Source organism: Streptomyces piniterrae (assembly GCF_005048155.1).
Classification (GTDB): domain Bacteria; phylum Actinomycetota; class Actinomycetes; order Streptomycetales; family Streptomycetaceae; genus Streptomyces; species Streptomyces piniterrae.
In genome coordinates, this window is record NZ_SUMB01000005.1 from 1 (window position 1) to 54,439 (window position 54,439).

The window sequence follows — 54,439 nt, forward strand, 5'->3', positions numbered from 1 at the left end:
ACGCCCGGTTACATTTCGAACCCGGAAGCTAAGCCTTTCAGCGCCGATGGTACTGCAGGGGGGACCCTGTGGGAGAGTAGGACGCCGCCGAACAATTTTTGGGAAAGCCCCGCACCTTGGTGCGGGGCTTTTCTGCGTTTAGGGCCACATGGGCAGGGGCCGGGAGCGCATTTGGCTGGTGTGCGGTCCGTATGAGGTCCGTATGAGGGGATGTCAAGGCAAATCACCCGTTGGGGGGAACGCAACGACGGCGTTTACGGGTAAGGCCCTGGGGCGCGCCCAGCCGGGGCGCCTATATCTCACGGAGGCTGTATGTACCACCGCAAGAGCAGAACTCTCATCGCGGCACTGCTGGCTGCCACGGCCGTTCTGGGCGGCGCCGGAACGGCCGTCGCAAGCTCCGCCGACGGCGGCGACGATGTCAGCTCCGGGGCCATTCCCCAGGCCGTCGGCGAGCGTCAGAACGCGAACCCGCTCGGTCAGGGAGCCACGCAGTCGCAGGGTGCGACGGAGTCGCGTGGCATGCAGGGCGGCAAGTCGGCGAAGAAGTCGGGCGGCGACAGCGGCGGCCAGGGGGCCGGGCTCCTGGGCAGCAACTTGTTCGGTGGGGGTGGGATCCCCGGTGGTGGGAGTGGGATGCCCGGCGGCGGTGCCGGTGACTCGTCGATGGGCGGCGGAATGCCGACGGACGCGATGGTTTCCCTGAGCCCGGGCCAGATGCCCAAGGGCTGAGCGGCCGGGACGGTGTGAGTCCTCAGGCCGGCAGAGCGCTGCTGGGCCAGCGGGCTCGGGCCTGCTCCTGGGAGCGGACGGTCGCGAGGGTCAACAGGCCGCGCGTACCGCCCGTTTCGAGGAGCTCGGGGAGCGCGGGCAGCGGGGCCAGCGCCGCGATGTCGTCGAGGACGAGGGTGAGTGGTGGGTCGAGCCGACCGTCAGATGACCGTTCGGCCATGCGGCGGCCGTGCTCGACCACGCTCGAGAGGAGTGCGGTGAGCAGGGGCATCGCACCCGGATTGGTACGCGGATCCTCGATGGACTCCCCGACCACGTAGAGCGTTCCCCCCTCGTCGATAAATGATTCGAGAATGAGCGAATCTGCTCGTAGCGGGGTGCAGGCATCGCGGATATGGATCGAGGAGAGGGCTGTCAGTGCGCGGCCTACCAACTCTTTGGCGATCTCGCGGCGTTCGGCGTGCGCGGTGAGCACGGACTCCAGCTCGCCTGCCTGGCCGGCGGATGCCTTGGTGCTGGTGCGCAGGATGCGTACGGGCTCCTGGGCGGCGCCGGTGGCGTGGGCCCAGCGGTGGAGCTGGCGGAACGGGCGGCCGTCCACCGCTGCGGCGTGCAGCCAGCAGCGGAGCAGGGTCTGGGCGGCGTCCGCGACGGCCGAGTCCAGGGCGCTGACGGGGCGTACGGGCGCCAGGAGGGCGGTGGCGCGGGCCGCGGCGGTGGTGATGTCCTCGCAGCCGGAGGTCGGTGACCAGCGGAGCCGGGCCGGGGTGTCGAGGCGGTGCGTGGGGTCGTAGGTCAGGAGTGGGCCGAGTTTGGCGCGGGCGTCCTTGGTCTCGGACCAGAGGGCGGGGTCTGTCGTGGCGACGACCAGCGGGCCCTCGGCGGCGGTCGCGGCGGCGAGGGCGGCGGTGCGGGTGGTGGTGCGGTCGGGGCCGAACTCGATGCGGGGGAGCGGGGGGTGGGGCTGCGCGGCTAGGGGTGCCGCGGCTTGTGGGGGGCCCGCTTCGGACTCCGGCTGCCCGCCGGTGGGGGTGCCGCTGTGCCCACCCGTGCCGCCCTGCGGCACGCCTGCCCACAGCTTGGTAGGAGCGGGAGTTGGCGCGGCCGTGTCGGACGAGGCCGCGGCGGGGGGCGATGGTGCCACCGCCGCACCCTCGCCGGCCGTCTCCCGAGGCTCCTCGTGCGCTTCGCGGGCTGCCTCGCGCCGTGCTGCCCGTACCGCGCGGTACCGCGTGACCGTTCCCAGCGTGAAGATCGTCAGGACCAGCAGCACCATCAGCTGGCCGATCAGTATTCCCCAGAACAGGCCGTAGCCGGAGAGCTGTTCCTTGGGGGTGTCGGGCCAGGCGGCGGCCAGGTCGTGCGGGGCGGAGACGAGATGGCGCAGGGCCATGGGCGTGCCGGTGAAGGTGACGCGGTCGGGCCAGGCGCCGTGGGCGAGGAGGCCGGCCAGGCCGGTCGCCGTCCACACCAGCAGGGTCAGGCCGAGGAGGAAGGCGAGCAGGCCGACGAGGAGGGAGTCGGGGATACCGCGCTCCCGGCCGCCGCGTCCGTCCCGCCCGTCCCGGCCGTCACGTTCCCCGTACCCGCCGTGTCCGTCCCGGCCGTCGCTCCGCCCCCGATCGAAGCGGCCGCGTCCGCCGTATCCGCCGTATCCGCGATTCACGCCACCGTCTCGCTCGACTCGTCCCTCAACTGCCGTTCCATCGCCATGGCTTCGGCGCGCGCCTCGGCCTCGGCGTCCGCCGCCCGCTCGATCGCGCGCGCCTCGTCCGACACCGTGGAGGACGCCTCGGTCATCGCCCGGTCGGTGTAGACCAGGGGGCGTTCGGCCTCGGTGATGAGGTGCTTGACGACCTGGACGTTGCCGTTGACGTCCCATACGGCGATGCCGGGGGTCAGGGTCGGGATGATCTCGACGGCCCAGCGGGGGAGTCCCAGGACGCGGCCGGTGGCGCGGGCCTCATCGGCTTTCTGGGCGTAGATCGTCCGGGTCGACGCCATTTTGAGGATCGCCGCGGCCTCGCGCGCGGCCGCGCCGTCGACCACGTCGCTGAGGTGGTGGACGACGGCCACGAAGGACAGGCCGAGGCGGCGGCCGAACTTCAGCAGCCGCTGGAAGAGCTGGGCGACGAACGGGGAGTTGATGATGTGCCAGGCTTCCTCGACCAGGAAGATGCGCTTCTTGCGGTCGGGGCGGATCCAGGTGTGTTCCAGCCAGACGCCGACGATCGCCATCAGGATCGGCATCGCGATCGAGTTGCGGTCGATGTGCGAGAGGTCGAAGACGATCAGCGGGGCGTCCAGGTCGATGCCGGCGCTGGTCGGGCCGTCGAACATGCCGCGCAGGTCACCGTCGACGAGGCGGTCCAGGACCAGTGCCACGTCCAGGCCCCAGGCCCGTACGTCGTCTATGTCGACGTTCATGGCCTCCGCCGCCTCGGGCTCCGGGTGGCGCAGTTGCTCGACGATGTCGGTCAGCACGGGCTGCCGGGTGGTGAGGGAACCGTTCCCTCCGGTCCCGTCCGTCCCCTCGGCCCCCTCAGGGGTGCCGAATTCGTTGAGCACCGTCGAGTGCGCGACCTTGAGGGCGAAGCCGGCGCGTTCGTCCAGGCCGTGGCCCATCGCGACCTCGATGATCGTACGGAGCAGGGCCAGCTGGCCGGTGGTGGTGATCGACGGGTCGAGGGGGTTGAGGCGGATGCCCCCGTTGAGGGCGGCGGTCGGGTCGAGGCGGATGGGGGTGATGCCCAGCTCCTCGGCGATGAGGTTCCATTCGCCGACGCCGTCCTCGCCCTGCGCGTCCAGCACCACCACCTGCCGGTCGCGGAACCTCAACTGCCGCAGGACGTACGTCTTCTCCAGGGCGGACTTGCCGTTGCCGGACTCGCCGAGGACCAACCAGTGGGGTGCGGGCAGCTGCTGTCCGTACAGCTGGAACGGGTCGTAGATATAGCCCTTGCCGCTGTAGACCTCGCGGCCGATGATCACGCCGGAGTCGCCGAGGCCGGGCGCCGCGGTGGGCAGATAGACCGCCTGGGCCTGGCCGGTGGAGGTGCGTACGGGCAGCCTTGTCGTCTCCACCTTCCCGAACAGGAAGCTGGTGAATGCGTCGGTGAGGGCACCGAGCGGGTCGAACATGGCCATGACGTACGCGCCTCCCAGGGGCGTTAGCGGCGTTCAGCGGCGTTAGCGGCGGATACCGGTCGCGAACGGCAGGGTGTTGACGAAGGCCCGGTGGTGCTCCCGGTCGCACCACTCCAGCTTGAGGTAGGACTTGCCGGCCGAGGCGCGGATGGTGCGCTTGTCGCGGGCGAGCGCCTCGGGGGAGCGGGCGGAGACCGTGATGTAGCCGACGAGGTTGACGCCGGCGGCGCCGGAGGCGAGGTCCTCGCCGCGCTGGTCGACGCGCCCGTGGTGGGCGACATCGCGCGGGTCCACGACCCGGTTCATCTTCGCGGCCCGGCTCGCCTCCGCGTCGTCGTTCGTCTTCTCCGTCAGCATCCGCTCGATGGCGATCTCGGTGGGTTCCAGGTCCATGCAGACCGCGACCGTACGAATCACGTCCGGGGTGTGCACCAGGAGCGGGGCGAGGAAGTTGACGCCCACCGGGGTGAGCGGCCACTCCTTGACCCAGGCGGTGGAGTGGCACCAGGGCGCGCGGGTCGTGGACTCGCGGGTCTTGGCCTGGAGGTACGTCGGCTCCATCGCGTCCAGCTCGGCCGGCCAGGCGTTGCGCTTGCTCATCGCCTGGATGTGGTCGATGGGGTGGTCAGGGTCGTACATGGAGTGCACGAGGGAGGCGAGGCGGGCCTGGCCGAGGGGCTGGCGTACCCGGATGTCGGCTTCGGCGAGCCGGGCGCAGATGTCGTTGAGCTCGCGGGCCATGACGACGGCGAGCCCGGCGTCCCGGTCCAGTTTCTGGCGGAGCAGGCCGGTGCGCTGGGTGTGCGCGGCGCGCGCCATGGTGGTGGCCTCTGCGGCCAGTTCGCGGGTGTAGTGCATGCACGCGACGAGATAGGCGCGGTGCTGCTCGGAGGACGTGGAGACCATCGACTGGAGCTGGTCGTAGGAGTCCTTGAGCCAGCGGGGGGCCTGGGTGTCGCCGCGCTGGGCGACGTCCTTGGCGTGGGCGTCCGGGTCGGCCGGGAGCGTACGCGCCAGGATCTGCAGACGAGTCACGAAGCCGTCCCCGTTGGCCACGTGCTTGAGCAGCGTGCCGAAGCGGTCGACCAGGGCCTCCTGGTCCTCGCTGTCGCGCAGGCCGACGCCGGGGCCCTCGATCTCGATGGCCGCAGTGACGGTTTTGCGGTCGGCGTGCAGGAGGACGGCGATCTCGTCCGGACCGAACGGGGCGGCCAGCCAGTTGATCCGGCCGATGCCGGGCGGCGGGCCGATCTCGACCTCCCGGCCGTCGAGCCGGGTGCCCGCCTCGACGGCGCCGGAGCGGTAGGCGGTGCCGCGCCGGACCGTACGGCGGTAGCTGCGGTTGATCTCGAACCACTTGTAGAACGTGCGGCCCTTGTACGGGACGTAGACGGCGGCGAGCCCCAGCATCGGGAAGCCGGTGAGGGTCGCGATCCGCAGCGGGAGGACGGGCACCAGCAGGCCGCACATCATGCCGAGGAACGCGCCCGCGATGATCATCGCGATCTCGCCGGTCTCGCGGTTCTTGCCGACGATCGCGTTGGGCCGGGCACGGCCGATCAGATATGTGCGACGGGGCGCGATCGGGTGGGACTGCGTACTCACCGCCCATCACCTCCTGCTGTCTTGCCGGTGCGGGCGCCGCTGCCGGAATCGGGGCTCGTACGGGGAGCGGGGGTGGTGGGGGTGGAACGGCCGCCGCTGGTGCGGGTGCTGTGCGCGGCGACGCCGCCGGAGACGGAGTCGGCGGGCCGGGACTGGCCGCCCTGCGCCTGGCTGCCGCCGCCGTCGCCGCCGGAGTTGCGGGAGCTGTGGGTCTTGATGCCCTGGGAGACGAGGGCGGCCGGGGAACTGATGACGGCGGCCGCCTTGTTCTCCGCACTCTGCATGATGCGGTTGTTGCGGGAGTTGGCGATCTCGTCGCCGAAGCCGGGGACGAAGCGGTAGATCATGGCGCTGGCGAAGATGGCCAGGATGATGATGGCGAGCCCGGACACGACGGCGGAGAACGCGTTGGGGCCGTCCTCCGAGGAGAGCGCGCCGGCGATGCCCAGCACGATCACGATGACGGGCTTCACCATGATCACCGCGATCATGATGCCCGCCCAGCGGCGGACGTGCCCCCACATGTTCTTGTCGACCAGCCCCGCGTAGACGACGGTCCCGAGGAGCGCGCCGACGTACAGCAGCGCCGCCCGGATCACCAGCTCCAGCCACAGCACACCGGAGGCGAGGATGGACACCAGCGACACCACGATCAGCATGATCGGCCCGCCGCCGATGTCGGTGCCCTTGGTGAGCGCCTGCGAGAACGCGCCGAAGAACGTGTCGGTCTGCGCCCCCGTCCCCCTGGCGATGACCTCGGTGACGCCGTCGGTCGCCGAGACGATGGTGTAGAGGATCAGCGGCGTGAACGCGGACGCGAGGACGGTCAGCCAGAGGAACCCGACCGCCTCACCGATCGCCTCGGTGAGGCGTACACCGCGCACGGCCCGCTTGGCGACGGCGAGCAGCCAGAGCACCAGCGTCAGGATCGTCGAGGCCGCGAAGACGACGGCGTACTGGCGCAGGAAGTTGCTGTTGGTGAAGTCGACCTGAGAGGTGGACTTCACGGCGTCGGAAAGCTTGGTGACGATCCAGGCGGCGGCTTTGGCACAGCCCTTGGCGAGCGATTCGAGGGGGTCGAGGGGGTTGTTGTCGAGGGGGTTGGAGGGGGGGAGTTTGGGGGAGTCGGCTTTGTCGCCGTCTTGGCAGTAGTCCTTGGCGGGGCCGACGATCAGATCGCACTTGTCCTTGGGGGACGGACTGGGCTTGGGGGCGCCCATCGCGCGGGTGGCTAGCAGGAACACGGTGGTTTGCACGGCCGTCACCGCGGCTGTGATCGTAAGGGCGCGCCTCCGTTGATTACCGCGCATACGTGAACCCTCCGTACTGTTCAACCGCTTCGGCGATCTGGTCTGCGCCGGACGTCTTGTTGTCCCCGTTGACCGGGGCAGGTCCGTCCTGCTGTGAGAAGCCGTCTACCTTCCAGTCGCCGTCTGCCCACTTCAGCTGGAGACGCATGGTGAACCAGTCACTGGTCACCGGGGCCGTCGACTTCGCGCCGGCCGTGCCGAAGAGGCCCGTGCACCACACTTCGAGGCTCGCGGTGTCACCGGAGAGCTTGACGAGTTTGGTGCCCACGGGGACGGTGCGCGAGATGTAGGTCATGCCCTGAGCTGCGTCGCCGTGCGCGTCGAGGCCGAGCTTCTTGAGGAACCCGGTGGAGTACGCCCCGTCGAGCTTGCCCTGCATCTCGTCGACCTTGTCCGGTGCGAAGACTTTCTCGACGATTGCGTGGCGCTCGTCGGGCTTCAGGATGTTGGCGGAAACCAACGCCACCGCGTAATTCGCCGCCGCCGACTGCGCCCCCTGCTCCGTCTTCGCGAAGCCCGAAGCGATGCCGCCCGTCTTGCCGTTGACCGGCTTGGTGCCCGTAGGGGCCGTCGGCTGGGCGTCCGCGTCCTTCGCGGAACCGCTCGACGCCGAGTCGCCGCCGCCGCCCCCGCCCTGGTTGGCGAACGCTATGGCCGCTATCAGCAGCACCACCACGCCCACGATCGTGACGAGGTTCCGGCTCGACATGCCGGTTCTGGACCGCCGTCCCGATCCGTAGACATCGCCCTCGCCGTCGGGCAGTCTCGTACGCGTCTGGCCCGTCCCGTGGCCGCGACGGCCCTCGCCGCCGTAGCCGCCATCGTCGTTGAGACTCATCGCCCCTGTGCCCCCTCTGCCGGCATCGCCGTCTCTGCCGTTGTTGTGCCGCCCTCATATGACCGTAGCCGCGCGGGCGGCGGCACGGGCGCAGTGGTACCAGTACATCTCACGGTGACGGGTCCTCAGATGCTGAACAACGGCGGCGAATGGGGGACTTTGGGTTGTTTGTGCCCATCGTCTGCTCCCGCATCCGCCGCAGCCTTCTTCTCTCCGGATCCACCTGTCCCCATCCGGCGCCCGGCCCAACCGGTGTGCTGGTCGTGGGCATGACGGAGGCATGGCGAAGGGCCTGTCGGGCCGGGTGAGCGGGCGTCAGCATGGGGCCTCGGCAGGGAGGTGCGGCATGTGGGGGGATGAATGGAGGCACGGCACGGTGGAGGGGTGGCGGGCAGGGGGCGCATGGGGGGCGACGCCGGGACGGACGGATGCGTGGGTGCGCGGTCCGGCGGGTCTGGCGGGCTCGGCGGTAGGGTCGGCGGCGGGCTAGACCGCCATCCCGTAGACGATCGTGAACAGCGTCCCGAGCGAGCCGATGATGAAGACGCCGGTCAGGCCGGCCACGATCAGGCCCTTGCCCTGTTCGGCGCTGAACGTGTCGCGCAGCGCGGTGGCGCCGATACGTTGCTTGGCCGCGCCCCAGATCGCGATGCCGAGGCACAGCAGGATCGCGATCGCCATGACCACTTCGATCATCACGCGGGCTTCGGTGCCCAGGCTCCCGAACGGCCCCCAGCTCGGGGCGATTCCACCGATGATGGTGGTGATATCGCCTTTGTCGGGTGCAGCAAGGAACATGTGTGAACTCACCGCCTTGTGTGGGTAGTTGTGTCCCGCGCCCCGCGGCACAGGTCAGCTTCTATCTTCGCCGACGAAGACGTCCTTCGGATGTCGACTTGGCGGCTTTCTTTCGGTCTCACCGTGTGTATCACGGCCGATAACGCTGAGCAATGAGCGTTTGGGCTGCTAGAGCCCGGCGAAGTGGTCGAACTCGCCTGCCTTCACGCCGAGTACGAACGCGTCCCACTTGCGGCGGGTGGTGGTGATGACGTTGTCCGGCTCGGTGTTCGTGCGGAGGTAGACGGGGTCGTTGTCCTCGTCGCCGCCGAAAGCGATCTCGATGTATTCGGCGGCGGACGGGTCGTCGGTTGCCTTGATCCAGTCGAGGGGCATGGGGGTTCCTTATGGGTTCCTCTTGAGGTGGGCGAGGAATTGGGCCCAGGTGGGACGGGCGGTGAGGGCGACGTCGGTTGGGCGGTCGCTCTCGCGGAAGTGGACTACCCCGTCCGGGCTGGTTGCCACCTCGACGCAGTTGGAGCTGCCGTTGCCGCTGCTGTAGCTCGATTTCTGCCAGCTGAGCATGGATGTAGGTCCCTTCTCACAGGACGTAGAGCAAGTGCTGTACGAGCCCGAGTGACTCTGTCTTCGCATAGGTCACGCGTTCGGGGCAAGCTGCGAGCGGGGCAAGGGCGGAGGAACTGAGGCTCTCGAAAGCGGCGTTGTACTGGGCCAGCTGCGGCGGATCGTCCAGAAACAGTGCCGACACCGGGTGCTCGATATACACCGTGCTCAGTTCGGGCACTGCCGATTCCAGAAGGACGAAAGGGGCGCCCATCGCGTCGGGGTAGGTGGTGGCCTTGAACGGCAGGATCTGGATGTGCACATGCGGCAACTTGGCCATCTCGATGAGATGGGTGAGCTGGCGGCGCATGATCGCGGTGTCCACGAAGCACATGTGGAAGGCCGCCTCGTGGATGACCGCGTGCAGTGTCGGCGGCTTGTCGACGTCGAGCACCTGCTGGCGACTCAGCCTGAACTCGGCGTACGTGTCGAGGGTCCGGCTGTCGGCGACGGGGTGTCCGCTGTTGAACAGGGCGCGCATGTACTCCTCGGTCTGGAGCAGCCCCGGCACATAGAGCCAGTCGAAGGTGCGGTGCACGGAGGCTGTCGCCTCCAGTTCCGCGAGGTCGAGAACCCGCGAGTCGAGCGCCTTCTTGTACGTCGACCACCAGCCCTTGCCGGTGGCGTTGCTCATGGCGACCAGAGCTTCGACGAGGGGTTCCTGCTGGCAACCGTACGCAGCCGCCAATGCCCGCAGCTTCGCCTCCGGGGTCGCCGTTCTCGCGGCCTCGATGTGGCCCAGATGCGGCGAGCTGAGGTCGGCGAACGTCGCTGCTTCGGTCGCTGACATGCCGGCGGCCTCGCGCAGCCTGCGCAGTTCCACCCCCAAACGGCGCTGGCGTTGCGTCGGGTTGGCCCGAAGCCCCATGACTGCCTCCTCCTGATCAGAAGCAGTCTGCCCGGTCCTGGCAGCGCGGTGCCACTCGTTGGGGGCAACTTCCCTAGTTGGGTTGCCAATTGGAAACTCGCAACCCTACCGTCGGAGATCTCAGCGACGGCATCGCTAGAAGTGAGGTCTCCATGACCGTGGCCACGACCGCCTCCGCCGACTTCTCCCTCGTCTTCCCGCCGCACCCCGGCTGGGTCCGTACGGCCAGAGAGGCGGTCCGTACCTCGCTTCGTACCGCGCACCGCGACGATCTCGCCGATACCGCGCTGCTGTTGACGTCCGAGGTGGTGACGAATGCCGTCAACGCGTGCCGGGGGAGCGGCTGCTCGGAGCCCGTCACGCTCTACGTCGAGTGGCAGGGGCCGGGCACGCTGCGGGTCCTCGTACACGACGCGGCCCCCGCGCTTCCCGCCGTGCACTGTCTCGCGGCGGATGCGGAGAGCGGGCGGGGGCTGCTGTTGATCTCCGAGTGCGCTGCCGAGTGGGGCGTGTGCCGGTACGGGCCTGAGCCCGGGAAGTCGGTCTGGTTCGAGCTCGGGGGGCTCGAACCGCTCGGGGACGCGGCGCCGTGCCTACTTCGGGGCGTGTGACATGGCCCAGATCATGACGAGCGCGATCAGGTGGATCGCGAACAGGAAGTACGCCACCCGCCACCACATGTGCCGGCTCATCTGCTTCTCGTTCTTCATGGGCGCGCGTCCTGTCGTCAGTGTCTCCAGCCAGTGTCGCGCATGCGGGGGTGATCTTGTGCGCCGGTGGGGCGGATCCCGGACGCCTTGGCGCCCCTCCGCACCGCCCCTGCGCGGCCCCGTGCGGCCGGAAGTGGCGCTCGCCACGTCGAAACAGCAGTGAACGGCGCCTGAATGGGGGAGGGTTGGGGAGTGCGGAAATACTGGGTTGCCGGTGGGATCGGGACCGGGCTGGTGCTCGGTCTGCTTGGGCTGCTTGTGATCGGTACGTACATGGCCGCGGCCGGGCTGGGCGCTGCCGGCGGGCGGGCCGTGGGGCTGGCCAAGGGGGCCGTACCCGCCGCATATCAGTCATTGGTGCAGAAGTGGGGGACGCTCTGTCCGGCGATCAACCCCGCGCTGCTCGCCGCCCAGCTCTACCAGGAGAGCGGGTGGAACCCGAAGGCGCAGAGCCCGGCGGCCGCGCAGGGGATCGCGCAGTTCATCCCGGGCACCTGGCAGACGCACGGCGTGGACGGCAACGGGGACGGCAAGAAGGACGTGTGGGACCCGGAGGACGCCATCCCGTCGGCCGCCTCGTACGACTGTGAGCTGGCCAAATACGTGAAGGACGCGCCGGGCGACGCCACCCACAACATGCTCGCGGCGTACAACGCGGGGGCGTACCGGGTGATCCAGTACAACGGTGTGCCGCCGTTCCGCGAGACGCAGAACTACGTGAAGACGATCACGACGCTGGCGAAGAGTTTCGAGGCGCCGGTGGGGCGGGTGGAGCCGTCCAAGCAGGCCGCCGCGGCGATCTACTTCGCGCAGGAGCGGCTGGGGACGAAGTACTTGTGGGGCGGGAACGGGACGGCCGAGCAGGGCGGGCGGTTCGACTGTTCCGGGCTGACGAAGGCCGCGTACCACTCGGTGGGCATCGAACTGCCCCGGGTGGCGAACGACCAGTGGAACGCCGGGCCGCACCCGAAGCGGAACGAACTGCTCCCCGGTGACCTGGTGTTCTTCGCGTACGACCTGAACGATCCGCGGTCCATCCACCACGTGGGGCTGTACGTGGGCGGCGGCTACATGATCAACGCGCCCTATACGGGGGCGGTCATCCGGTTCGACAAGATCGATACGCCCGACTACATCGGTGCCACCCGGGTCACGTCGGATGGCGCAAAAGCGCTGCCCGCCGCGAACGCTGCGTGAACATATGGCCCTGAACTGCAGCGATGAGTCAAGCTTCGATAACGTCCTGGTGATCTTCCGGTAGAGGTGGAACGCAGTGGCCGGGGATCACGTTTTCCTGGCGTGGGGGCGTACCGAACCAGTGAAGTGGCGCGGCAGCGGCGTAGCGAATCCGATACGCGCTTGGATGCAACGGCTTGACGCAGCAGGACGCTCGACGACCACGGGGGGTTGGCAGCACACCTAGGCGCTCGCGCGCGCGAAAGATAAGGGGCCGCGGCAGATGGCTGGACTCGCACTGGAGGGGCCGAACCCAGACCTTGACGTGCTCGACAGCGTCAACGGTCTTGCGAAGGACGCTCCGAACTGGGTCAACCGCGCGATGGAGTACATAGGCGAGTACGGCATCATCGCCGGGCTCGCGGTGCTGTGTCTGATCGCGTGGTGGACGGCCCGTCGCAAGCCGGACGCGCCGGCTGCCATCGCGAGCCTCGTGTGGGCGCCGCTGGCGGCCGGTATCGCGCTGCTGGCCAACATCCCGATCCGGGCGTTCGTCGAACGGCCGCGGCCGTTCAAGGACCACGCCGGGCTGGAAGTGCTGATCCCCGGCAAGAGCGACTTCTCGTTTGTGAGCGATCACGCGACGCTGACGATGGCGGTCGGTGTCGGCCTGTTCGTCGCCAACCGGAAGTACGGACTGGCCGGTATCGCGCTGGCGCTGGCGGAGGGCTTCTGCCGGGTCTACATGGGCGTGCACTACCCGACCGACGTGGTGGGCGGGTTCGCGCTCGGCACGGCCGTCGCGCTGCTGCTGGCCCCGCCGGCGCAGGCGATGCTGGTACCGCTGATGACGGCCATCGGGCGGTCGCCGATCCGTTGGCTCGTGGTGGCGCCGGGCACCTCGGCGGACGCCGGAGCGGACGGCCTCGCGGGCCAGGACGCCGAGAACGGCCGCGTCGTGGCCGCGGGCTCGGGGATGCCGCGGGGGCGCGGGGAACGAGAACGGGACAAGGACTTGGCGGCCTGAGGAACGGATTCGGGGTCTGAGGGGCGGACTTGGCGGCCGGTGGATCTGGCCGTCTCCGCCTGAGGATCCGGCCGACTGACGAGAACTCAGGACCTGGCGGGCGTGGCCGTACCGGTTCCGCCACCAGGAAGCTGACGGATTACGGGTGCAAGAAGTAATCCCGAGGTGAGCTCGAAGTAATCCGGCGGACCTGAACGAGCGAAGGGCCTGCCCGCGGCGTGAGGCCGGGGGCAGGCCCTTTCGCCTGCCTCTTCGTCTCTTCCCTCCGGGACGTTCCTCGGAGGGCCTCAGCTCGATTCCGTCCCCTCCGAGGACATGGCCGAGCGCATGGCAGAGCGCAGTTCCGACGGGTACGGGGCACTCATCGCGACAAAGCCGAGTGCCAGCCCGGCGACGGCACCGGCGATCCCGGTCACCCAGCGCCAGAAGCCCGGGATGTCGAAGGTCAGCAGCGCGGCGCAGCCGATGAGCACCGCGGCAAGCACGAACACGGACGGTGCCATGTACAGCACCCACGCGGAGCGCGGGTCCCAGAGCCGCAGAGGGCGCGCCTCGCCATTCCCCGCAGCGGCCTTTTCGACGGAGACACCCTCGGCGGCCATCGTCTGTGCTTCGTCGACCTTGAGCATTCCGTGCATCACCCAGCCGTCGTCGGAGACCAGCGCCGCCGAAGTGCTGTCCGTGGAGAACCGCCCGCCACCGGCACCGCGCCGGGCATCCCAACACAGCCACAGATGCTGCCCCTTCAGGGAATCGGGGACGTGTTCCTCTGTGACATCGGCCAGGAAATGCGCGGTGCGGGACGACGCGGTGACAATTTTCAGGCACGGGTCTTCACCGGGGTCCCGCCGCACGACAGCGGGTCCCAGGCATGTCCCGCGTACGGCGATATCGGCCTGGCCCAGCCGGGAGAAGGAACGGAATCCACGACGCCAGGAAAGGATGACCACGGAGAAGGCGATTCCGGCGGCCCAGACGACGCCGACGATCCAGACGAGCCCGGTCCTCATCGTGGAGCCCTCCAGCGCATCACCGAGGCTGCGCTCGTCCCCCGCGAGGGCGCCCAGTCCGGGATGCGCCCGGGCGTAGAGGACCGAGACCTTGCCGCCCGGGTGCGGACGGTCGGGCGTGACCGGGTGGACGGTTGCCGTCACCGGCACCCTGCCCGCCCCCGGGGCAAGCCGGACGACCGCCGTCGAGGTGTAGTAGTCATGGCCCTTGCTCGGATCGTGGAGCTGGACGTCGCTGACCTTCTCGATCGGTACGATCGCGAACTCCGCCCCGGCGTCGGCGATGCGCTGCATGTGTCCCGGCCGCTGGGGTGTCCCTGTCACCAGGGCGAAAAGGGTCACCAGCACCGTGGAGGCCCCGAGGTACCACGCGAGGGAGCGCCCCTGCATGCCTCGACGCGAGGGCAGCACCCGGGGCGGTCCGTCCGGTTCCGCGGCACCTGGCCCGCCCGCCCCTTCGCTCCCCGAGAACTCGGCGACGGCGATCGTGGCGTACGGCCGTCGTCCCCCTGCCGCGCGCTGGCAGACGGCGACGCCGCCGACACAGGCCAGCGCACACCCCAGCGCGACAAGAATCGCCGTCCGGCGCGGCTCCGGATCCGACCAGAAGAGCCACAGCGGCAGGACGGAGACGGTGGCTGCCAGTCCGAGTGCGCCGAAACCCGCCCCGGCCCGGCGGGGTGCCGCGCCCGCCCGGTGAGGGGCGGTTGCGGCACCGGTTGCGGCATGGTCAGCCGAAGACATCTCGTACCTCGTCGGTCGCTGTTTCGTTACGGCCCTTGGTGCCCTGCTTGGCGCCCGTCTGACCTTCCTTGGCGCTCTTGTCGACGTCGTCGAAGCCGTCCTTGCCCTCGTTGCCCGAGACGCCTCCGGCGATGGGGACGACGGTGCCCCATGCAGTGTCCATGTTGGCCTCATGATTCGCCGCTGGGCGATCCTGCATCTTGATGTCCGCCGCAAGCCGGTCCATTTCCCGGTCGAAGCCTCGGGAAGCGCCACCGACCCCGCCTGCCGCGCCACCGGTGACGGCGGTGATGGCCGTCTGCCGGGCGTCCATGTCCTTACCCTTCACTACGGAATCCAGGGCGTCGCCGGCGACGCCGCCGGCTGCACCGCCGACCGCACCGCTGACGAAGTCGCCACGACCCAGGGCCGTCGCGAGTTTTCCTGCTCCGGCGCCGACCGTCGCACCGCCGATCCCTCCCATGACGTTGGTCTCCCACTCCGGTCCCTTGCCGCTGGCGAGACTGGTGGCCACACCGCCGGCGGTGCCGGACACCGTGTTCACCGTGAAGGTCTCCAGAGCTTTCACGCCGCGTTGCATCAAGGACGGCCTGAGGAAACGTATGTTCTTGAGCGCCCGATAGGCCCGGGCGATGGCCCTCAGCATCCTGCCCAATTTACCCGCCGCGTCCAAGGCTCTCTTGGCCAGCATTGCTACACGCGTCGCACCCACCCCGGCCGAGACACCGAGGGTCAGGAACGACATGCCGATCGAGACGCCGACTGAGATCCCGATCTCGATGTAGATGTCCTCGATTTCCTCATTGACCTCCTCGATGGCTTTCGCGGCCTTGTCGAGCCCCTCGGCAGCTTCATCGAAATTCTCGGTCACGTGGTCGGCGGCCTTTTTGCACCCGTTCCAGTGCTCTTGGAAAGCCTCGGCGGCTTCGCCCCGCCAGGCCTGCCCAACCGCGGCATTGACCTGCTTGTCCAGGGCTCCGAATATCCGATCGAGCTCGGATTTCAGGTGGCGCCACTGCTTGGCGGCCTCCTTCAGCTCGTCAGGCCGGCCTCCCGGATGGACGATCTCAATTCCGAGTTCGACGATCTCCTCGGCTACGGACTCGTTGCCGCTCATTACTTACCCCCGTCGTTGTTCCCGAAGAGCGCCCCGACTCCATGATCGTTGGTCTCCGTGTTCGTACCGACCTGCTTCAGCGCGGCCCCGATCTCGTCCAAATGGACGTACATTGCCTTCACGGCGCTGGCCACATCTGCGGAGTACTCGACATAAGCCGAGGTCACCTCTTCCGACTCGGTCAGGACTCCGAAGCCGTCGGTGATCGCCTCTTCCCCGGTTTCCGCCTTGAATTTCTGGAGGGTTTTCTCCAAGTCGTAGGAGTGTTGCTCAAAGCTGCGAGCCAGCTTCATCAGTTCGTCATGGTCGACATATGACTCTTTGTTAGTCACTTTGCAGCCCTTCCCCGTTGGATCCATACGCTCTGCCAATACCGCTCTACAGTGCCAGCCTAGGTGAAATCCGTTTACGGGGACGACCTTGACGGTGCCTCAGTCGACCACCGAATCGATACGCCATACGGGAATCCGTGAATATCTCCTGTTGCATCGATAATGCAGACGGTAGAGCGCTTTGCGGCGCAAACAGGGCATAGCGTCGTTAAACCGCGCTAAAGCCGGAGCGCCGCCGAGGATTTATGGAGCGGATTCCGTGGAAGCCAGTCAGATGGCGGTCGGCCGGGGAGAGGGGGGCGGTGCAGATATGTGCGGGATGACGGGGGTGAAGTGCCGCCTACCGCCCAGGAATTGGATGATGGGGGAGGTGGTGCGGCGGCTGGGCAGGGGCGGACTGCCGTCGATGCTCCGGTCGGCGTTCAGGCCCTTTCCGTCGCCGAGGTTGGAGGTCCTCGAAGTCAAGAGGCGGCCCGACGAAGGCCAGTTGCCGCACGGTCAGCCGGAAACGCACGGCCGCCTTTGTCGATGACGTGCCCGACGGTGAGCCAGTCGGGCGCTGGTGGTGGCGGTCTGATGATCCTGAAGACGCCTAGAAAGAGGTGGGCTCAGCCGAGCCGGACGCGGACGACAGCGGGCCCGTCCGCCCAGCCGCACAGGGCGTCCAGGCCTATGCCCGCGCCCAGGGGCGCCCGCAGATGGCCAGACTGGCGAACGGTCCGCTGACGGCCATCTGGAAAGCCGCAAGGGCGGTCATGGACCGCCCCATCCGCGCAATACGGCCCAGCGCCCACAGCATCTCGCCGAAGGGGCCGGGCCGTTCGCGAAGGCACCCTCAGAGCGCCTGCGGGAAAGTGCTGAACAGCCGCTGTGGGTCGTAGGTCTGCTTGACCTTGGTGAGGCGGCCGGCGGCTGGGCCGTAGTAGGCGGTCTTCCAGTCCTTCAGGGACGGGTCCGTGTAGTTCTGGTAGGCGGCGCCGGAGGAGTGGCGGCGCATCGCGGAGTGGAAGGAGTCCAGCCAGGCGGTACGGGTGCCGGGCGAGCCGTTGGCGGGCCAGGACGCCAAGTACTGGGCGAGGAAAAGGGATCCGCGGTGCACGAACGCGGTGTCGGTGCGGCCCACCCGGTTGATCGCGCCGCCCAGCGCCGTCAGCGCGACATTGCCGTTGACCCCCTTGCGGCTGCCGGTCTCGATCTGGTCCATCAGGGTGCGGATGCCGGCCGTGGACAGCGCGCGGTCGAAGAAGTGCGAGCGGGCGGCGTAGGTCTCGCGGCCCAGTTGGCCGGCGCCCGTCTGGCCGGGCAGCGAACCCGGTGTGTGGCACTGCGCGGTGGTCTTGGACGAGCAGCCCGCGTAGGCCTCCATCGCGTCCAGGTAGCCGATCGGGTTGATCCGCACGGTGGTCGCGGGGCCGGGGCCGCCGGGCTGGTCGGCGAGTTTGTCGACGGCGTTCTGGAGGTCGCGCTTGGTGCCCAGGGAGAAGACGGCGACGGAGACGCCGGGGGTGCCGCCGGGGCGGGCGTCGAGATGGCAGGCCGACCAGATCTCGTCGGCCTGCGCCGGGCCCCACTTCTGCCAGGAGGCGAGGACCTTGGCCGCCTTGGACCACGGCCAGGTCATGTAGGCCATGACGGCGGGCGGTGCGGGGTGGGTGCGGAAGCGGAGTTCGGTGACCACGCCGAAGTTGCCGTTGCCGGCGCCGCGCAGCGCCCAGAAGAGGTCGGAATGCTGGGACTTGTCGCAGTCGACGGTCTTGCCGTCGGCGGTGACGAGGGTGGCGCCCACGAGGCTGTCGCAGGTCAGGCCGTAGGCGCGGGAGACGACGCCATGGCCGCCGCCGAGGGTGAGGCCGGATATCCCCACGGTGGGGCAGGAGCCGCCGGGGACGGTCACGCCGTGCGGCGCCAGGCCCTCGTACACGTCGATGAGCTTGGCGCCGGCGCCTATTCGGGTCGTGCCGCCGGACGGCGCGGACACCTTGGAGAGGGACGAGACGTCGATGATGAGCTTGCCGTTGCCGCTGGACCAGCCTGCGTAGGAATGGCCGCCGCTGCGGATGGCCACCGGGGTCTGGTGGCGGCGGGCGAAGGCGAGGCACTCCGCTATGTCGGCGGGGTGCTCGACGTACGCGATGGCCGAGGGCTTCAGCGAGTCGTAGCGGGTGTTGTAGAGGCGCCGGGCGGACGCGTACGCGGCGTCGGAGGCGCGTATCAGCTTGCCGTCCAGGCTCTTGCCCAGCGCGCTCCAGGAGGCGCCGGAGACGTTGGCGGCGGCGGAGGCCGCGTTGGCGGTGGTGGCGGCGCCGGAGGCCCCGGCGGGCGCCGCGCCCGCTCCGCCGGTGGACTTGTCGCAGCCGGTGGCCAGGGCGATGGAGGTCGCCGCGAGTCCACCGCCGGCTTGCAGGAGTGTGCGCCGCTTCACTGGGTGAGTCCCCCTCGATGTCGTACGGGCCGGCCCGCCGCCGGTGGTCACGGGGCGGGGGCGAGAGCGCCTCACCGGGTGGATACGGCGGCGCGTTTCCCCTGCGTGCCGCTGTGCCGGTAGTTGCTCCGTGGTGGCCGGTACTGTCCGGGAGTGTCCGATATCGCCCGTGAAGTCCGGTACCGCTCGGCGCTCTTGCTTCCTTGCCTACCCAGATGCGGTGTGGGCGTGGGGGGTTCCCGGAACGGACGGAGTCATTCCATGAGGGGGAGGGCCTACGTGTTGCCGGGCCCGGTGGCCGCCTCGTGCCGCTCGGCGTCCGTGCGCGCCTGGGAGCGGGCGCGCCGGGCCGGGCCCGTCCAGCCGCAGTCGCAGCGGGCCAGGCAGAAGGCGCCGCGCTCGGTGGTGAAGGTGCGGTGACCTGGCGACGGGTCTCGGAAGGCTCGGTCGGGCACCCCGCCACGCTACGCGCTCAGGAGGGTGCAGCGTGACGGCCCCCCGAAATCGTCGTTGAACGGATCGGTGGGCAAAAGCGGCGGATCCGACGACGGAGCCTCTTACGAGCGTGGCGGAGCCTCTGACGAGCCGTTGGCAGGACGCCGACCGTCCGGAAGACCGCGGCCGGCACCGGCCGTCTTGAACACAGCGGCCGAGGGGGTTCGTACGCATGGTGGTGCAGGACAGGCGAGGCGGTGCCGCGGCCGCGGTGGGCGTGGCGTGCGGGACGGGTCTGGTGGTCGGGACCGGCCTGGCGGTCGGGCTGCTGACGACGGGCTGTTCGCCGAACGGTGCCGCCGCCACCGATCAGGCGTCGCCCGGCCGGTTCGCCGCCGCGGAGGTCCGGCGAAGCGTCGACGCGCTGCTGCGGGCCGGCACCGCGCAGGTGCGTACGGCCATGGAGACCGCGAGCGGCGGCACCCGGATCGCGATCCGCGGCACCGGCGGCTACGACTTCCGGACGGGCAGCGGGGAGCTGATGGTCGTCCTGCCCGACCCGGCGGGCATGCCCGCCGGCGGGCGGCAGCCGGTCACCGAGATCCTCGCGCCCGGCGCCCTCTACATGAAGAACCGCGGGGCGGGGGTGCCGGCCGACAAGTGGGTGCGGGTGGACACCGGCCAGCTGGCGGACGGGAATCTGGTCACCGGTGGCGCGACCGATCCGCTGGCCGCCGCCGAACTGCTGCGCGGGGCGCGGCAGGTGACCTACGCGGGGGACGAGCGGCTGGACGGGGTCACGGTGCGGCACTACCGCGGGGTGACGGACATCGGGGCGGCGGCCAGGGCGACGTCGGGGCGGGCGAAGCCGGCGCTGATGGCGGCGGAGAAAGGGTTCACCACCGATGACGTGCCGTTCGACGCGTATTTCGACGAGCAGGGGCGGCTGCGCAAGGTGCGCCAGCGGTTCCACTTCGCCAACGGGGTGCCGAAGGGCGTGTCGGTGACATCCACCACGGAGCTCTACGGGTTCGGGGCGAAGGCGAAGGTGCGGCTACCGGACGAACCGGACATCTACACCGGGAAGATCGCGTCGGCGATGCCGTAGCGAGCGGGAGCCGGGGCGGCCGGAGTCCGCGGCCCCGACCCGTGGCCGGATTGGCCGAAACGGTTCGGTGGGGGGCCTGAGCGGGGCGCATGCCGGGTGGGCGGAAATGGTCCATACGTGCCATGCGCGGAGTGTGTACCCGTCTCTACCCTGGGCTCTGACCACCCCAGGCGTGGGAAGGCGCTCGAAGGAGGAGGTGTTGTACGTGGCACCGCACCGGCATGGCATGGTTCAGGACCACGTAGCCCTCGTCGAGATCGACCTGACCGGTGAGTTGATGATCGCGGCCGCGGCGGCGAGCGAGGATCGGCTCAGCCCGGACCGTATCGATGAGCTGCTGGACGTCGAGGCGGAGGCGGGCGCGGGCGACGGCGAGGCGTGAGATCCGCCACGGCCGGCCCGGCGTCGACGCTTCCGCTCCGGCTGCCCAGCCGTCAGGTGCGCAGCATCCGTTCGATGGCCTTGGTGGCCTCCTGGACCTTGGCGTCGATGGCCTCGGGGCCCTTGACCGCAGCGTCGGCGACGCAGTGCCGCAGGTGCTCCTCCAGGAGCTGGAGGCCGAAGGACTGCAGGCCTTTCGTGCTCGCCGAGACCTGGGTGAGGATGTCGATGCAGTAGACGTCCTCTTCGAGCATCCGCTGGAGGCCGCGGATCTGGCCCTCGATGCGGCGGAGCCGCTTGAGGTGGGCGTCCTTCTGCTGGGCGTAGCCGTGCACGCCGCGATCGTGATCAGTCACAGTCCGGGGGTCGTTTTTCGGCTGCGGGGTATGGCAGGCAGCGGCCGTCTCGGTGCTGCCGGTGGTGTCGGCGTCCGTGGTCGCCATGGCCGTCTCCCCTGGTATCTAGGCGATTTATATACCCCTCGTGGGTATACGGTACTGAACTTTGCGGGCACCGGTGGTACCCCGTGCAGAGCATGCTGCCCGATGGGCGACACTGAAGGAATGCCGGTTAGCAGTGGCTGGATGATGCGCCTAGCATCAACTCGACCGAATCCGATGCACCCCGAGGATTTCACGTGCGCTTTCGTCTGACCCCCAGGGAGACGAGCTTCTACGACATGTTCGCCGCCTCCGCGGACAACATCGTCACGGGCTCCAAGCTCCTGATGGAACTGCTCGGGGCGGACGCCTCCGCACGGGCCGAGATCGCCGAGCGGATGCGGGCGGCGGAGCACGCGGGTGATGACGCGACGCACGCGATCTTCCACCAGCTGAACTCCTCGTTCATCACCCCGTTCGACCGCGAGGACATCTACAAGCTCGCCTCGTCGCTCGACGACATCATGGACTTCATGGAGGAGGCCGTCGATCTCGTCGTCCTCTACAAGGTGGAGGAGCTGCCGAAGGGCATCGAGCAGCAGATCGAGGTGCTGGCGCGGGCGGCCGAGCTGACCGCCGAGGCGATGCCGAACCTGCGCACGATGTCCAACCTCACCGAGTACTGGATCGAGGTCAACCGTCTGGAGAACCAGGCCGACCAGATCCACCGCAAGCTGCTGGCGCACCTCTTCAACGGCAAGTACGACGCCATCGAGGTGCTCAAGCTCAAGCAGATCGTGGACATCCTGGAGGAGGCGGCGGACGCGTTCGAGCACGTCGCCAACACCGTCGAGACCATCGCGGTAAAGGAATCCTGAGCCCCGGCCATGGATACCTTCGCGCTTGTCGTGACCATTGCGGTCGCGCTCGGTTTCACATACACCAACGGCTTCCACGACTCCGCGAACGCCATCGCCACCTCCGTCTCGACGCGGGCGCTGACCCCGCGGGCGGCTCTGGCGATGGCCGCGGTGATGAACCTCGCCGGTGCCTTCCTGGGCAGCGGGGTCGCCAAGACGGTCAGTGAAGGGCTGATCGCCACTCCCCATGGCAGCAAGGGGATGGGCATCCTCTTCGCCGCGCTGGTCGGCGCGATCGTCTGGAACCTCGTCACCTGGTACTTCGGGCTGCCGTCGTCGTCCTCGCACGCCCTGTTCGGCGGCATGGTCGGTGCGGCGCTGGCCGGCGGCACCACGGTGATCTGGTCCGGTGTGGTCGACAAGGTCATCCTGCCGATGTTCATCTCGCCGATCGTCGGCCTGGTGCTCGGCTATCTGGTGATGGTCCTGATCCTGTGGATGTTCCGTAAGGCCAACCCGCACAAGGCCAAGCGCGGCTTCCGTATCGCGCAGACCGTCTCGGCGGCCGGCATGGCCCTCGGCCACGGTCTCCAGGACGCGCAGAAGACCATGGGCATCGTCGTGATGGCCCTGGTCATCGCCGATGTCGAGGACCAGAACGCGGCCATCCCGATCTGGGTCAAGCTGGCCTGTGCGATCACGCTCTCGCTCGGTACGTACGCGGGCGGCTGGCGCATCATGCGCACCCTGGGCCGGCGGATCATCGAGCTGGACCCGCCGCAGGGCTTCGCCGCGGAGACCACGGCCGCCTCGGTCATGTACACCGCGTCGTTCATGTTCCACGCGCCGATCTCCACGACCCATGTCATCACGTCCGGGATCATGGGCGTGGGCTCGACGAAGGGCCCGCGCGCGGTGCGCTGGGGCGTCGCCAAGAACATCGTGATGGGCTGGTTCATCACGATGCCGGCGGCGGCGCTGGTCGCGGCGCTGGGCTACTGGATCGTCCAGCTGGCGTTCGGCTAGCGGGCCGGGTAACCCCCGACAGATGTGAATGGGCCCGCCCCTCGGGATCGAGGGGCGGGCCCTTCGCCTTGCGGTGGCACCGCCATGCAGCACCGCAGGACGCTCGGGGGGCGTCGGCCGCGCGGCCGAAGCCGCGCGGCCAGGACGGCTCAGCCGAAGCGGCCGGAGATGTAGTCCTCCGTGGCCTGGACCGACGGGTTGGAGAAGATCCGCTCGGTCTCGTCGATCTCGATCAGCTTGCCGGGCTGGCCGACGGCCGCGAGGTTGAAGAAGGCCGTACGGTCCGAGACCCGGGCCGCCTGCTGCATGTTGTGCGTCACGATGACGATCGTGAAGCGCTCCTTCAGCTCGCCGATCAGGTCCTCGATGGCGAGGGTGGAGATCGGGTCGAGCGCCGAGCAGGGCTCGTCCATCAGCAGCACCTGGGGCTCGACCGCGATGGCGCGGGCGATGCACAGCCGCTGCTGCTGACCGCCGGACAGGCCCGAGCCGGGCTTGTTGAGGCGGTCCTTGACCTCGTTCCAGAGGTTGGCGCCCTTGAGGGACTTCTCGACGATGTCCTTGAGCTCGCTCTTCTTGTACGAGCCGTTCAGCCGCAGCCCGGCCGCCACGTTGTCGAAGATCGACATGGTGGGGAACGGGTTGGGGCGCTGGAAGACCATGCCGACGGTGCGGCGGACGGCGACCGGGTCGACCCCGGAGCCGTAGAGGTTCTCGTCGTCCAGCATCACCTTGCCCTCGACGTGGCCGCCGGGGGTGACCTCGTGCATACGGTTCAGGGTGCGCAGGAACGTCGACTTGCCGCAGCCGGAGGGGCCGATGAAGGCGGTCACGGAGCGCGGCTCGACGGTCATCGAGATGTCGTCGATGGCCTTGTGGTTGCCGTAGTAGGCGGAGAGGCCGCTGACGTCGATTCGCTTGGCCATGAGGATCACTACTTCTTTCTGCTGGTCGCTGCCTTGGCGGAGCCGACAGCTCGACGCTTTTAGCGGCCGGTCCTGGGGGCCTTCCAGCGGGCGATGCCGCGGGCCACCAGGTTGAGGATCATGACGAAGGCGATCAGGACGAGCGCCGCGGCCCAGGCGCGGTCGTATGCCGCGTCGGTACCGATCTGCCACTGCTGGAACACGTACAGCGGCAGGGACTGCTGCGCACCTTCGAAGGGGTTGTTGTTGATCGTCTTCGCGCCCCACACCAGGAGCAGCACCGGGGCGGTCTCGCCGGCGATACGCGCGATGGCCAGCATCACGCCGGTGGTGATGCCGCCGATCGACGTCGGCAGGACGACCTTGAGGATGGTGCGCCACTTGGGGACGCCCAGGGCGAGTGAGGCCTCGCGCAGCTCGTTCGGGACGAGCTTGAGCATCTCCTCGGTGGAGCGGACCACGACCGGCATCATCAGGATCGCCAGGGCCATCGAGCCGGCGAAGCCGGACGGACCGAAGCCGAGGATGAGGATCCAGACGGAGAGGATGAACAGGCCGGCCACGATGGACGGGATGCCGGTCATCACGTCGACGAAGAAGGTGACGGCCTTGGCGAGCCTGCCGCGGCCGTATTCGACCAGGTAGATCGCGGTGAGCAGACCGATCGGCGCGGCGATCAGGGTGGCCAGGCCGACCTGCTCCAGGGTGCCGATGATCGCGTGGTAGATACCGCCGCCGGGCATCGCGTCCGGGAGGGTGCCCATCGAGTGGGACAGGAAGTAGCCGTCCAGGACCTTGATGCCGCGGGCGATCGTCTCCCACAGCAGGGAGGCGAGCGGGATGACGGCGAGCAGGAAGGCGATCCAGACCAGGGTGGTGGCCATCCGGTCCTTGGCCTGCCGGCTGCCCTCGACGGCCGCGGCCAGCGCGAACGTACCGAGGATGAAGACCAGGGCGGCGATCAGCCCCCACTGGATCTTGCTGTCCAGGCCGCCGACGATGCCGATCCCGCTGCCCGCGGCGGCCGCGGCGAGCGCGAGCACCGGCGGGGTCCAGCGGGGCAGCCGGGCGTGCTTGAGGGAGACGGGGTGGCCACCGTTGGTGACCGGCCGCGGTTTCGTCATGACGTCACTCATGCGTTGGCTCCCGAGTACTCCTTGCGGCGGGCGATGATCAGGCGGGCCGCGCCGTTGACGAGCAGCGTGATCACGAAGAGGACCAGACCGGACGCGATCAGGGCGTCCTGGCCGAACTCATCGGCCTCGCTGAACTTGCTGGCGATGTTCTGGGCGAAGGTGCCGCCGCCCGGGTCCAGCAGGCTGGTGTTGATCAGGAAGCTCGGGGAGAGCACCGTGGCGACGGCCATCGTCTCGCCGAGCGCACGGCCCAGGCCCAGCATCGAGGCGCTGATGACTCCGGAGCGGCCGAAGGGGAGCACCGACATCCGGATGACTTCCCAGCGGGTGGCGCCGAGCGCCAGCGCGGCCTCCTCGTGCATCTTCGGGACCTGGAGGAACACCTCGCGGCTGACGCTGGTCACGATCGGCAGGATCATGATCGCGAGCAGGATGCCGACGGTGAACAGGGAGCGGGCGGCTCCGTCGCCGTACGCGAAGATGCCGGTCCAGCCGAGGTAGTCGTCGAACCAGCTGTAGAGGCCGGTCAGGTGCGGGACGAGGAAGAGCGCGCCCCAGAGGCCGTAGATGATGCTGGGCACCGCGGCGAGCAGGTCGATGACGTAGCCGAGCGGCGAGGCCAGCCTGCGCGGCGCGTAGTGCGAGATGAACAGCGCGATGCCGACCGCGACCGGGACCGCGATGGCCATCGCGATCACCGAGCTGACGGCGGTGCCGAACGCGAGGACGGCGATGCCGAACTTGGGCTCGACGCCGGTGGGGTTCCAGTCGAGCGTGGTGAAGAAGTTGGCCTTGTCGCCGGAGATGGCGAGCACGGACCGGTAGGTGAGGAAGGCCGCGATGGCGGCCATGATCACCAGGAGGGCGATACCGGAGCCACGGGAGAACCCGAGGAATATCCGGTCTCCGGGGCGTACGGCCTTGCCGGAGACGGCGGAGTGCACGTCGTTCCCGGCCGGCGGTGGAGGCGTGTCGGTTAGCGAAGGTGAAGTCATGGTTTCTCCGGTCTGCGGAGCCGGCGAGGGCTCCTGGCGCGGCGGTGCACCGGACGGGCGGCGGCCCTCAGGCCGCACGGCGGTGGGTCCTGGTGGACCCGGTGCCGTACGGCCTTCGGTCAGGCATGCCGCCCGGGAGGGTCAGGAGAGCGTCGTGACGGTCTTGCGGACCTTGTCGGCGATCTCGGTGGGCAGCGGGGCGTAGCCGAGGGCCTCGAGGGCGCCCTGGCCGTCCTTGCTGGCGACGTAGGTCAGGAAGGACTTCGTGGCGGGCAGGGTCTCGGCCTTGTTGCCCTTGTCGCAGGCGATCTCGTACGTCACCAGGGTGATCGGGTACGCGCCCTCGGCCTTGGTGGTGTAGTTGAGCTTCAGCGCCAGGTCGTCGCCCTCGCCGGCCGGCTTGGCCTCGGAGATCGCCTTGGAGGCGTTGGCGGTGGTGGCCTCGACGGGGGCCTTGGCGCCGGTGTTCAGCTTGGCCGTGGTGATCTTGCTGGAGGTCGCGTAGGACAGCTCGAAGTAGGAGATCGCGCCGCTGGTCTGCTTGACCTGCGAGGAGACGCCGGACGAGCCGGAGGCCGCCTGGCCGCCCTCGCCTTCCCACTTCTTCGCCGGCTCGTGCTTCCAGGCACCCGGGGCGGCGGCCTTCAGGTACTTGGTGAGGTTGTCCGTGGTGCCCGAGTCGTCGGAGCGGTGGAACGCCTGGATCTTGAGGTCAGGAAGCTTGGCGCCCGGGTTCAGCTTGGCGATCGCCTTGTCGTTCCAGTTGGTGATCTTCGAGTCGAAGATCTTGGCGAGGGTCTCGGCGTCGAGGACCAGGTTGTCCACGCCGGGGACGTTGTAGCCGATCGCGATCGGGCCGCCGAGCATCGGCAGGTCGATCGCCTTGCCACCCTTGCAGACCTGCTTCGACTTCGTGACCTCTTCGGGCTTGAGCGCCGAGTCGGAGCCCGCGAACGCGGTCTGGCCCTGCAGGAAGGTCGTCACGCCGGCACCGGAACCGGTCGGCTGGTAGTTGATCTCGGTGTCCTTGCAGGCGCCCGAGTAGTTCTGCACCCACACATCCATGGCGTTCTTCTGCGCCGATGAGCCGGACGCGAGCAGCTTGCCCTTGCCCTCGCACTTGATGTTGGCGGTCTTGGCGGCGCCGCCGGCACCGCCGGAGGCGCTGGTGTCGTCGGAGCCACACGCCGTCAGGGCCAGGGCACCGGAGACGGCGAGAGCGCCAACGGCGAGGGCGCGAACCCGGTTCTTGCGCTGAAGCTTCACTGTCGAGAGTTCCTTCCTGGGGCGCGCCGGTTCTTTCGGCGAGCGGAATGGGGACGGGGGTGATGACTCTTTTGTGGTGACCGCCGTGGGGGTGCGGTGTCAGCTGGCCGTGCCGCGTGAGCCCTGAGGGCATGACGCGCACTCGGTACGGCTGAAATTAGGCAGACCAAGTGAAGCGGCCGATGGAGGAGAGTGAACGCAAGGTGAACCTCGGCCGTCAGGTGGGTGCGCCGTTCGAGTGATCTCGGGCGGTTCGCCGACCGGCGGACAAGGGGCACCCTGCGAGGAATTCACGCAGGTGGGAGGGGGTGTGGCGGGTGTGGGGGAGGCGCATCGGCCGTGCGAGACGGCGCATTCGCCGTGCGAGACGGGGCGCCGTTCATGAGAAACATCCGTCCGCTCATGAGAAACGGCCCGTCGCTCTGTTGGATTACCGGCCGGTATGGCAGCATCCGCGCCTGAGGCGAGGACGCGAATCGGTGCGGAACGACCGGAGGTGGCTGGTGGGGCGCCAGGGGGCACGACAGGGCGTTCAGGGTGGATGGGGAGTACGGCGCGAACGGGGTGTACGGGGCGGCCGGCGTGGCCGGATCGCGGTGTGTACCGGAGTCGTTCTGTGCGCGATGGGGTTGCTGGGCGGGGCGGAGACGGCCGCGTACGCCGCGGATCCCGAGCCGGGCAAGCGCCTGGAGGACGTACGCAAGAAGATCGAGAACCTCTACCGCAAGGCGGAGCGGGCGACCGACGCCTACAACGGCGCCAGGGAAGAGGTCGAGATCCAGCAGAAAGAGATCGTCAGGCTGGCGCGCAGCATCGACAAGACGCAGCGCAAGCTGACCGCGCTCAAGCAGCAGGCCGGTGTGCTGGCCAGTGCGCAGTACCGGGGCGGCGGGATTCCGCCCGAGGCCAAGCTGGTGCTCAATACCGACCCCGAGCTCTTTCTCGACAATGTCATCCTCGCCCGTAAGGGGCAGCAGGCCGCCAAGGGCGTGATCAGTCAACTTACCCTTCTGAAGGGTGACTTGGAGGATTACTCACAGGACGCCACGGACCGCTGGGAGCGGCTGGAGGCGAACCGTGAGAAGAAGGAAAGCGCGCAGCGGGACATCAAGAAACAGATCGACGCGGCAAAGAAACTGGAATCCCGGCTGGCCGCGGAGGAAAAGGACCGGCTGAAGGAGCTGGAGGACGAGCAGGCGCTCAGGGAGCAGCAGAAATGGCTCGACTCCGGTGTGCTGGAGGAAATCAGCAACAAAGCGTCCGCCAAAGGCAAGAAGGCGATCGCGTACGCCACCGCACAGATCGGCAAGGACTATGTGTGGGGCGCGGAGGGGCCGGACACCTTCGACTGCTCCGGACTGACCCTCCGGGCCTGGCAGGCAGGCGGCCGGACGATCCCGCGGACCTCGCAGGAACAGTGGCGGCAGCTGCCCCGGGTGGGCGTCAAAGAGATGCGGCCGGGCGATCTGATCATTTATTTCACCGATGCCAGTCATGTGGGGATGTATGTCGGTGACGGGGCGATTGTGCATGCCCCGCGGCCCGGCCGGAAGATCACGATCACCGGCGCCGGCTCGATGCCGATCCTGGGTGTCGTCCGGCCGGATATGGACGACCGCCGGAGTGAAGACAGCCGACGACAATCGGCGCGATAAGGGCGAAGCCCGAACTGATACGGGCGGCCCTCCGGCGCCGCGTCGAGGCATCCCGGCGGCATGCGGGCGATGACGCCGCCCGATAAATGACCGGTTCGATTGCTATCGGACGGTTGTCGGCGCGTAGCGGAATGCGGTCAAGCGGGGTGATGTTCGTCATTCCGCTTTCCTGCCTCGCCAAGGGAAATCGCTGATGAGATGCGGCATATGACGTTGGCCGATTGCCATCGGCCATTCCATACCGCTCGACACTGGCGCTATGGTCGCCTCTCAGTGCCCGGCGTCTCGCTCATTTGAACGACCGGAACGTGAAGTCGGCACGGTGGTGTGCCGTCGGTGCGCCACCCACCCTCGGGGGGAGGGAAGGAAGTAGAGGAATGCCCGTACCCGTACCGCACCAGCGGACGGCCGTGCTGCCGCAGCAGGCGAGCGCGGCGGACGACGCCTGCGCGGACGCCGCGCCGGCGGCCGCTGTGTCTGCGGAGGGGAACGCGGCGGCCCGGGGCGTGAGCGCCTGTGCCACCGGCGGCTGGGGCACGAGTGCCCGCGCCGCGGCCGACCAGGGCGAAAGCGCCCCGGCGGAGCCCGCTACCGCCCTCGTGCAGTACGGCCTGGGCATGGGCTCCCGGGACCGGCAGGAGCCCCAAGGGGCGATGCAGCCCTTTTCGGCCAACCACGGCTTCCCCGACCAGGGCCTGACCCTGCTTCTCATCGGCGAGGACCCCAACAGCCCGATACCCGACATGTGGGACTGGTCGGGCCGCAAGGTCCGGCTGCGTACCGCCCGGAACCTCACCGAGGCCGAGCGACTGCTCACCGACGACGTGCACTGCATCCTGCTCGATCTGGCCCCGCCCGAGCACGACGAGCGGGACACAGCCGACGAGGGCCGCCCCGGCGACGAGCTGCACATGCTGCGCGAGGTGCTGCGGCTGGCACCGGCCCAGGCGGTCCTGGTGCTGACCTCCGAGACCGACGCCGAGCGCGCCGCGGACGCGGTACGCGTCGGCGCCCAGGACTACCTCTTCCGCGACGAACTGGACGGCGCCGTGCTCAGCCGCGCCGTCCGCTACGCCGTCGAACGCAAACGCGCCGACCTCGCCCAGCGCCAGCTCACCGAGTCACGGATGCTGGCCCAGGAGAACGCCCGCCTGGAGCGCGGCCTCCTGCCCACCCCCCTGCTCGACGGCTCCGACCTCCGCTTCGCCGCCTGCTACCGCCCCGGCCGCAGCCGCGCGCTGCTCGGCGGCGACTTCTACGACACCGTCCGCACCCCGGACGGCACCGTCCACGCGATGATCGGCGACGTCTGCGGCCACGGCCCCGACGAGGCCGCCCTCGGCGTCGAACTGCGCATCGCCTGGCGCGCTCTGACCTTCGCCGGACTGTGCGGCGACGAGCTCTTGTCCACCCTCCAGAAGGTGCTGGAGCACGAGCGCGCCGACGACGAGATCTTCGCGACGCTGTGCACCGTCGACATCTCCCCGGACGGCCGGCGCGCGGGCCTGTGCCTGGCCGGCCACCCCGCGCCGCTGCTGGCCCGCGCGGGCCGCACCCCGCGGCTACTGCCGTACGAGTTCGGCGGCCCGGCGCTCGGCCTGCTGCCCAACGCCCGCTGGCCCCGCCGGCAGGTCGAACTGGGCGGCTCGTGGAGCCTGATGATGTACACCGACGGCCTGATCGAGGGCCGCATCGGGCAGGGCAACCAGCGCCTCGGCCAGGAGGGCATGGCCGAACTGGTCGGCCGCCAGATGGCGGCCGGGCTGAGGGGCGAGGAACTGCTCGAGGCGTCGGTCAAGGAGGTCCGCGACCTCAACGGCGGGGAGCTGACGGACGATGTCGCGGTGCTGCTGCTGGACCGGCGCTAGCGCCGGTCCGACGGGTCGGGCCCGGAAAGGCCGGGGCGGCCGCTCCGCCGATCCCGCCTCCGCTCACCGGCCGCCGTTGTAGGGGCCGTACGGGCCGTCCGAGCTGGAGCCGCCGCGGCGCGGACCGCGACCGCCGCCGGAGACCTGCCGCAGCGCCGGGCGCACATCCACCGTGTAGACGATCACCGCGATGATGCCGATGATCGGCAGGAACATGTCGAACGGCATCAGGAACAGCAGCGCCGTGGCGAGCACCAGGAAGATCAGCCACATGCCCTTGGTCTGCTTGTCGGCCGCGCGATACGCGTCCTCGCGGCGCACCGCAGCGTCGACCAGCATCACGGCGGCATACACGCCCAGAGCGAGCTGCAAATAGCCCAGAAAGTTCTGGAACCCGTAGATCAGCACACTGCCACCGCCCGTTTCGCCGGTCGTCCCGCTTCTTGTTCTCCGTACGGTCTTCTGGCCCTACGCCGCCCCACCGTACCCGGAGGCGGACCGTACCCGGAGGAACGGACCGTAACCGGAGAACGGGCCGGGCACCTGAAATGTGCCCGGCCCGCGCCGTATCCGATGTTCATCCCGTTGTCCCGCTTGTCCGTCCGCTCAGCGAACGGTGACCGAGGTCACTTCGCGGACTGCGGCGGGGTCTTCTTCGCCGCCGGCTTGCGCGCGGTGGTGCTCTTCTTCGCCGCGGCGGACTTGCTCTCGGTCGAGGTGCCGTTAGCGGGCGCGGGCACCGGCTTCGCCGCGTCCTCGGTCTTCGCCGCCGGCTCCGGCTCGATCGCCACCGCCAGCTCCTCCGCCTGGTCGGCGGCCTGGCCGCGCCAGGTCTGCACGGCGCCACGGCCGCGCTTGGCCAGCTCGTCGTACGTCTCACGGGCGCGAACGGCGACCTCGGCGGCCCGGCCCACGCCCTGCAGCGCCAGCTCCTGAGCCTGCTCGCCGAACTTCTTCAGGTCGCCGTCGAGCGAGCCCAGCAGCTCCTTGACCTTCTCCTGGGCGTCCTTGGCCTGCTTGGTGACACGCTCCTGGACTTCCTTGGGGTCGGTGGCCCGCACGGACTCGAAGCGCTTGGGCGCCTCGGCCCGGATCTTCTCGACCAGCTGCGGCACCTCACCGAGCTTCTCGGCGGCCAGGTCGGTGGCACCGGCCAGTGCGTACAGCGGGGTACGGAGGTCATCGGTTTTGATGGCCATGACGTTATTCCTCCTGGAAACGAAATCGATTGCTCAGGTGGCGTGCGGGCCGCCGTCGGCCTCTGTCTCATGGGAGTCCGTGCCGCGCCCGTCCTCATGCCCGCTCGCAGTGCCGTCCTCGTTGCCGCTGCCGACCCCGTTCTCCTTACGGAAGGACTCGTAGATCTGCAGCAGGACGTGCTTCTGCTTTTCGTTCAGCGACGGGTCGGTGAGGATCGCGGTCTGCACCTCGACCCCGTCGAGCCCGTGCCGCTCGTCGAGGATCCCGGCCTGGACGTACAGCGTCTCGGCGGATATCCGCAGCGCCTTGGCCAGCTGCTGCAGGATCTCCGCACTCGGCTTGCGCAAGCCGCGCTCGATCTGGCTGAGATACGGGTTGGACACCCCGGCGGCATCGGCGAGCTGCCGCAGGCTCAGCTGCGCCGTGCGCCGCTGCTCCCGCAGGAACTCACCGAGATTGCCGACGTTGAGTGATGCCATGTGTCGATAATGCATCCAAGTGCTAACTTTTGCAAGCAAGCGCTAGCAGGAGTGGTGGGCGGGTCGTGGGGCCTGGTGGTGGGTGCTGGATCCCGTGCCGCGTCCCGTACCGGTTCCGGTGCCTATGACGACCGTGGCGTACAGGTCGTCGTCGCCGGCCACCTGAGGGACGAGCCCGTTGCGGGCGAAGGCCTCGACGGCGTGGGGCGCCTGCCGCTCGCTCGTCTCGACCAGTACATGGCCGCCGGGCGCCAGCCATTCCGGCGCGGCCGCGGTCACCCGCCGCAGGACGTCGAGCCCGTCCGCGCCGCCGTCGAGCGCCACCAGCGGCTCGTGCTCGCGGGCCTCCGGGGGAAGCAGTCCGACCTCGTCGGTCGGTACGTAGGGAACGTTGGCCACCAGGACGTCGATGCGGCCCCGCAGGCCGGCGGGCAGCGCGGCGAAGAGGTCGCCCTCGTGGACCTCGCCACCGGCGGCAGCGAGGTTGCGGCGGGCGCAGCGCACCGCGGCGGGTTCGATGTCCGCGGCGTACAGCTCGACCCGGCCCAGGGCGGCGGCCAGCGCGGCGCCCACCGCGCCCGAGCCGCAGCACAGGTCGACGATGACGGGCCGCGGCCGGTCGAGGGCGCGGGCGAGGCCGACGGCCCGGCCGAGGAGGAACTCGGTGCGGCGGCGCGGCACGAAGACCCCGGGATCCACCGCGACGCGCAGGCCGGCGAACTCGGCCCAGCCCAGGACGTGTTCGAGCGGGAGGCCACCGGTCCGCCGTTCCACCATGGCGGCGAGCTCGTCCGGCGTACGTGCCGTGGAGACGAGCAACTCCGCCTCGTCCTCGGCGAAGACACAGCCGGCGGCGCGAAGCCTGGCGACGACGGCGGGGCGGGTGAGGGGAGGGGCGAGGAGAGAGTCGAGCGGAGAGGAGAGAGGTGCGGACTGTGCCGCGATTCCCGGTGAGGGGTGCGGTGACGGGATGGTCGACATGTGAGCCTTTCGGGACGCCGATGGCGCTCCCCGGGTCACGTCTGTCGGGCGGTCACCTGTGTCGGGTGGACCGCACGCGCGCGAGACGGGAGCACCTGCCTGGTCTGGCGGGGAATCGGTCTCACCTCCTGGGTCGGTCCACTGCTGGAGACGGCAACTTTACCCGAGCTCGGGTAAGGCGTGCGGATGAGGGCCGCGCGGGCGCGCTCGGGCGGCTTCCCTGGGCCACCGTCAAGCTGCCTTCGGCGAGGTGGAGTTCGCTGTAGGCACCCTTCGGCTGGCATCTGGAAAGTACTTGTCAAACTGGAAAGTACTTGTCATGCTTATGGAACAGGGGATCGATCGGCAGGGATCGATCGGCAAGGGGGAGGACTGGAGTGTCCGAGTACGCCTCGAAGGACGCGGCGGCCGCACTGGCTCGCGCGCGGGAGTTGGGATCCACCGTTCGGAACGGATCCAAGTGGTCCGTCCGCTACCAAGTGGCATACGGATGCGCGGCCGCCGTCTCGATGCTCGCGATCGGGCTGTTGAGCCATCCGTACAATGTGGCGTTCGGAATCGGCTTCTGGATTCTCGCGCTCACGGGACTCTCGGTGTACGCCGCCCGGCAGCCCGTTGCCCGGCGCGGATTCACCCGTTGGAACAACGGCCTGATCATGGCCTGGGCGCTGCTCTTCTTCGCCGTACTGTTTCCGGGGATCACCTGGTTCCGGGGTGTCGAGGCATGGTGGGTCCCCGGCGCGATGCTGGTGGCACTTCCCGGCCTGATAGGCGGTTATCTGGAGGCCCGACGGTGAGTGATGCGCATTCTGGAGCCCAGGCGAGCCCTGGAACCCGTTCGCGCCCCGGCGCCCATCCGCGACATGGGCTCGACGAGGTGATACACGCGCCGGTTCGCTTCTCCATCGTGGCGACCCTGGCGGCCGCCGACAAAGCCGAGTTCGCGTTCGTCCGCGACACGGTCGAGGTGAGCGACTCGGTGCTCTCGCGGCAGGTCGCCACGTTGGAGAAGGCGGGCTATGTCGCGGTCACGAAGGGGTACGTCGGCAAGCGTCCGCGTACCTGGCTCGCGCTCACCGAGGACGGCCGGGCCGCCTTCACCGCCCACTGCCGGTCCCTGCGGGCGATTGCCGGAGAAGACGGCCGCGGTGATGGCTGACGGCCGCGGCGATGGCTGATGGGATCGGTGATGGCTGACGGGCGGGTGACGCCGGGCGGCGTTCGGAGCGTTGTTGACTTGGAGCGCGCTCGAACTCCTAACGTCTGAACCGTGATCCAGGGGCAGGTCCCGGATCCATCCGCGGTACAGCGCCAGGAGGTAGCAGCATGACGGACATTCCCACGCGTCACCTTGGTGAGCTGGCGGTTTCGGCGCAGGGGCTCGGCTGTATGGGGATGAGCCACGGATACGGGGCCGCGGACGACGAGCAGTCGATCGCGACCATCCGCCGGGCGCTCGACCTCGGAGTCAGCTTGCTGGACACCGCCGACTTCTACGGGGCGGGCCACAACGAGGAGCTGATCGGGCGGGCCATCGCCGGACACCGGGATGCCGTGGTGCTGGCGACGAAGTTCGGGTTCGCCAACCGGCTGGGGGAGCCGACCGTGATCCGGGGCGACGCCGCGTACGTACGGCAGGCCTGTGACGCGTCGCTGCGCCGGCTCGGGGTCGACCACATCGACCTCTACTACCAGCACCGGGTCGACCCGGATGTGCCGATCGAGGAGACCGTCGGCGCGATGGCCGAGCTCGTCATGGCCGGCAAGGTGCGGCACCTCGGCCTGTCCGAGGCGAGCGCGGCCACCCTCCGGCGGGCGCATGCGGTGCATCCGATCGCCGCGCTGCAGAGCGAGTGGTCGCTGTGGACCCGCGATCTGGAGCATGAGATCGCGCCGGTGTGCCGGGAGCTCGGCATCGGCCTGGTGCCGTTCTCACCGCTCGGACGCGGCTTTCTGACCGGGCGTTACACCTCGGTGGACGGGCTGCCGGAGTCCGATCTGCGCCGGACCCAGCCCCGGTTCGCCGACGGCAATCTGGAGCAGAACCTCGCCATCGTGGAGCAGCTGAACGAACTGGCCGCCGAGAAGGGCGTCACCGCCGGGCAGCTGGCCCTGGCGTGGGTGCAGTACCGCGGCGACGATGTCGTGCCGATCCCGGGCACCCGCCGGGAGAAGTACCTGGAGGAGAACCTCGGCGCGCTCTCCGTACGGCTGACCGCCGATGAACTCGCCGAGATCGACGCCGCGGCACCGCCCACGCAGATCGCCGGGACGCGCTACGACGAGGTGAGCATGACGTTCGTGGACGGGTGAGGGGGCGAGGGGAGGGGCCGAGGGGAGCGGCAGCGGGCGGGTGCCCGGCCGCGGCCCGTCCCCCCGGCCCGTCGACCGGCGGGGTCGCCGCTCACTGCCTAGACTTTTTCCGGGCGCGACAAGGCCCTCGGCTGCCGCTGCTGGGCGTACTCCGTTGCCCGTACGGAAGGGCGGCGCGCCATGGACTGGAAGCTCGAACTGGTGCCGGTTCCGGTGTCCGACGTGGACCGGGCGAAGCGTTTCTACAGCGAGCAGGTGGGCTTTGCCGTCGACCACGACGTCCGCATCGGCGAGGACGTGCGGATTGTGCAGCTGACGCCTCCCGGGTCGGGCTGCTCGATCGTCATCGGCGCGGGTGCCGGCGTGGACACGGCGGAGCCGGGCTCCGTACGGGGGCTGCAACTGGTGGTGTCCGATGTCGCGGCGGCCCGCGCCCAGTTGCTGGAGCACGGGGTGGCGGCCGGTCCCGTGCAGCATGTGGAGGACGGCGCGATGGCCGAAGGACCCGGCGAGCCATGGAACTCGTTTGTCTACTTCACCGACCCGGACGGGAACGGCTGGGCGGTGCAGGAGCGCCCCGCCGCGGAGTAATCGAGCACGGCGTACGGCGGGCGGCTTTCGGCACGGGGCCTACGGGACACGGCCTACGGCATACGTCAGACGGCCTACGGGCTCACAGTCCCTGGGCGGCCAGCCATTCCGGGTCGGGGTCGATGTTCTGGAGCACCTCGATCAGGGTGCCCTCGGGGGCCCAGACGTTGAATCGGCGCTGGCCCCAGGGCTCGTCCCGCAGGGGCTCGGCTATGGGGACGCCCTTGGCGCGCAGGGCCGCTTCCTCCGCCGCGGCGTCCGTGACGAGGAAGCCGAGGAGTGCGCCCCCGGTCTTCTGGGCCCGGAAGTCGGCCGGCATGGCCTCGTGCCCGCGCAGCACGAAATCAAGGGTGTAGTCCGGGTGTTGGGGGTGCTGGAGGCTGGCGTACCAGTCCAGTTCGGCGAGCGGCCGGAAGTCGAAGTGATCGACGTAGAAGCGGGTGCTGGCGGCGACGTCGTCGGTGAGCAGGGCGGTGCCGAGCTTGGCGAAGCGCATGGATGTCCTCTCCGGAATCGGGTAGGTCCGGGGAAGCCCCGGTGAACCACTTCAGTTGTAGTACTCTAGCCGTAGTGGTTGCAAGGGGGTTGTGGATTTCGCGAGGAACAGGGAGACGGCATGGTGCGTAATCCTGAGCGGCGTACGGCGCTGGTGGATGCCGCTATCGAGGTGCTGGCGCGGGACGGCGCCCGTGGGCTGACCTTCCGTGCCGTCGATACGGCCGCGGCGGTGCCCAACGGCACGGCGTCCAACTACTTCGCCAGCCGGGACGATCTCCTGGCCCAGGTCACCGGGCAGATCCACGAACGCATCGCGCCCGACCCGGACGAGGTGACCGCGGTGATGGCGGCGCCGCCGAGCCGGGCGCTGGTGGCCGAGCTGATGGGGTGGATCAACCGTCGGGTGACCGAGCACCGTACCGGCTACCTGGCGATGCTGGAGCTACGCCTGGAGGCGACCCGGCGCCCCGAACTGCGGGCCGCGCTGACCCGGGTCATCCGCGAGACGCTCGACGAGGACATCCGCTTCCACCTGGAGAGCGGGCTGCCGGGCGACCGTACCGCCGTGGTGCTGATCTATCTCGCGATGACCGGGCTGATGCTGGAGCAGCTCACACTGCCGGGGGTCGTGCCCGTCGAGGACACCGACGGCCTGATCTCCGCCCTCGTCGACCGCACGATCGGCCCGGAGGAGAAGCCGGAGGAGAAGGAAGAGGGGGAGGAGGGCTGAGGGTCGGGGGCGAGACCACCCGCCGGGGCTAGGCGCCGTAAGGCCGGGCCGTCCGGGCCTCCCGGAGGGAGACGGCCCACCACGTCAGCTGCTTGAGCAGGGCATCGGCGGCCTTGGTCGCCGGGGCCGGGTCGTGCAGCCGCCCCTCGTCGTCGAAGAGGCTTCCGGCGCCGGCGAAGCTCACCGTTTCGCGCACCGTCACGGCATGCAACTCGGCGAAGACCAGCCGCAGTTGCTCGACGGCGCGGAGCCCGCCCGAGATCCCGCCGTACGAGACGAAGCCCACCGGCTTGGCCCGCCACTGCGGCTGCAGCAGGTCGATGGCGTGCTTGAGGGGCGCGGGGAAGGAGTGGTTGTACTCCGGGGTGATCACGACGAAGGCGTCCGCCGCGTCGACGCGCTTGGCGAAGGAGGCGTATTCCTCACTGCCGTAACGGAGTTCGTAGGGCCGGATGGTGCCCAGGTCGATGACGTCGACGTCGACCGTGATGTCCGGATGGTTCTCGGCGTGCCGGGCGAACCAGTTCGCGACGACGGGCGCGAACCGGCCCTCCCGGGTGCTGCCGACGATCACTGCGAGGGAGTAGCGGTGCTCGGACAGGCGATCGGACATACGAGGAGCCCTTCGTTGAGGCGGGAACGCGGCGCGGGAGAGCGTGCGCGCCCCGGGTGCGTGGGTGTCTGACCGGCGGTGTCGCCGTCAGGCCCCGACGCTAGGACCTCAACTGAACTTCAGGTCAACCTCTGTGCTCAGTGCGCTCACCCTCGTTCCTCGCCGTCGCTCCTCGCCGCCGCCTCCCCGGCCGTCACTCCGCCCCGAACTGCTTCAGCAGCTCCGACTTCTGGAACATCCGCGCCGTCTCGATCGCCGACGGCGTCCCCTTCGTCGGGTCCGCGCCATGCGCGAGCAGCACCTTGATGACCTCGTCCTCGCCCTTGAACACCGCACCGGCCAGCGGCGTCTGACCCCGGTCGTTGGGGCGGTCGGGGTCGCCGCCGCGCTGGAGCAGCGCCTCCACGGTGGCCCCATGGCCGTGGTACGCGGCCAGCATCACCAGGGAGTCGCCCTTGTCGTTCGTCAGGTTGGCGGGCACTCCCGCGTCCACGTACGCGGCGACCGTGTCCGTGTCGCCGTGCCGCGCCAGGTCGAACACCTTGGCCGCGAGCTGCAGCACCTCGGGGTCATGCGCGTGCTCGATCGCCTCGGGCCCCTTCGGCTCGGAATTCGCGTCGCTCATGGTCGCCGGCCTCCTGCTGTGGTGGGTGGTGCGCTGCGTGCTCAGCCGCACCCGTGTCCTCTGGTGAACCGTTGGTGCACTGTCTCATCGCCACTTTATGCAGGCCATCGCCATTGGGGCAGCGTCCGCGCGCCCCTACGGGGAACTCGCCCCCAAGGGCGGCCCCCACGGGCCGGTCAGCGCCGCCTCGCCGCCTCGCTGCCTCGCCGCCTCAGAACATGTCCGGGCACCACGGCCGCGCCGCCGTATGCAGCAGCAGATCGGCGGTGGCGACCGCGCCCGCCCGCTCCTCGCGGACCGTGCCCAGGGCCGCCAGCCGCGACGCGGGCGCGTCCCCCAGATAGAGCGTCGCCAACTCGCCCACACCCAGGGCGAGTTGAGCGGAACGGGTGGTCGGTGTGCAGGTGGCGCCGTCCGGTCCCGCGTCCAGCAGGAAGCGGCCGCCGGCCAGCCCTGCGCGGTCCTCGACCTCCAGGACGAGGGAGCCGGACACCGGATACGTACGCGCCTCCAGCATCCGGGGGACGTCCAGCGGGCGCAGCCACAGGAAGTCGGAGTGGTCCTGGACGGCCGCCGCCCGCGGATCGCCCAGGAAGTGCGGCAGCAGATCGTCGGGGCCGCGGTTCCCGGTGTCGACGTGCAGCACCCAGTCGATGGAACACAGGAACTGCCACAGCGCGCGCTCGGCCGCGGGCGTGGTCGCGATCAGCCCGTCCACCAGGGCGGTGTTCTCCGGCCGTTTGGCCTCCCAGCGCGCCTTGACGGTGAAGCAGGCCAGGCCCTCGATCTCGCCGGACGGGGAGCGGTAGACGGCGTTGTGCCGCTCGGTCCACGGGGAGCTGGGGAGGCGGACGGTCCCGGTGTTCCGGTCCCACCACGCGTCGGTACGGGACACGGCGCCCGGCACCCGGACGCGGAAGCGGTCGTGGAGACCGGGCCCGAGCGCGCGGACCTCCTCGGAGGTGGCGAAGTCGATCCGGCCGCCGCTCTCCGGTGCGGCGTGCCGCGGATCGAGCCGGGTGCGGGCCACGTCGATCCGCCAGGACGTGGTCCAGGCCGCAGGGCCGTAGCCGAACCGCCCGTAGATCGGGTACTCGGCGGCGATCAGGGTGGAGACGGTGTCGCCGCGCTCCTTGGCGGCCCGCAGATCGTTCTCCACCATCCGGGTCAGCAGGCCGCGCCGCCGGTGCGTCGGCGACACGGTGACGCCCGTGACGGCGTCGGCGGACAGTCGCGCACCGCCCACCACCGTCAGCTCCTGCGCGAAGCTGCGGAAGGTGGCGACGCAGCGCCCGCCGTCGTACGCACCCTGGGTCCGGGCGGGGTCGTAATGGGCGGTGCGGAAGGCGACGTCCTCGTCGGTGGCCACCGGGGGGTGCAGGAAGCCCCCCGCCAGCGCCGTGATCCAGCCAGGTATGTCGTCGTCGCCCACCGTACGGACCTCGATGCTCATGATCCGTACGGTAACGACGCCCCCGGCGGACCGCTCCCGGATTTCTCCCACCCGGCCGGCGGAAGGTCCGCCGCCCAGCGCATCCGCCGCCAGAACGCCGCCGTCAGAACGAAGCCCGGATCTCCCCCACCCGCTCGCCGCCGCCCAGCAGCGGCACATTCTCGATTCGGGCCAGAACGGGGTCGTCGACACCCATCTGGCGCAGCACGCGGGCCAGGACCGGGCCGAGCGTGCGGATGGCACCGTCGTCGATCTTGAAGGCCAGGGCGCGGCCGTCCGGCAGAGCCAGCGCCTGGACGGCCTCCGCGCCCATCTTCGACAGGGTGCCGGGCAGCGCCCGCATCAGCCAGGTGTCGGGGCGCCGGGTGCCGGCGACGTACTCCGGATGGGCGCGCATCGCGTCCGCGACACGGCGCTCCGGGGTGCCGGGCGCGGCCAGCACGAAGTGCCGGAAGGCGCGGGCCAGGCCGGTCAGCGAAAGCGACATCAGGGGCGCGCCGCAGCCGTCCGTGCCGATATGGGCGACGTCCTCGCCGCTCGCCGTGCGCACGCCGTCGAGCACCAGCTGCTGCAGCGGGTGGTCCTCGTCGAGATACGAGTCGAGGGGCCAGCCGTTGACGGCGCAGGCGGCCAGCATCGCGGTGTGCTTGCCGGAGCAGTTCATGGCGAGCCGGTCGCGGACCAGGCCCGACGCCAGGTAGCGCTCCGTCTCCTCCGGGTCCAGCGGCAGGTCCGGCGGGGTCTGCAGCTGGTCGGCGGACAGATCGTGCTCGGTCAGCATGGTGCGGACGAGATCGAGGTGGAAGGGCTCACCCGAGTGGCTCGCGGCGGCCAGCGCCAGCCGCTCACCGGACAGCTCCAGGCCCGCCCGCAGCACGGCCGCTGCCTGCATCGGCTTGTTCGCCGAGCGGGGGAAGACCGGGGCGGTGATATCGCCGAGCGACCACTCCACGCCCCCGTCCGCCGCGAGGACCACCAGCGAGCCGCGGTGCCGCCCCTCGACGAACCCGGACCGGACGACCTCGGCGAGAACCGGGGATATCGCGGGCTCCGGGGACGACGGCGCGTCGGGGGACTTCACGGGTATCGGGCTGGGCGAGGTCATCGGCGGCCTTCCGGGGAAGTGACCCGCGCCCCCCGAAGGCTTGTGGCCGGTGTCAGGACAGCAGGTCGTCTACTTGTGCTTCACCTTCACGGTACCTGCGTGCGATTTCGGCGCTGCAATCGTCGGCCATTCTCTGCAGCGACTGACGGCGCCGGGAGACCTGCCGCTCGTAGCGGATCAGCCGCCCCATCGCATCGTGCAGCTCCTGGTCCGTACGGGCCGTCAGATCGGACAGCTCGACCTCGCCGAGCATCTCCTCGGCCAGTCGTCGGTACTCCTCGCTGTGCGGCGTCCCCAGCGTCACATGCCGGGCGGACGAGCGATGCCGCGACGGTACGTCCGTGAGGATCTCCGGGAGACGGTCCAGCAGCGGCGAATGCTGCGCCGTCCTGCGGGCGATCTCGGCCCGCAGGATGTCGATCCGGCCCTGCAACAGCCGCCGCAGATAGCTCAGATCGGCCTCCTCCTGCTGCGAGTCACGCCGTACCACCCGCAGCTCGGGCAGCCCCAGCCCGGACAGGTCCGGTGTCTCGACCGGGTGGAAGCGGTCGCGCTGCTGCGGAGGGCGGGGGTGCTGCGTCTGGCCTGCCTGGAGCATGGTGCCGTCCTCGGTGCGGGTGGCCTCGACGCGAGCCGTCGCCGTGGTCGTGGCCGCGGCCGGAGCCGGGGCCGCGGTCGGGGCCGTCGTCACGGCGGTCGGTGGAGTGAGACCGGCGGTCGGTGGGGTGGGACCGGCGGTCGGTGGCGTGAGACCGGTGGTCGTCTGGGCGGGCGGTGCCGTACGCGCGGGCGGTGTCGTACGGGCGGCTGGTACGGGACCGGGTGTCTGCCCGGAGCCGGCAGTGGTCATGAACGTTCCGTCCCCTCGTCCGGTGCGGCATCCAGGGCTGGGAGCCGTGGAAGGCACCACGTGCACGCATCGTGCCACTCTGCGTGGTCAGCGTGCAGGGCCAGGGCACCCGAACGGACGCCGTGGGGCGGCTGTCGGAACACCGGTGGCCCCCAGGCATCATGGCGGATATGCGAGCTGTGGTGCAGAGAGTTGACGGGGCACGTGTCGACGTGGCAGGGGAGACGGTCGGCGAGATCGTCGGAGAAGGGCTGTGCGTGCTGGTGGGGGTCACCCACGAGGACACCGCGGAGAAGGCGGCACAGCTCGCCCGCAAGCTGTGGTCGGTGCGGATCCTGCACGGCGAGAAGTCCTGTTCGGACACCGGGGCGCCGTTGCTGGTGATCAGCCAGTTCACTCTCTACGGTGACGCCCGCAAAGGCCGCCGCCCCACCTGGAACGCGGCGGCACCGGGACCGGTAGCGGAACCGCTGGTCGACGAGGTCGTCGCACAGCTGCGGGCACTCGGCGCCCGGGTCGAGACCGGGCGCTTCGGCGCCGCCATGCAGGTGTCGCTGACGAACGACGGGCCGTTCACGGTGCTGGTGGAGGTGTAGGCGGGCGGGGGGGCCGCTGATCCCCCCCCGCGTTGTGGCGTGGGAATACCCGGCCGGTGCCCCCGTTGAAGCGTGGGGATACCGCCCGGCAGCCCCGTGCGTTGTGGCGTGGGGATACCGTCCGGCGACCCCGCGCGTAGCGGTGTGGGCGTACGCCCGGTGACCCCGCGTCGTGGCGTGGGAATACCCGTCCGGTGCCCCGCGTTGTGGTCCTGCAGGGGGCCCGCGCATCCCCTAGGGGAAAACCCTGACGGCCCTCAGGGCAGCCAAACCCTTACGGCTCGACCACGACCTCCTGCGCCGCCGCCGTCCCGCCCGCACTCAGCTGCGCGTCGGTCGGCACATTGCGCTTGACCAGGGCCAACGCGATCGGGCCCAGCTCGTGGTGCCGGGCCGACGTGGTGATGAAGCCGAGCTGCCGGCCCTCCTCGCCCTCCGAGGCCAGCCGTACCGGCGTCCCGTGCGGCGGCAGATGCACCTCGCTGCCGTCCAGGTGCAGAAAGACCAGCCGGCGCGGCGGCTTCCCCAGGTTGTGCACCCGGGCGACGGTCTCCTGGCCGCGGTAGCAACCCTTCTGGAGGTGGACGGCGGTGCCGATCCAGCCCAGCTCGTGCGGGATGGTGCGGTGGTCGGTCTCCAGGCCGAGACGGGGGCGGTGCGCCTCGACGCGCAGCGCCTCCAGAGCCAGGATGCCGATCGCCGGGCCGTGCCCGGCGGCGAAGGACTCCAGGTCGGCGCGCGGGAGGAAGAGGTCGCGGCCGTGCGCGGTCTCGCGTACGACGGTGTCCTCGGGCACCTCGGTGATGGAACCGGCCGGGAGGTGCACCACGGCGAACTCGTCGCTGCGGTCGGCGACCTCGACGCGGTAGAAGAACTTCATGCTCTCCAGGTAGGCGATCAGCGCCTCCTGGGTGCCGGGCTCTGTGTGCATCCAGGTCGTCTCGCCGTCGTCGACGAGGTAGAGCGCATGCTCGATATGGCCGTGCGCGGAGAGGATCAGCGCCTCCGTGGCATTGCCGGGCCGAAGGTCGCTGACGTGCTGGGTGAGCAGCAGATGCAGCCAGCTCAGCCGCTCGACGCCGGTGACGGTGACCACGCCGCGGTGCGAGAGGTCCACGAAGCCGGAGCCGTCGGCGAGGGCGCGCTGCTCCCGGAAGAGATCGCCGTAATGCGCGGCGACGCCTTCGTCGGGAGCCTCGGCCGGAACGGCGCCGGGCAGCGACAGCAGGGGGCTGGATTTCACATCTCGCAGCATGGGGCCAGCCTACGACTCGGGGGTGACACCGCCAGGGCGCACCCATAGGGGGCTTGGGGACCCTTAGGGGGAGTTCGAACGGATCCCCTAGGGGACGTGAAGGCCCCCTGCGGGTCCACAACGCGGGGGCGCGGGGCGGTATTCCCGGCTTCCCGGCTCGCCGGGGCGGTATCCGCAGCCCGCCGGGGAACGGCATCCGCAGCCCTGGGGACGGTCTTCCCGGAGGACCTGAACCCGGCCCCTGCCCTACGCCCTACCCCTGCCCTACGACCTACCCCTGCCCCTCGTCCTCGCCCCGTTTGGTTTTCTCCGTGCACTTCGCGCAGCGGCCGAAGATCGCGAAATGCTTCATATCGGTCTCGAAGCCGAACTGTTCGCGCAGTTTCGCGGTGAACGGCGCGGCCACCGACAGATCCGCCTCGATGACGTCCGTGCAGTCCCGGCACACCAGGTGGATGTGGTGGTGCCGGTCGGCGAGGTGGTACGTCGGCGCGCCGTGGCCGAGGTGGGCATGGCTGACCAGATCCAGCTCCTCCAGGAGCTCCAGGGTCCGGTAGACGGTGGAGATGTTCACGCCGCCCGCCGTCTTGCGCACCTCGGTGAGGATGTCGTCGGGGGTGGCGTGTTCCAGCCTGTCCACAGCCTCCAGCACGAGCTGACGCTGCGGGGTCAGGCGGTACCCGCGCCTGCGGAGGTCGCTCTGCCAGTCGGTCGTCACCACAGGCCCAGTGTAGGAGGGTGGTCGGCCCCTTCGTACGTTCGTCAGCCCCTTCGTACGTTCCGCAGATAGCCGGCCAGTGCGGTGACGGCGGCGGGGTTGCGCGGGCTCTCGACCAGATCGGCGTAATCCATGACGTAAATGCGGTGGTGCTTGATCGCGGAGACGTTGGCGAGGGGCGGGTAGGACATCAGGAACGCCTTTTTCTGGGCGGCGGTCGGTGTGCCGTAGTCGTTGATGACGATGACGTCCGGGTCGCGCTCGACGATGGTCTCCCAGCCGACGGTCGTCCAGGAGTCCTTGAGGTCCTTCATGACGTGGTCGCCGCCGGCCTTGGTGATGATGTCGTGCGGGCCGGCGTATTTGCCCGAGGTCAGCGGCTTGTCCTCGCCGCCGTCGTACAGGAAGACCGAGGGCCGCTCGCCCTCCTCGGGGGCCTTGGCCTGCGCGTCGGCGACCTGCTTCCTGTACTTCTTGATCAGTGCGGCGGCCCGGTCCTCCACATCGAAGATCTTCCCCAGCGTCTCCAGGTCGGTGTAGAGGGCCTCCAGGGGCGGCATCACGCCGCGCGAGCCGCCGGTGGTGCTGTTGCGGCAGGACTCGGTCAGGACGTAGCTGCCGATGCCGAGCTTCTTCAGGGACGCGGGGGTGACGCCGCTGTCCTCGCCGAAGCCGTAGTGCCAGCCGGCGAAGACCAGGTCGGCCCGCGCGTCCAGGGCGATCTCCTTGGTGATGGCCTTCTTGGAGAGCCAGGGCACCTTGCCGTAGGCGGCCTTCCACGCGACGGCGTCGATGTCGCCCCGGTAGGCGGGCATGACATAGCCGGCCATGTGGTCTTCCAGGCCGAGCGCGAACATGATGTCGGCGATGCCCACGTCGTTGGTGACCACGCGCCGCGGCGCCTTGTCGTACGTCGTTCTGACGCCGCAGTTCTCGATGGTGACCGGGTAGTGCCCGGAGGGCGCGGCGGTGTCCTTGCCGTCGGCGGCGACCTGGGCGCCGCAGCCGGTGAGCGCGGCGAGGGAGAGGACGGTGAGCAGCACGGTGGCGCGGCGGGGCATGGGGGGTCCTTAGCGGGTGAGACGGTCGAACAGCAGCTGCAGGGCGCCGGTTTCGGGGTGTCGTACGCGGTGCGCGCGTACCCCGAAGACCTCGGCGAGCAGCTCGGGCGTCAGGACGTCGTACGGCGCGCCGGAGGCGACGATCCGGCCGTCCGCGATGACGTGGAGGTCATCGCAGTGCACGGCGGCCAGGTTGAGGTCGTGGAGGGCGGTGAGCACGGTCAGCCGGCTGTCGCGGACCAGTGCCAGGACCTCCAACTGCTGGGCGATGTCAAGGTGGTTGGTGGGCTCGTCGAGCACCAGCACCTCGGGTTCCTGGGCGAGCGCGCGGGCGATCAGCACTCGCTGCTTCTCGCCGCCGGAGAGGCTGAGGAAGCCGCGGTCGGCCAGGTGGGCCGCGCCGACCCGGGCCAGCGTGCGCGCGCAGACGTCCCTGTCGTCGGCGTTCGCCCGGCCCGAGCCGCGCTGGTGCGGCAGCCGTCCCATCGCGACGACCTCGGCGACGGTGAAGTCGAACTCCGTGGACGCCTCTTGGGGGAGCGCGGCCAGCCGCCGGGCGCCCTCGCGCGCGCTGAGGGCGTGCAGATCCTCGCCGTCCAGGCGCACGGTTCCCGCGGCCGGGCGCAGCGCGCGGTAGACGCAGCGCAGCAGGGTGGACTTGCCGCTGCCGTTGGGGCCGACCAGCCCGACGAGCCGGCCGCTGCCGGCGCGTAGCGCGATGTCGTGGACGAGGCGGGTGCCGGCCACCTCCACGGACAGGTCCTCGATGTCGATGCGCATCAGGCGCCGCCTCCGAAGGTGTAGCCGCGCCGCCGCATCAGCAGCACGAAGCAGGGCACGCCGATGACCGCGGTGAGCACACCCACGGGGAGTTCCACGGGCGCCAGCAGCACCCGGGACAGCAGATCCACCCACACCAGCAGTACGGCGCCCAGCAGCGGTGCGACGGCGAGCACCCGGCGGTGGTCGGCGCCGACCAGCATCCGCGTCACATGCGGCACCATCAGTCCCACGAATCCGATCGCGCCGCTGACGGCGACCACCGCGCCGGTGACCGCGGCGGCGACGACGAACAGCTCGCGGCGCAGCCGTTCCCCGTCCACCCCGAGGGCCGCGGCCGTCTCGTCGCCCATGGCCAGCGCGTTCAGCCGGCCGGCGGAGAGCAGCAGATGGGTCAGTGCGCCGGCCACCGCGACCGCGGCGATCGGTATCGAGCCCCAGCCGGCCCCGCTCAGGCTGCCCAGCAGCCACATCATCGCCGAGCGGGCCGCCTCGCCGCGGTCGGCGGTGAACACCATCAGGGTGGTGATCGCGGAGAAGCCGTAGTACATGGCGGTGCCGGTCAGCACCAGGCGCAGCGGGGTGAGGCCGTGGGCGGTGCGGGCCGCCGCGTACACCAGGGCCATCGCGAGCAGTGCGGAGACGAACGCGGACACCGACAGCGCCCAGACGCCGAGCGCGCCGAGCGCCCCGAAGAGGAGTACGGCGTTGGCGCCGACGGCGGCCCCGGAGGAGATACCGAGGACGAACGGATCGGCGAGGGCGTTGCGTACCAGTGCCTGGACGGCCACGCCGATGGCGGAGAGCCCGGCGCCCACGACGGCGGCCAGGACGGCCCGGGGGAAGCGCAGCTCCCACACGATGGTGTAGGCCGGGACCTCGTCGGGGCCGATGGTGCCGCCGGTCAGTCCGGCGCCGAGATAGCGCACCACCTGCGCCCAGCCCACCCCGGCGGCGCCGAGGCCGACCCCGCACAGCAGGGAGACGAGGAGGGCGGTGAGGAGCGCGGCCACCAGGGGGGTGGTGCGGACGGGGCGTGCCAAGGGGGCCGTGCTTTCGGCTCGGGCCGCGTCCGTACGGGAAGGAGCGGCGGCCCGGATCGCGACGCGACGGCGGGCGGCGTCCCCTCGCAGTCCACGGCGAGTTGCAGGAGCTGGCGCCGCCGCGGGCGATCGGGCTTACGGAAGGGAGCTTCCGTTCAACCGTTGCGGGTCAGCGCCGGACTCTCACCGGACTTCCCCCGCGGGGCGCATCACGCTGTGTGTGCCGGTCAGCCCTTGTAGGGGGTGCCGTCCGGGTTGAAGAAGGAGACGCCGTCCGGCATGTCGTCCGGCAGGCTCTCGGCCCACTGCTTCAGGTCGGCGGTCTTCTTCAGATGCGCCGACATGTACGGGCGCAGCGGAACGTCGGGGGTGGCCTTCTCGCCGACCCACATCAGGTCGCTGTTGACATAGCCGTAGAGCCGCTTGCCGCCGCTGTACGGGCCGGAGGCGGCGGTGCGCGCGATGGCGTCGGTGGCCAGGTCGATCTGCGGCTTACGGTCGGCGAGCTCGCCGTACCAGACCTCGACCACGCCCTGGTCGCGGATCATCACGATCTCGACCTTGCGGTCCGCGTCGATGCGCCAGTAGCCGCTCTCGGTCTCCAGCGGGCGGACCTTCTTGCCCTCGCTGTCGAGCACCCAGCTGTGCGAGGTGTACTCGAGGAAGTCACGGCCGTCGTGGGTGAAGCTGACCTCCTGCCCGAAGTTGCACTTCTCGGAGCCGGGGAAGTCGGCCACGCCGACGCCCTCCCAGTTGCCGAGGAGGAAGGCGAGCGGCACGAGGGCCGGGTTCAGGTCGGACGGGATCTCGATCATGAGCTCAGGCGATCTTTAGGAGGTGGTGTACGGAATCAGCGCTGGCCCTGGTACAGCTTCTTCCAGGTCAGACCGGCGAATGCGACCACGCCGACGGCGACCAGGACGAGCAGGGTGGTGAAGACTGCCTCAAGCACGAGCGCGCTCCTTGGACGGAGTGAGGTGTAACGGACCGCCTGAGAGTCTAGTCCGCCGCACTGACGGCGGCGCTGTGAGGTCCGCCGCTGGGTCGGCCCCTCTAGTCTGGGCCCATGGCGAAGAAGCTCGTGATCAAGGTGACGGCGGGGCTGGACGCGCCCGAGCGGTGCTCCCAGGCGTTCACGGTGGCGGCGGTGGCGGTGGCCAGCGGCGTCGAGGTGTCGCTGTGGCTGACCGGGGAGTCGGCGTGGTTCGCGCTGCCGGGACGGGCGGCCGAGTTCGAGCTGCCGCATGCGGCGCCGCTGCCGGACCTGATCGATGGGATCCTCGCGGGCGGCGGCGCGATCACCGTCTGCACCCAGTGCGCGGCGCGCCGCGACATCGAGCAGAAGGACCTGATCGAAGGGGCGGGCATCGCCGGCGCCCAGGTCTTCGTCAGCGAGATCATGCCGGACGGCGTACAGGCGCTGGTGTACTGAGGCGCGCGGATGCACTGCGGCACGCCGGCGCGCCGAGGAACGGCAGGCCCTACGGCCGGGTGTCGTCCCGGTCGTCCAGTTCGCGCCACCAGCGGTCGGACTCCGGGTCGCCGCACTCGTCCCACCAGCGCTCGCCGGGCTCCCTGCGGTTGCCGATGATCGCGGCGATCGGCGGGATGACCATGGCGACGACGCACATGCCCACGGCCGCCGGGATCGACCAGAGCCGCACCACGCTCCAGGCCAGCACGAACAGCACGATGCACACGCCCATCAACACGAAGTACCTGCGATGACGGCGCTGTGGTGCGGGCAGCCGGCTGTGCGCGGACATATGTCCACGGTAGATCCGGGCCCGGCGGGGAGGAAGTCGGTACGCGGGGCGGGCGTCCGTGGCGCGGGGGCCGGCGCGTCCGCCCCCGGACAGCGCGGAGGGCCGCACCCCGGCCAAGGTGTCCAAACCCCTGGGGTGCGGCCCTCCGGCCGTAGGGGCCGCGAGCGCGGTCCCTACGGTCTCAGTTGTCGTCAGACGGCGATGGCGACCTCCGCCAAGCCGCCCTGCTGGGCGACGACGGTACGGTCCGCGGTGCCGCCCGGGACGAGTGCACGCACAGTCCAGGTGCCCTCGGCCGCGTAGAAGCGGAACTGTCCGGTCGCCGAGGTGGGGACCTCGGCGGTGAACTCACCGGTGCTGTCCAGCAGACGGACGTAACCGGTGACGGGCTCGCCGTCCTTGGTCACGCTGCCCTGGATGGTGGTCTCACCGGGCTTGATGGTCGAGGCGTCGGGGCCGCCGGCCTGTGCTCCACACATGGGTACTTCCTTGAGGGGTAAGGGCTTTCGCCGGAATTACTTGTTGGCGCCGAGCTCGATCGGAACGCCGACCAGCGAGCCGTACTCGGTCCAGGAACCGTCGTAGTTCTTGACGTTGGTCTGGCCGAGCAGCTCGTGCAGCACGAACCAGGTGAGCGCGGAACGCTCACCGATACGGCAGTAGGCGATGGTGTCCTTCGACAGGTCGACGGACTCCTCCTGGTAGAGGGCCTTGAGCTCGTCGTCCGACTTGAAGGTGCCGTCGTCGTTGGCGTTCTTGGACCACGGGATGTTGCGGGCGCTGGGCACGTGGCCGGGGCGCTGCGACTGCTCCTGCGGGAGGTGCGCCGGCGCGAGCAGCTTGCCGCTGAACTCGTCGGGGGAGCGGACGTCGACCAGGTTCAGGCTGCCGATGGCGGCGACGACGTCGTCACGGAAGGCACGGATGGCGGTGTCCTGGGCCTTGGCCTTGTACTCCGTGGCCGCGCGCTCCGGCACCTGCGAGCCGTCGACCAGGTCGCGGGAGTCCAGCTCCCACTTCTTGCGGCCGCCGTCGAGGAGCTTGACGCTGTCGTGGCCGTAGAGCTTGAAGTACCAGTAGGCGTAGGACGCGAACCAGTTGTTGTTGCCGCCGTAGAGGATGACGGTGTCGTCGTTGGCGATGCCCTTGCCCGAGAGCAGCTTCTCGAAGCCCGCCTGGTCGACGAAGTCGCGGCGTACCGGGTCCTGGAGGTCCTTCTTCCAGTCGATGCGCACCGCGTTCTTGATGTGGTTCTTGTCGTAGGCCGAGGTGTCCTCGTCGACCTCGACGATGACCACCTTGGGGTCATCGATGTGGGCCTCAACCCAGTCGGCGTCCACCAGGACGTCGCTACGGCTCATTGTTTTTCTCCTCCGGGGCAGTTACGGGGGGCAGTTGAGGGGTGGTGCGTGTGCACGCGGGTACGCCGAGTGCGCGCTCAGCACTTCCCAGTGGGAGTCCGGGTTATGCGCGCGGCGCTGCGCCGGGTACATACGGGGGTCGGCCGAGAGGCCGGCCGGGTGAAAACGGGAGGGGAGAACCCGTCAGACAGGGCGACAGAGCATCGCGGCGACGCGGCACAGGTCGACTGCCCGCCGCTTCGTCAATACCGCCTGTCCCCGTGGAAGGAGACCGCTCAATGCGCTCTGCATGGGGCCGATCGTAGGGAGGGACGGCGGGGCGTGTCACCGGCGTGTCGGATGGTGAGACGCGTTTGTCCGCGATGTGGGATCGGGGTGAGAGGCGCGGGCCCCGGCGTCGCTCCGGGGCGTCGGGGCGCGCCCGGGAAGTCTGGGTTGCGGACCGTGCTGTCTCAGAAAGCGGACGGTCCGGGGTGGTGGCGGGCCGGTGGGGCGGCCCGCCGCGGCCACCTGGTGGGCGGGGCGTCCGGTCAGCCCGGCATCTGGACGTTCTCGCCGGAGGCGGCGATCGAGATGCCGTCCCGCATCGTCACCACACGCTCCAGCCTGAGGTTGCCGGGCAGCTGGTCGAGCTTCCAGTCGTGGTCCGTCTGGCCGCGCACCTTGCTCTCGCAGCCCGGGACGGCCTTGCACATCATCGGGACGCTGTCCGCGCGCAGCCGCACCGTGTTGCCGTTCACGGTGGTGATCGAGCCGGTAACCTCCAGCGAGCTGAGGACCGGCAGATTGGGCGAGATCTTGACCTGGCTGCGGCCGTTCTTCTGGCCCGCGTAGCTGATCTTCACGCCGCCGCCCGCGGCCTTGGTCAGGTCGGCGTACGAGATCCGGGCGTTGCCGGTGGCCGACGCGGCGCTCTTGACGGACGTGTAGTCGCTGCCCAGCTCGACGTCGTGGAACTGGGCGCTCAGCGACTCCACCCGCAGGGAGTGCCCCCCGGCGCTGGCCTCGATGCCGGTCAGCTCGGCGTCCACCTCGGTCAGCCGGCGGCCGAGGACCTGGGTCAGGAACGGGAAGCCCTTGATCGTGACGTTCGGCGTCCGGTCCAGCCCCTGACTGCTGCGTATCTTGTCCGCGGCCTTGTCCTCGGCGAGGTTCACCGCGACCCGGTCGCCGACCACCAGCAGCACGGTGACTATGACGACGATGAACAGCAGCGCCCGTAGTGCACGCATCGAACCACTACCCCCACACATGGGCCGGATGCCCGGCCTTCGGATCGGTGCAGGCCCCCTGCCTGCGCTCCGGGGAGCCTAAACGAGGAACTCCGCAAACGCCCCTGCCCGCCTCCGGAACGCGGCGATCTCGCGCATTTCCGGCGACGGGCAGGTCGGTACGGCTTTCCGGCGGCGGCCCTAGCCCAGCGCGCGGCCCAGTACGTACACCGCGGGCGCGGCGAGGGTCAGGGGCAGGGCCACGCCGGCCGTCATGTGGACGAAGCGGGACGGGTAGTCGTAGCTGGCGACCCGGAGGCCGATCAGGGCGCAGCCGCCGGCGGCCAGGCCCAGCAGCGCGCCGGAGTCGCCGAAGCCGGTCAGCCGGCCGGCCGCGATCCCGGCGCCCGCGGCGGCCAGCAGGGCGACGGCCACAGACGCGACGGAGGGCAGTGGCAGGGCACGGGCGAGCGTCGCCACGCCGACCGCCGCCGCGCCCACCGTCACCGCCTGCGGGACGGCCGCGAGCTGTCCTGAGGCGAGCACCACCAGTGCCGTCGAGGCCAGGCCCGCGGTCAGCGCGTACATCCGCTCGTCGGCGCTGCTGCGGTTGCGCAGCTGGAGGACGAGGACGAACAGACACCACACGCCGAGCGTGCCGATGGCGACGACGGGCGCGTTCTCGCGGTGGGTGGCCAGCAGCGCGGCATCGGTGGTGACACCGGCCAGGAAGGCGAGCGCGATGCCCTGGCGGGCGGGCCACATGCCGTTGAGCCGGAACCAGCCGGCGGCGGTCACGGCCTGCAGCAGCACCACCGGCACCGCGAGCGCCGGGCGGCCCAGCGGCGCGGCCACCGCGAGCAGCAGCGCCAGCCCGGCGGTCAGCGCGGCCGGCTTGAGGCCCGGCGGGATGATCGGCGAGCGGCCCTCGGCGCGGGCGCGCTGGTTGGGGGCGAGCGGCGCGGTGGTGATGGGCCGGGGCGCGGGCTCGGCGGCCGCGGCCCTGGCGGCCGCGCTGCGGTGGCCGGCCGCTGCGGCCGGTGCGGGCGCGGCGTGCCGGGGCGGCTGCGGCTGCTGCCGGGTGTACGGCTCCTCGGCCGGCGGCGCGCTCTGGTGCTGGGGCGGGACGCCGCCGGGGGCGGCGGTGTCCGGTGCCTGGGCCGGCAGCGGCTGGATGCCGGTGTCCCAGGTCGTGGTGTTCCAGGTCTGGGTGTCGGGGCGCTCCGGGGGCTGCTGCTGCCCGTATGCGTCGTACCCGTACTGGTCGTAGCGGCCGCCCTGCCCGCCGGCCGCCGGCCACGCCGGCTCCTGAGGCTGCTGCGGCTGCTGCTGCGCGTAGGGGTCGTACGGCTGCTGCCCCTGCTGGCCGTACGACGGCTGCCGGCCGTACGCGCCCTGCGGGGGGTGCGCGGCGTACGGATCCTGCGGCTCGTACGGGTTGTGGTGCTGCGGCTGGTCGTTGCTCATGATCGCGTGCTCACCCTCCCGCGAACGGCGGCAGGACCTCGACGGTGCCGCCCTCGGCCAGCGCCACCGCCGCGTGGTCGCGGGTGCCGACCGGATCGCCGTCCACCAGGAAAGAGCAGCGCATCAGGACGCGCGCGAATTCGGGGTTCGCGGCATGCGCGGTGCGCGCCGCGTCGAGCGCCTCGGCGAGCGTCGCCGCCGCGTACGGCTCCTCAGCCGTGCCGGCGGCGGCCTTGGCCGCGGCCCAGTAGCGCACGGTGCCAGTTGTTGTCACGGCGGCCTCTTCGTCGTGTCGGTCTGGGGCGGCCCGGTGTGCGGGACGCCCCGTCGTTGCCGCCTCCATGATGGCGTACGCGGCGGCGGTTCCCGTTCCGGGCAAGTTCCGGCAAAGGCGCACCGCCCGGACGGGGGCCACTTCGAAAATTCGATTGCCGAAGGCAAGTGTTCGCATAGGCTCTGTCCGTGTTGGTCCGACTCGCGCGGGCGCATCTGCGGCCCCACAGGCGCTCGATATCCCTGATCATCCTTCTCCAGCTGATCCAGACGCTGGCCACCCTCTATCTGCCGACCCTCAACGCCGACATCATCGACAACGGTGTCGTGAAGGGGGACACGGGCTACATCCTCCGCCTCGGCGGTTTCATGATCGCCGTTACGCTGCTGCAGATCGCCTGCGCCGTCGGCGCCGTCTATTTCGGCGCCCGGACGGCCATGGCGCTGGGCCGGGACATCCGGGCCGCGGTCTTCGACCGGGTGCAGTCCTTCTCCGCCCGCGAGGTGGGCACGTTCGGCGCACCGTCGCTGATCACCCGCACCACCAACGACGTCCAGCAGGTCCAGATGCTGGTCCTGATGACGTTCGTGATGATGGTCTCGGCGCCGATCATGATGCTCGGCGGTGTCGTCATGGCACTCAACCAGGACGTCCCGCTGTCGGGTCTCCTCCTGGTCATCGTCCCGGTCCTCGGGATCCTCGTCTCACTGATCGTGCGCCGGATGCGGCCGCTGTTCCGCGGGGTGCAGGAGCGCATCGACACCGTCAACCGGGTACTGCGCGAACAGATCACCGGCATCCGCGTCATCCGCGCCTTCGTCCGCGACCGCTACGAGCGGGAACGGTTCGCCGGGGCCAACACGGACCTCTACGACGTGTCGGTGCGCGCCGGCCGGCTGATGTCGATGATGTTCCCGCTGGTCATGCTGATCGTGAACCTCTCCAGCGTGGCCGTCGTCTGGTTCGGCGGACTGCGGATCGACAGCGGCGGCAT

At 70.0% G+C, this 54,439-nt stretch carries 60 protein-coding genes and 1 rRNA gene (1 of these 61 cut by a window edge); 19 read left to right on the forward strand and 42 right to left on the reverse strand.

All coding sequences use genetic code 11. From position 1 onward, the window contains the following. Nucleotides 1-93 (forward strand): 5S ribosomal RNA (gene rrf, locus FCH28_RS16275); the annotation flags it as partial. A gap of 219 nt (nt 94-312) precedes the next feature. After that, nucleotides 313-732: a hypothetical protein gene (locus FCH28_RS16280; RefSeq protein ID WP_136740754.1), complete on the forward strand. Its 420-nt coding sequence runs from the start codon at nt 313-315 to the stop codon at nt 730-732. Between the two features lie 22 nt (nt 733-754). On the opposite strand, the gene FCH28_RS16285 is transcribed toward FCH28_RS16280, so the two are convergent. The 9 genes from FCH28_RS16285 to FCH28_RS16325 all read right to left on the reverse strand — a co-directional run bounded on the left by FCH28_RS16285 (nt 755) and on the right by FCH28_RS16325 (nt 9,901). After that, nucleotides 755-2,398, reverse strand: coding sequence for a type VI secretion protein (locus FCH28_RS16285; RefSeq protein ID WP_425471938.1), 1,644 nt, complete (start codon nt 2,396-2,398; stop codon nt 755-757). Then, entirely contained in the window at nt 2,395-3,873 is a 1,479-nt protein-coding gene (locus FCH28_RS16290; protein ID WP_136741123.1) for an ATP/GTP-binding protein, read from the reverse strand. Before FCH28_RS16290 ends, FCH28_RS16285 begins: the two co-directional genes overlap by 4 nt. A 48-nt stretch (nt 3,874-3,921) precedes the next feature. Then, nucleotides 3,922-5,484 carry an SCO6880 family protein gene (locus tag FCH28_RS16295; RefSeq protein ID WP_136740755.1) on the reverse strand — a complete coding sequence of 521 codons (1,563 nt, stop codon included), beginning with the start codon at nt 5,482-5,484 and terminating at the stop codon, nt 3,922-3,924. Next, entirely contained in the window at nt 5,481-6,794 is a 1,314-nt protein-coding gene (locus FCH28_RS16300) for a hypothetical protein (RefSeq protein WP_136740757.1), read from the reverse strand. The genes FCH28_RS16295 and FCH28_RS16300 overlap by 4 nt, the downstream gene beginning before the upstream one ends. After that, on the reverse strand, nt 6,784-7,632 hold the full coding sequence (locus FCH28_RS16305; RefSeq protein ID WP_136740758.1) for a DUF8175 domain-containg protein: 849 nt from the start codon (nt 7,630-7,632) through the stop codon (nt 6,784-6,786). Before FCH28_RS16305 ends, FCH28_RS16300 begins: the two co-directional genes overlap by 11 nt. Nucleotides 7,633-8,118: 486 nt before the next feature. Beyond that, nucleotides 8,119-8,430, reverse strand: coding sequence for a hypothetical protein (locus FCH28_RS16310; RefSeq protein ID WP_136740760.1), 312 nt, complete (start codon nt 8,428-8,430; stop codon nt 8,119-8,121). 168 nt (nt 8,431-8,598) lie between these two features. Next, nucleotides 8,599-8,805, reverse strand: a complete 207-nt coding sequence (locus tag FCH28_RS16315) for a DUF397 domain-containing protein (RefSeq protein WP_136740762.1) — start codon at nt 8,803-8,805, stop codon at nt 8,599-8,601. Nucleotides 8,806-8,814: 9 nt separating this feature from the next. After that, entirely contained in the window at nt 8,815-9,063 is a 249-nt protein-coding gene (locus FCH28_RS16320) for a DUF397 domain-containing protein (RefSeq protein ID WP_342781633.1), read from the reverse strand. Then, a complete protein-coding gene (locus FCH28_RS16325) occupies nt 9,011-9,901 on the reverse strand; it encodes a helix-turn-helix domain-containing protein (protein ID WP_136740765.1) in 891 nt (296 codons plus the stop codon). The genes FCH28_RS16320 and FCH28_RS16325 overlap by 53 nt, the downstream gene beginning before the upstream one ends. Nucleotides 9,902-10,053: 152 nt before the next feature. Between FCH28_RS16325 and FCH28_RS16330 the strand changes: the two genes are divergently transcribed. The 3 genes from FCH28_RS16330 (at nt 10,054) to FCH28_RS16340 (ending at nt 12,814) form a co-directional block, all read left to right on the forward strand. Beyond that, the gene (locus tag FCH28_RS16330) at nt 10,054-10,512 is read left to right on the forward strand and encodes an ATP-binding protein (protein ID WP_136740767.1); all 459 of its coding nucleotides are present in this window, start codon (nt 10,054-10,056) and stop codon (nt 10,510-10,512) included. 291 nt (nt 10,513-10,803) lie between these two features. Further along, on the forward strand, nt 10,804-11,808 hold the full coding sequence (locus FCH28_RS16335) for a C40 family peptidase (protein ID WP_136740769.1): 1,005 nt from the start codon (nt 10,804-10,806) through the stop codon (nt 11,806-11,808). A 262-nt stretch (nt 11,809-12,070) separates the two neighbouring features. Next, nucleotides 12,071-12,814, forward strand: coding sequence for a phosphatase PAP2 family protein (locus FCH28_RS16340; RefSeq protein ID WP_136740770.1), 744 nt, complete (start codon nt 12,071-12,073; stop codon nt 12,812-12,814). 287 nt (nt 12,815-13,101) lie between these two features. Here the strand turns inward: FCH28_RS16340 and FCH28_RS16345 are convergent, their stop codons facing one another. From FCH28_RS16345 to FCH28_RS16365, 5 genes are all read right to left on the reverse strand, one after another. Beyond that, nucleotides 13,102-14,568, reverse strand: coding sequence for a hypothetical protein (locus tag FCH28_RS16345; protein ID WP_136740772.1), 1,467 nt, complete (start codon nt 14,566-14,568; stop codon nt 13,102-13,104). Then, a complete protein-coding gene (locus FCH28_RS16350) occupies nt 14,555-15,685 on the reverse strand; it encodes a WXG100 family type VII secretion target (RefSeq protein WP_136740775.1) in 1,131 nt (376 codons plus the stop codon). Before FCH28_RS16350 ends, FCH28_RS16345 begins: the two co-directional genes overlap by 14 nt. Further along, entirely contained in the window at nt 15,685-16,017 is a 333-nt protein-coding gene (locus tag FCH28_RS16355) for a hypothetical protein (RefSeq protein ID WP_136740776.1), read from the reverse strand. The genes FCH28_RS16350 and FCH28_RS16355 overlap by 1 nt, the downstream gene beginning before the upstream one ends. 835 nt (nt 16,018-16,852) lie before the next feature. Continuing rightward, on the reverse strand, nt 16,853-18,439 hold the full coding sequence (locus FCH28_RS16360; protein WP_136740777.1) for an FAD-binding oxidoreductase: 1,587 nt from the start codon (nt 18,437-18,439) through the stop codon (nt 16,853-16,855). Between the two features lie 275 nt (nt 18,440-18,714). Continuing rightward, nucleotides 18,715-18,894 carry a hypothetical protein gene (locus tag FCH28_RS16365; protein WP_136740778.1) on the reverse strand — a complete coding sequence of 60 codons (180 nt, stop codon included), beginning with the start codon at nt 18,892-18,894 and terminating at the stop codon, nt 18,715-18,717. Between the two features lie 212 nt (nt 18,895-19,106). On the opposite strand from FCH28_RS16365, the gene FCH28_RS16370 reads away from it, so the two are divergent. Beyond that, complete coding sequence (locus tag FCH28_RS16370) at nt 19,107-19,982, forward strand: SCO4651 family lipoprotein (RefSeq protein ID WP_136740779.1); 876 nt, start codon at nt 19,107-19,109, stop codon at nt 19,980-19,982. Between the two features lie 199 nt (nt 19,983-20,181). Then, nucleotides 20,182-20,364: a hypothetical protein gene (locus tag FCH28_RS16375; protein WP_136740780.1), complete on the forward strand. Its 183-nt coding sequence runs from the start codon at nt 20,182-20,184 to the stop codon at nt 20,362-20,364. A gap of 52 nt (nt 20,365-20,416) precedes the next feature. Here FCH28_RS16375 and FCH28_RS16380 read toward each other — a convergent pair whose 3' ends face one another. Further along, nucleotides 20,417-20,806 (reverse strand): metal-sensitive transcriptional regulator, encoded by a 390-nt coding sequence (locus FCH28_RS16380; RefSeq protein WP_136740781.1) that lies wholly within the window; start codon nt 20,804-20,806, stop codon nt 20,417-20,419. Between the two features lie 194 nt (nt 20,807-21,000). Here FCH28_RS16380 and FCH28_RS16385 point away from each other — a divergent pair, with 194 nt between their 5' ends. Together FCH28_RS16385 and FCH28_RS16390 are read left to right on the forward strand one after the other, a co-directional pair. Beyond that, nucleotides 21,001-21,621, forward strand: a complete 621-nt coding sequence (locus tag FCH28_RS16385; RefSeq protein WP_136740782.1) for a DUF47 domain-containing protein — start codon at nt 21,001-21,003, stop codon at nt 21,619-21,621. Between the two features lie 9 nt (nt 21,622-21,630). Next, nucleotides 21,631-22,629: an inorganic phosphate transporter gene (locus FCH28_RS16390; protein WP_136740783.1), complete on the forward strand. Its 999-nt coding sequence runs from the start codon at nt 21,631-21,633 to the stop codon at nt 22,627-22,629. 149 nt (nt 22,630-22,778) lie between these two features. Here FCH28_RS16390 and pstB read toward each other — a convergent pair whose 3' ends face one another. From pstB to pstS, 4 genes are all read right to left on the reverse strand, one after another. Further along, nucleotides 22,779-23,555, reverse strand: coding sequence for a phosphate ABC transporter ATP-binding protein PstB (gene pstB, locus FCH28_RS16395; protein WP_136740784.1), 777 nt, complete (start codon nt 23,553-23,555; stop codon nt 22,779-22,781). Between the two features lie 59 nt (nt 23,556-23,614). Then, the gene (gene pstA / locus FCH28_RS16400) at nt 23,615-24,691 is read right to left on the reverse strand and encodes a phosphate ABC transporter permease PstA (protein ID WP_136740785.1); all 1,077 of its coding nucleotides are present in this window, start codon (nt 24,689-24,691) and stop codon (nt 23,615-23,617) included. After that, nucleotides 24,688-25,686, reverse strand: a complete 999-nt coding sequence (gene pstC, locus FCH28_RS16405; protein ID WP_136740786.1) for a phosphate ABC transporter permease subunit PstC — start codon at nt 25,684-25,686, stop codon at nt 24,688-24,690. The genes pstA and pstC overlap by 4 nt, the downstream gene beginning before the upstream one ends. Before the next feature lie 141 nt (nt 25,687-25,827). Further along, nucleotides 25,828-26,952 carry a phosphate ABC transporter substrate-binding protein PstS gene (pstS, locus tag FCH28_RS16410; protein WP_136740787.1) on the reverse strand — a complete coding sequence of 375 codons (1,125 nt, stop codon included), beginning with the start codon at nt 26,950-26,952 and terminating at the stop codon, nt 25,828-25,830. A gap of 623 nt (nt 26,953-27,575) precedes the next feature. On the opposite strand from pstS, the gene FCH28_RS16415 reads away from it, so the two are divergent. Further along, nucleotides 27,576-28,607 (forward strand): C40 family peptidase, encoded by a 1,032-nt coding sequence (locus FCH28_RS16415; protein WP_136740788.1) that lies wholly within the window; start codon nt 27,576-27,578, stop codon nt 28,605-28,607. 377 nt (nt 28,608-28,984) lie between these two features. Next, on the forward strand, nt 28,985-30,475 hold the full coding sequence (locus FCH28_RS16420; RefSeq protein WP_136740789.1) for a PP2C family protein-serine/threonine phosphatase: 1,491 nt from the start codon (nt 28,985-28,987) through the stop codon (nt 30,473-30,475). A 63-nt stretch (nt 30,476-30,538) separates the two neighbouring features. On the opposite strand, the gene FCH28_RS16425 is transcribed toward FCH28_RS16420, so the two are convergent. The 4 genes from FCH28_RS16425 to FCH28_RS16440 form a co-directional block, all read right to left on the reverse strand. Next, nucleotides 30,539-30,883: a DUF2516 family protein gene (locus FCH28_RS16425; protein WP_136740790.1), complete on the reverse strand. Its 345-nt coding sequence runs from the start codon at nt 30,881-30,883 to the stop codon at nt 30,539-30,541. A gap of 218 nt (nt 30,884-31,101) precedes the next feature. Next, nucleotides 31,102-31,674 (reverse strand): hypothetical protein, encoded by a 573-nt coding sequence (locus FCH28_RS16430; RefSeq protein ID WP_136740791.1) that lies wholly within the window; start codon nt 31,672-31,674, stop codon nt 31,102-31,104. A gap of 33 nt (nt 31,675-31,707) precedes the next feature. Beyond that, nucleotides 31,708-32,154: a helix-turn-helix domain-containing protein gene (locus FCH28_RS16435; RefSeq protein WP_136740792.1), complete on the reverse strand. Its 447-nt coding sequence runs from the start codon at nt 32,152-32,154 to the stop codon at nt 31,708-31,710. A gap of 42 nt (nt 32,155-32,196) precedes the next feature. Further along, nucleotides 32,197-33,135: a putative protein N(5)-glutamine methyltransferase gene (locus FCH28_RS16440; RefSeq protein WP_136740793.1), complete on the reverse strand. Its 939-nt coding sequence runs from the start codon at nt 33,133-33,135 to the stop codon at nt 32,197-32,199. 377 nt (nt 33,136-33,512) lie between these two features. On the opposite strand from FCH28_RS16440, the gene FCH28_RS16445 reads away from it, so the two are divergent. From FCH28_RS16445 to FCH28_RS16460, 4 genes are all read left to right on the forward strand, one after another. Then, nucleotides 33,513-33,932, forward strand: coding sequence for a hypothetical protein (locus FCH28_RS16445; protein WP_136740794.1), 420 nt, complete (start codon nt 33,513-33,515; stop codon nt 33,930-33,932). Next, nucleotides 33,929-34,294 carry a winged helix-turn-helix domain-containing protein gene (locus FCH28_RS16450; protein WP_136740795.1) on the forward strand — a complete coding sequence of 122 codons (366 nt, stop codon included), beginning with the start codon at nt 33,929-33,931 and terminating at the stop codon, nt 34,292-34,294. The genes FCH28_RS16445 and FCH28_RS16450 overlap by 4 nt, the downstream gene beginning before the upstream one ends. A gap of 167 nt (nt 34,295-34,461) precedes the next feature. Next, nucleotides 34,462-35,448, forward strand: coding sequence for an aldo/keto reductase (locus FCH28_RS16455; protein ID WP_136740796.1), 987 nt, complete (start codon nt 34,462-34,464; stop codon nt 35,446-35,448). Nucleotides 35,449-35,628: 180 nt separating this feature from the next. Further along, complete coding sequence (locus FCH28_RS16460) at nt 35,629-36,039, forward strand: VOC family protein (RefSeq protein ID WP_136740797.1); 411 nt, start codon at nt 35,629-35,631, stop codon at nt 36,037-36,039. Nucleotides 36,040-36,121: 82 nt separating this feature from the next. Here FCH28_RS16460 and FCH28_RS16465 read toward each other — a convergent pair whose 3' ends face one another. Next, nucleotides 36,122-36,535 (reverse strand): VOC family protein, encoded by a 414-nt coding sequence (locus FCH28_RS16465; protein ID WP_136740798.1) that lies wholly within the window; start codon nt 36,533-36,535, stop codon nt 36,122-36,124. A gap of 120 nt (nt 36,536-36,655) precedes the next feature. Between FCH28_RS16465 and FCH28_RS16470 the strand changes: the two genes are divergently transcribed. After that, complete coding sequence (locus tag FCH28_RS16470) at nt 36,656-37,267, forward strand: TetR/AcrR family transcriptional regulator (RefSeq protein ID WP_136740799.1); 612 nt, start codon at nt 36,656-36,658, stop codon at nt 37,265-37,267. A gap of 28 nt (nt 37,268-37,295) precedes the next feature. Here FCH28_RS16470 and FCH28_RS16475 read toward each other — a convergent pair whose 3' ends face one another. The 5 genes from FCH28_RS16475 to FCH28_RS16495 all read right to left on the reverse strand — a co-directional run bounded on the left by FCH28_RS16475 (nt 37,296) and on the right by FCH28_RS16495 (nt 41,661). Next, nucleotides 37,296-37,880 carry an NADPH-dependent FMN reductase gene (locus FCH28_RS16475; RefSeq protein ID WP_169314182.1) on the reverse strand — a complete coding sequence of 195 codons (585 nt, stop codon included), beginning with the start codon at nt 37,878-37,880 and terminating at the stop codon, nt 37,296-37,298. Between the two features lie 193 nt (nt 37,881-38,073). Further along, nucleotides 38,074-38,505, reverse strand: coding sequence for an ankyrin repeat domain-containing protein (locus tag FCH28_RS16480; protein ID WP_136740800.1), 432 nt, complete (start codon nt 38,503-38,505; stop codon nt 38,074-38,076). Between the two features lie 211 nt (nt 38,506-38,716). Further along, a complete protein-coding gene (locus tag FCH28_RS16485) occupies nt 38,717-39,958 on the reverse strand; it encodes a GNAT family N-acetyltransferase (RefSeq protein WP_136740801.1) in 1,242 nt (413 codons plus the stop codon). A 103-nt stretch (nt 39,959-40,061) separates the two neighbouring features. Then, nucleotides 40,062-41,063: an asparaginase gene (locus tag FCH28_RS16490; protein WP_136740802.1), complete on the reverse strand. Its 1,002-nt coding sequence runs from the start codon at nt 41,061-41,063 to the stop codon at nt 40,062-40,064. A 52-nt stretch (nt 41,064-41,115) separates the two neighbouring features. Further along, nucleotides 41,116-41,661 carry an RsiG family protein gene (locus tag FCH28_RS16495; protein ID WP_187363861.1) on the reverse strand — a complete coding sequence of 182 codons (546 nt, stop codon included), beginning with the start codon at nt 41,659-41,661 and terminating at the stop codon, nt 41,116-41,118. A gap of 422 nt (nt 41,662-42,083) precedes the next feature. Here FCH28_RS16495 and dtd point away from each other — a divergent pair, with 422 nt between their 5' ends. Continuing rightward, on the forward strand, nt 42,084-42,509 hold the full coding sequence (dtd, locus tag FCH28_RS16500; RefSeq protein ID WP_136740804.1) for a D-aminoacyl-tRNA deacylase: 426 nt from the start codon (nt 42,084-42,086) through the stop codon (nt 42,507-42,509). A gap of 274 nt (nt 42,510-42,783) precedes the next feature. Here the strand turns inward: dtd and ygfZ are convergent, their stop codons facing one another. The 6 genes from ygfZ to FCH28_RS16530 form a co-directional block, all read right to left on the reverse strand. Beyond that, nucleotides 42,784-43,764 carry a CAF17-like 4Fe-4S cluster assembly/insertion protein YgfZ gene (ygfZ, locus tag FCH28_RS16505; RefSeq protein WP_136740805.1) on the reverse strand — a complete coding sequence of 327 codons (981 nt, stop codon included), beginning with the start codon at nt 43,762-43,764 and terminating at the stop codon, nt 42,784-42,786. 271 nt (nt 43,765-44,035) lie between these two features. Beyond that, complete coding sequence (locus FCH28_RS16510) at nt 44,036-44,485, reverse strand: Fur family transcriptional regulator (protein ID WP_136740806.1); 450 nt, start codon at nt 44,483-44,485, stop codon at nt 44,036-44,038. Between the two features lie 41 nt (nt 44,486-44,526). Beyond that, nucleotides 44,527-45,543: an ABC transporter substrate-binding protein gene (locus tag FCH28_RS16515; RefSeq protein ID WP_136740807.1), complete on the reverse strand. Its 1,017-nt coding sequence runs from the start codon at nt 45,541-45,543 to the stop codon at nt 44,527-44,529. 9 nt (nt 45,544-45,552) lie between these two features. Continuing rightward, nucleotides 45,553-46,323: an ABC transporter ATP-binding protein gene (locus tag FCH28_RS16520; protein WP_136740808.1), complete on the reverse strand. Its 771-nt coding sequence runs from the start codon at nt 46,321-46,323 to the stop codon at nt 45,553-45,555. Next, nucleotides 46,323-47,366 (reverse strand): FecCD family ABC transporter permease, encoded by a 1,044-nt coding sequence (locus tag FCH28_RS16525; protein WP_136740809.1) that lies wholly within the window; start codon nt 47,364-47,366, stop codon nt 46,323-46,325. Before FCH28_RS16525 ends, FCH28_RS16520 begins: the two co-directional genes overlap by 1 nt. A 227-nt stretch (nt 47,367-47,593) precedes the next feature. After that, nucleotides 47,594-48,181: a heme-binding beta-barrel domain-containing protein gene (locus tag FCH28_RS16530; RefSeq protein ID WP_136740810.1), complete on the reverse strand. Its 588-nt coding sequence runs from the start codon at nt 48,179-48,181 to the stop codon at nt 47,594-47,596. A 251-nt stretch (nt 48,182-48,432) separates the two neighbouring features. Between FCH28_RS16530 and FCH28_RS16535 the strand changes: the two genes are divergently transcribed. Continuing rightward, entirely contained in the window at nt 48,433-48,798 is a 366-nt protein-coding gene (locus FCH28_RS16535; RefSeq protein WP_136740811.1) for a DsrE family protein, read from the forward strand. Nucleotides 48,799-48,847: 49 nt separating this feature from the next. On the opposite strand, the gene FCH28_RS16540 is transcribed toward FCH28_RS16535, so the two are convergent. From FCH28_RS16540 to FCH28_RS16570, 7 genes are all read right to left on the reverse strand, one after another. Next, on the reverse strand, nt 48,848-49,132 hold the full coding sequence (locus FCH28_RS16540) for a DUF3099 domain-containing protein (protein ID WP_136740812.1): 285 nt from the start codon (nt 49,130-49,132) through the stop codon (nt 48,848-48,850). Nucleotides 49,133-49,323: 191 nt separating this feature from the next. Further along, nucleotides 49,324-49,611 carry a DUF1416 domain-containing protein gene (locus FCH28_RS16545; RefSeq protein WP_136740813.1) on the reverse strand — a complete coding sequence of 96 codons (288 nt, stop codon included), beginning with the start codon at nt 49,609-49,611 and terminating at the stop codon, nt 49,324-49,326. Nucleotides 49,612-49,647: 36 nt separating this feature from the next. After that, nucleotides 49,648-50,493: a sulfurtransferase gene (locus FCH28_RS16550; RefSeq protein ID WP_136740814.1), complete on the reverse strand. Its 846-nt coding sequence runs from the start codon at nt 50,491-50,493 to the stop codon at nt 49,648-49,650. 183 nt (nt 50,494-50,676) lie between these two features. Then, nucleotides 50,677-50,784, reverse strand: a complete 108-nt coding sequence (locus tag FCH28_RS40105; protein ID WP_425471939.1) for an Ms5788A family Cys-rich leader peptide — start codon at nt 50,782-50,784, stop codon at nt 50,677-50,679. A gap of 239 nt (nt 50,785-51,023) precedes the next feature. Then, nucleotides 51,024-51,725 carry an LmeA family phospholipid-binding protein gene (locus FCH28_RS16560; protein ID WP_136740815.1) on the reverse strand — a complete coding sequence of 234 codons (702 nt, stop codon included), beginning with the start codon at nt 51,723-51,725 and terminating at the stop codon, nt 51,024-51,026. A 180-nt stretch (nt 51,726-51,905) separates the two neighbouring features. Further along, nucleotides 51,906-53,171 carry a polyadenylate binding domain-containing protein gene (locus FCH28_RS16565; RefSeq protein ID WP_136740816.1) on the reverse strand — a complete coding sequence of 422 codons (1,266 nt, stop codon included), beginning with the start codon at nt 53,169-53,171 and terminating at the stop codon, nt 51,906-51,908. Nucleotides 53,172-53,181: 10 nt separating this feature from the next. Continuing rightward, the gene (locus FCH28_RS16570; RefSeq protein ID WP_281289728.1) at nt 53,182-53,427 is read right to left on the reverse strand and encodes a MoaD/ThiS family protein; all 246 of its coding nucleotides are present in this window, start codon (nt 53,425-53,427) and stop codon (nt 53,182-53,184) included. 206 nt (nt 53,428-53,633) lie between these two features. On the opposite strand from FCH28_RS16570, the gene FCH28_RS16575 reads away from it, so the two are divergent. Further along, nucleotides 53,634-54,439, forward strand: the start of a protein-coding gene (locus FCH28_RS16575; protein WP_136740817.1) for an ABC transporter ATP-binding protein. 928 nt of this gene lie beyond the right edge of the window; the window shows 806 of its 1,734 coding nt (coding positions 1-806); the start codon lies at nt 53,634-53,636; its stop codon lies off the right edge, out of view.

Bases quoted from the DNA above. Each gene is read 5' to 3' on its own strand.
- FCH28_RS16280 (WP_136740754.1), top strand. From the start codon at position 313: ATGTACCACCGCAAGAGCAGAACTCTCATCGCGGCACTGCTGGCTGCC.
- FCH28_RS16290 (WP_136741123.1), bottom strand. From the start codon at position 3,873: ATGTTCGACCCGCTCGGTGCCCTCACCGACGCATTCACCAGCTTCCTG.
- FCH28_RS16300 (WP_136740757.1), bottom strand. From the start codon at position 6,794: ATGCGCGGTAATCAACGGAGGCGCGCCCTTACGATCACAGCCGCGGTG.
- FCH28_RS16305 (WP_136740758.1), bottom strand. From the start codon at position 7,632: ATGAGTCTCAACGACGATGGCGGCTACGGCGGCGAGGGCCGTCGCGGC.
- FCH28_RS16310 (WP_136740760.1), bottom strand. From the start codon at position 8,430: ATGTTCCTTGCTGCACCCGACAAAGGCGATATCACCACCATCATCGGT.
- FCH28_RS16315 (WP_136740762.1), bottom strand. From the start codon at position 8,805: ATGCCCCTCGACTGGATCAAGGCAACCGACGACCCGTCCGCCGCCGAA.
- FCH28_RS16320 (WP_342781633.1), bottom strand. From the start codon at position 9,063: ATGCGAAGACAGAGTCACTCGGGCTCGTACAGCACTTGCTCTACGTCC.
- FCH28_RS16325 (WP_136740765.1), bottom strand. From the start codon at position 9,901: ATGGGGCTTCGGGCCAACCCGACGCAACGCCAGCGCCGTTTGGGGGTG.
- FCH28_RS16330 (WP_136740767.1), top strand. From the start codon at position 10,054: ATGACCGTGGCCACGACCGCCTCCGCCGACTTCTCCCTCGTCTTCCCG.
- FCH28_RS16340 (WP_136740770.1), top strand. From the start codon at position 12,071: ATGGCTGGACTCGCACTGGAGGGGCCGAACCCAGACCTTGACGTGCTC.
- FCH28_RS16345 (WP_136740772.1), bottom strand. From the start codon at position 14,568: ATGTCTTCGGCTGACCATGCCGCAACCGGTGCCGCAACCGCCCCTCAC.
- FCH28_RS16350 (WP_136740775.1), bottom strand. From the start codon at position 15,685: ATGAGCGGCAACGAGTCCGTAGCCGAGGAGATCGTCGAACTCGGAATT.
- FCH28_RS16370 (WP_136740779.1), top strand. From the start codon at position 19,107: ATGGTGGTGCAGGACAGGCGAGGCGGTGCCGCGGCCGCGGTGGGCGTG.
- FCH28_RS16380 (WP_136740781.1), bottom strand. From the start codon at position 20,806: ATGGCGACCACGGACGCCGACACCACCGGCAGCACCGAGACGGCCGCT.
- FCH28_RS16390 (WP_136740783.1), top strand. From the start codon at position 21,631: ATGGATACCTTCGCGCTTGTCGTGACCATTGCGGTCGCGCTCGGTTTC.
- pstB (WP_136740784.1), bottom strand. From the start codon at position 23,555: ATGGCCAAGCGAATCGACGTCAGCGGCCTCTCCGCCTACTACGGCAAC.
- pstA (WP_136740785.1), bottom strand. From the start codon at position 24,691: ATGAGTGACGTCATGACGAAACCGCGGCCGGTCACCAACGGTGGCCAC.
- pstC (WP_136740786.1), bottom strand. From the start codon at position 25,686: ATGACTTCACCTTCGCTAACCGACACGCCTCCACCGCCGGCCGGGAAC.
- FCH28_RS16415 (WP_136740788.1), top strand. From the start codon at position 27,576: ATGGGGTTGCTGGGCGGGGCGGAGACGGCCGCGTACGCCGCGGATCCC.
- FCH28_RS16420 (WP_136740789.1), top strand. From the start codon at position 28,985: ATGCCCGTACCCGTACCGCACCAGCGGACGGCCGTGCTGCCGCAGCAG.
- FCH28_RS16430 (WP_136740791.1), bottom strand. From the start codon at position 31,674: ATGGCCATCAAAACCGATGACCTCCGTACCCCGCTGTACGCACTGGCC.
- FCH28_RS16435 (WP_136740792.1), bottom strand. From the start codon at position 32,154: ATGGCATCACTCAACGTCGGCAATCTCGGTGAGTTCCTGCGGGAGCAG.
- FCH28_RS16440 (WP_136740793.1), bottom strand. From the start codon at position 33,135: ATGTCGACCATCCCGTCACCGCACCCCTCACCGGGAATCGCGGCACAG.
- FCH28_RS16455 (WP_136740796.1), top strand. From the start codon at position 34,462: ATGACGGACATTCCCACGCGTCACCTTGGTGAGCTGGCGGTTTCGGCG.
- FCH28_RS16460 (WP_136740797.1), top strand. From the start codon at position 35,629: ATGGACTGGAAGCTCGAACTGGTGCCGGTTCCGGTGTCCGACGTGGAC.
- FCH28_RS16465 (WP_136740798.1), bottom strand. From the start codon at position 36,535: ATGCGCTTCGCCAAGCTCGGCACCGCCCTGCTCACCGACGACGTCGCC.
- FCH28_RS16470 (WP_136740799.1), top strand. From the start codon at position 36,656: ATGGTGCGTAATCCTGAGCGGCGTACGGCGCTGGTGGATGCCGCTATC.
- FCH28_RS16475 (WP_169314182.1), bottom strand. From the start codon at position 37,880: ATGTCCGATCGCCTGTCCGAGCACCGCTACTCCCTCGCAGTGATCGTC.
- FCH28_RS16480 (WP_136740800.1), bottom strand. From the start codon at position 38,505: ATGAGCGACGCGAATTCCGAGCCGAAGGGGCCCGAGGCGATCGAGCAC.
- FCH28_RS16485 (WP_136740801.1), bottom strand. From the start codon at position 39,958: ATGAGCATCGAGGTCCGTACGGTGGGCGACGACGACATACCTGGCTGG.
- FCH28_RS16490 (WP_136740802.1), bottom strand. From the start codon at position 41,063: ATGACCTCGCCCAGCCCGATACCCGTGAAGTCCCCCGACGCGCCGTCG.
- FCH28_RS16495 (WP_187363861.1), bottom strand. From the start codon at position 41,661: ATGCTCCAGGCAGGCCAGACGCAGCACCCCCGCCCTCCGCAGCAGCGC.
- dtd (WP_136740804.1), top strand. From the start codon at position 42,084: ATGCGAGCTGTGGTGCAGAGAGTTGACGGGGCACGTGTCGACGTGGCA.
- ygfZ (WP_136740805.1), bottom strand. From the start codon at position 43,764: ATGCTGCGAGATGTGAAATCCAGCCCCCTGCTGTCGCTGCCCGGCGCC.
- FCH28_RS16515 (WP_136740807.1), bottom strand. From the start codon at position 45,543: ATGCCCCGCCGCGCCACCGTGCTGCTCACCGTCCTCTCCCTCGCCGCG.
- FCH28_RS16520 (WP_136740808.1), bottom strand. From the start codon at position 46,323: ATGCGCATCGACATCGAGGACCTGTCCGTGGAGGTGGCCGGCACCCGC.
- FCH28_RS16530 (WP_136740810.1), bottom strand. From the start codon at position 48,181: ATGATCGAGATCCCGTCCGACCTGAACCCGGCCCTCGTGCCGCTCGCC.
- FCH28_RS16535 (WP_136740811.1), top strand. From the start codon at position 48,433: ATGGCGAAGAAGCTCGTGATCAAGGTGACGGCGGGGCTGGACGCGCCC.
- FCH28_RS16540 (WP_136740812.1), bottom strand. From the start codon at position 49,132: ATGTCCGCGCACAGCCGGCTGCCCGCACCACAGCGCCGTCATCGCAGG.
- FCH28_RS16545 (WP_136740813.1), bottom strand. From the start codon at position 49,611: ATGTGTGGAGCACAGGCCGGCGGCCCCGACGCCTCGACCATCAAGCCC.
- FCH28_RS16550 (WP_136740814.1), bottom strand. From the start codon at position 50,493: ATGAGCCGTAGCGACGTCCTGGTGGACGCCGACTGGGTTGAGGCCCAC.
- FCH28_RS40105 (WP_425471939.1), bottom strand. From the start codon at position 50,784: ATGCAGAGCGCATTGAGCGGTCTCCTTCCACGGGGACAGGCGGTATTG.
- FCH28_RS16560 (WP_136740815.1), bottom strand. From the start codon at position 51,725: ATGCGTGCACTACGGGCGCTGCTGTTCATCGTCGTCATAGTCACCGTG.
- FCH28_RS16565 (WP_136740816.1), bottom strand. From the start codon at position 53,171: ATGAGCAACGACCAGCCGCAGCACCACAACCCGTACGAGCCGCAGGAT.